The sequence below is a fragment of the Roseovarius sp. MMSF_3359 genome, assembly GCF_030733385.1.
GTDB lineage: Bacteria > Pseudomonadota > Alphaproteobacteria > Rhodobacterales > Rhodobacteraceae > Roseovarius.
The window spans coordinates 1-55,058 of the sequence record NZ_JASHJC010000009.1; the positions used below are offsets into that span (position 1 = coordinate 1).

At 61.3% G+C, this 55,058-nt stretch carries 61 protein-coding genes (1 of these 61 running past the window's edge); 40 read left to right on the forward strand and 21 right to left on the reverse strand.

Going from position 1 to position 55,058, the window contains the following annotated elements; translation table 11 throughout:
• Positions 1 to 57 precede the first annotated feature (57 nt).
• From RBB29_RS13640 to RBB29_RS13670, 7 genes are all read right to left on the reverse strand, one after another.
• Positions 58 to 687: a CDP-alcohol phosphatidyltransferase family protein gene (locus tag RBB29_RS13640; RefSeq protein ID WP_306114755.1), complete on the reverse strand. Its 630-nt coding sequence runs from the start codon at positions 685 to 687 to the stop codon at positions 58 to 60.
• Positions 684 to 1,073, reverse strand: coding sequence for a hypothetical protein (locus RBB29_RS13645; RefSeq protein WP_306114754.1), 390 nt, complete (start codon positions 1,071 to 1,073; stop codon positions 684 to 686). The genes RBB29_RS13640 and RBB29_RS13645 overlap by 4 nt, the downstream gene beginning before the upstream one ends.
• Entirely contained in the window at positions 1,061 to 2,002 is a 942-nt protein-coding gene (locus RBB29_RS13650) for a phosphatidate cytidylyltransferase (protein ID WP_306114753.1), read from the reverse strand. The genes RBB29_RS13645 and RBB29_RS13650 overlap by 13 nt, the downstream gene beginning before the upstream one ends.
• Positions 1,992 to 2,645 (reverse strand): lysophospholipid acyltransferase family protein, encoded by a 654-nt coding sequence (locus tag RBB29_RS13655; protein ID WP_306114752.1) that lies wholly within the window; start codon positions 2,643 to 2,645, stop codon positions 1,992 to 1,994. Before RBB29_RS13655 ends, RBB29_RS13650 begins: the two co-directional genes overlap by 11 nt.
• A 293-nt stretch (positions 2,646 to 2,938) precedes the next feature.
• Complete coding sequence (locus tag RBB29_RS13660; protein WP_306114751.1) at positions 2,939 to 3,610, reverse strand: OmpA family protein; 672 nt, start codon at positions 3,608 to 3,610, stop codon at positions 2,939 to 2,941.
• Positions 3,611 to 3,798: 188 nt separating this feature from the next.
• Complete coding sequence (locus tag RBB29_RS13665) at positions 3,799 to 4,128, reverse strand: hypothetical protein (RefSeq protein ID WP_306114750.1); 330 nt, start codon at positions 4,126 to 4,128, stop codon at positions 3,799 to 3,801.
• Between the two features lie 62 nt (positions 4,129 to 4,190).
• Entirely contained in the window at positions 4,191 to 5,039 is an 849-nt protein-coding gene (locus tag RBB29_RS13670; RefSeq protein ID WP_306114749.1) for a bifunctional helix-turn-helix domain-containing protein/methylated-DNA--[protein]-cysteine S-methyltransferase, read from the reverse strand.
• Positions 5,040 to 5,139: 100 nt separating this feature from the next.
• Between RBB29_RS13670 and nth the strand changes: the two genes are divergently transcribed.
• The 5 genes from nth to RBB29_RS13695 all read left to right on the forward strand — a co-directional run bounded on the left by nth (position 5,140) and on the right by RBB29_RS13695 (position 8,060).
• Entirely contained in the window at positions 5,140 to 5,784 is a 645-nt protein-coding gene (gene nth / locus RBB29_RS13675) for an endonuclease III (RefSeq protein WP_306114748.1), read from the forward strand.
• A complete protein-coding gene (locus RBB29_RS13680) occupies positions 5,781 to 6,767 on the forward strand; it encodes an adenosine kinase (protein WP_306114747.1) in 987 nt (328 codons plus the stop codon). The genes nth and RBB29_RS13680 overlap by 4 nt, the downstream gene beginning before the upstream one ends.
• A 95-nt stretch (positions 6,768 to 6,862) precedes the next feature.
• The gene (locus RBB29_RS13685; protein ID WP_306114746.1) at positions 6,863 to 7,306 is read left to right on the forward strand and encodes a MarR family winged helix-turn-helix transcriptional regulator; all 444 of its coding nucleotides are present in this window, start codon (positions 6,863 to 6,865) and stop codon (positions 7,304 to 7,306) included.
• A gap of 12 nt (positions 7,307 to 7,318) precedes the next feature.
• Positions 7,319 to 7,696: a hypothetical protein gene (locus RBB29_RS13690; RefSeq protein WP_306114745.1), complete on the forward strand. Its 378-nt coding sequence runs from the start codon at positions 7,319 to 7,321 to the stop codon at positions 7,694 to 7,696.
• Positions 7,697 to 7,745: 49 nt separating this feature from the next.
• Positions 7,746 to 8,060 carry a monooxygenase gene (locus RBB29_RS13695; RefSeq protein WP_306114744.1) on the forward strand — a complete coding sequence of 105 codons (315 nt, stop codon included), beginning with the start codon at positions 7,746 to 7,748 and terminating at the stop codon, positions 8,058 to 8,060.
• Between the two features lie 18 nt (positions 8,061 to 8,078).
• Here the strand turns inward: RBB29_RS13695 and trmD are convergent, their stop codons facing one another.
• Complete coding sequence (trmD, locus tag RBB29_RS13700; RefSeq protein ID WP_306114743.1) at positions 8,079 to 8,873, reverse strand: tRNA (guanosine(37)-N1)-methyltransferase TrmD; 795 nt, start codon at positions 8,871 to 8,873, stop codon at positions 8,079 to 8,081.
• 199 nt (positions 8,874 to 9,072) lie between these two features.
• Here trmD and RBB29_RS13705 point away from each other — a divergent pair, with 199 nt between their 5' ends.
• The 4 genes from RBB29_RS13705 to RBB29_RS13720 are packed head-to-tail and all read left to right on the forward strand — an operon-like array spanning position 9,073 to position 12,408.
• Positions 9,073 to 9,990 (forward strand): branched-chain amino acid ABC transporter permease, encoded by a 918-nt coding sequence (locus RBB29_RS13705; protein ID WP_306114742.1) that lies wholly within the window; start codon positions 9,073 to 9,075, stop codon positions 9,988 to 9,990.
• Positions 9,991 to 10,974 (forward strand): branched-chain amino acid ABC transporter permease, encoded by a 984-nt coding sequence (locus RBB29_RS13710; protein WP_306114741.1) that lies wholly within the window; start codon positions 9,991 to 9,993, stop codon positions 10,972 to 10,974.
• Positions 10,967 to 11,722: an ABC transporter ATP-binding protein gene (locus RBB29_RS13715; protein WP_306114740.1), complete on the forward strand. Its 756-nt coding sequence runs from the start codon at positions 10,967 to 10,969 to the stop codon at positions 11,720 to 11,722. The genes RBB29_RS13710 and RBB29_RS13715 overlap by 8 nt, the downstream gene beginning before the upstream one ends.
• Positions 11,719 to 12,408, forward strand: a complete 690-nt coding sequence (locus RBB29_RS13720) for an ABC transporter ATP-binding protein (RefSeq protein WP_306114739.1) — start codon at positions 11,719 to 11,721, stop codon at positions 12,406 to 12,408. Before RBB29_RS13715 ends, RBB29_RS13720 begins: the two co-directional genes overlap by 4 nt.
• A 25-nt stretch (positions 12,409 to 12,433) precedes the next feature.
• Here RBB29_RS13720 and RBB29_RS13725 read toward each other — a convergent pair whose 3' ends face one another.
• The 4 genes from RBB29_RS13725 to RBB29_RS13740 are packed head-to-tail and all read right to left on the reverse strand — an operon-like array spanning position 12,434 to position 15,093.
• Positions 12,434 to 13,465 (reverse strand): MaoC family dehydratase, encoded by a 1,032-nt coding sequence (locus RBB29_RS13725; protein ID WP_306114738.1) that lies wholly within the window; start codon positions 13,463 to 13,465, stop codon positions 12,434 to 12,436.
• A gap of 2 nt (positions 13,466 to 13,467) precedes the next feature.
• A complete protein-coding gene (locus RBB29_RS13730) occupies positions 13,468 to 13,671 on the reverse strand; it encodes a DUF1737 domain-containing protein (protein WP_306114737.1) in 204 nt (67 codons plus the stop codon).
• A 10-nt stretch (positions 13,672 to 13,681) separates the two neighbouring features.
• A complete protein-coding gene (locus RBB29_RS13735; RefSeq protein WP_306114736.1) occupies positions 13,682 to 14,227 on the reverse strand; it encodes an NnrU family protein in 546 nt (181 codons plus the stop codon).
• A gap of 5 nt (positions 14,228 to 14,232) precedes the next feature.
• Positions 14,233 to 15,093 (reverse strand): CoA ester lyase, encoded by an 861-nt coding sequence (locus RBB29_RS13740; protein WP_306114735.1) that lies wholly within the window; start codon positions 15,091 to 15,093, stop codon positions 14,233 to 14,235.
• A gap of 210 nt (positions 15,094 to 15,303) precedes the next feature.
• Between RBB29_RS13740 and RBB29_RS13745 the strand changes: the two genes are divergently transcribed.
• A complete protein-coding gene (locus RBB29_RS13745; RefSeq protein ID WP_306114734.1) occupies positions 15,304 to 15,612 on the forward strand; it encodes a hypothetical protein in 309 nt (102 codons plus the stop codon).
• 39 nt (positions 15,613 to 15,651) lie between these two features.
• On the opposite strand, the gene RBB29_RS13750 is transcribed toward RBB29_RS13745, so the two are convergent.
• On the reverse strand, positions 15,652 to 16,407 hold the full coding sequence (locus RBB29_RS13750; protein WP_306114733.1) for a sulfite exporter TauE/SafE family protein: 756 nt from the start codon (positions 16,405 to 16,407) through the stop codon (positions 15,652 to 15,654).
• Positions 16,408 to 16,567: 160 nt separating this feature from the next.
• On the opposite strand from RBB29_RS13750, the gene mdh reads away from it, so the two are divergent.
• The 11 genes from mdh (at position 16,568) to lpdA (ending at position 28,257) form a co-directional block, all read left to right on the forward strand.
• The gene (gene mdh / locus RBB29_RS13755; RefSeq protein WP_306114732.1) at positions 16,568 to 17,530 is read left to right on the forward strand and encodes a malate dehydrogenase; all 963 of its coding nucleotides are present in this window, start codon (positions 16,568 to 16,570) and stop codon (positions 17,528 to 17,530) included.
• A gap of 75 nt (positions 17,531 to 17,605) precedes the next feature.
• Positions 17,606 to 17,947: a thiamine-binding protein gene (locus tag RBB29_RS13760; protein WP_306114731.1), complete on the forward strand. Its 342-nt coding sequence runs from the start codon at positions 17,606 to 17,608 to the stop codon at positions 17,945 to 17,947.
• Positions 17,948 to 18,143: 196 nt separating this feature from the next.
• Positions 18,144 to 19,337, forward strand: a complete 1,194-nt coding sequence (gene sucC, locus RBB29_RS13765) for an ADP-forming succinate--CoA ligase subunit beta (protein WP_306114730.1) — start codon at positions 18,144 to 18,146, stop codon at positions 19,335 to 19,337.
• Between the two features lie 4 nt (positions 19,338 to 19,341).
• Positions 19,342 to 19,824, forward strand: a complete 483-nt coding sequence (locus RBB29_RS13770) for a hypothetical protein (RefSeq protein WP_306114729.1) — start codon at positions 19,342 to 19,344, stop codon at positions 19,822 to 19,824.
• A gap of 14 nt (positions 19,825 to 19,838) precedes the next feature.
• Positions 19,839 to 20,720, forward strand: coding sequence for a succinate--CoA ligase subunit alpha (sucD, locus tag RBB29_RS13775; RefSeq protein WP_306114728.1), 882 nt, complete (start codon positions 19,839 to 19,841; stop codon positions 20,718 to 20,720).
• Between the two features lie 111 nt (positions 20,721 to 20,831).
• On the forward strand, positions 20,832 to 23,792 hold the full coding sequence (locus RBB29_RS13780) for a 2-oxoglutarate dehydrogenase E1 component (RefSeq protein ID WP_306114727.1): 2,961 nt from the start codon (positions 20,832 to 20,834) through the stop codon (positions 23,790 to 23,792).
• Positions 23,793 to 23,795: 3 nt separating this feature from the next.
• A complete protein-coding gene (odhB, locus tag RBB29_RS13785; RefSeq protein ID WP_306114726.1) occupies positions 23,796 to 25,307 on the forward strand; it encodes a 2-oxoglutarate dehydrogenase complex dihydrolipoyllysine-residue succinyltransferase in 1,512 nt (503 codons plus the stop codon).
• 32 nt (positions 25,308 to 25,339) lie between these two features.
• A complete protein-coding gene (locus RBB29_RS13790) occupies positions 25,340 to 25,915 on the forward strand; it encodes a hypothetical protein (RefSeq protein ID WP_306114725.1) in 576 nt (191 codons plus the stop codon).
• A gap of 79 nt (positions 25,916 to 25,994) precedes the next feature.
• Complete coding sequence (locus RBB29_RS13795; RefSeq protein WP_306114724.1) at positions 25,995 to 26,348, forward strand: hypothetical protein; 354 nt, start codon at positions 25,995 to 25,997, stop codon at positions 26,346 to 26,348.
• 4 nt (positions 26,349 to 26,352) lie between these two features.
• Entirely contained in the window at positions 26,353 to 26,742 is a 390-nt protein-coding gene (locus RBB29_RS13800) for an MAPEG family protein (RefSeq protein WP_306114723.1), read from the forward strand.
• A 120-nt stretch (positions 26,743 to 26,862) separates the two neighbouring features.
• Entirely contained in the window at positions 26,863 to 28,257 is a 1,395-nt protein-coding gene (gene lpdA / locus RBB29_RS13805; RefSeq protein ID WP_306114722.1) for a dihydrolipoyl dehydrogenase, read from the forward strand.
• Between the two features lie 165 nt (positions 28,258 to 28,422).
• On the opposite strand, the gene RBB29_RS13810 is transcribed toward lpdA, so the two are convergent.
• The 5 genes from RBB29_RS13810 to RBB29_RS13830 all read right to left on the reverse strand — a co-directional run bounded on the left by RBB29_RS13810 (position 28,423) and on the right by RBB29_RS13830 (position 32,467).
• On the reverse strand, positions 28,423 to 29,460 hold the full coding sequence (locus tag RBB29_RS13810) for a sterol desaturase family protein (protein ID WP_306114721.1): 1,038 nt from the start codon (positions 29,458 to 29,460) through the stop codon (positions 28,423 to 28,425).
• A 110-nt stretch (positions 29,461 to 29,570) separates the two neighbouring features.
• Complete coding sequence (locus tag RBB29_RS13815; RefSeq protein ID WP_306114720.1) at positions 29,571 to 30,173, reverse strand: pyridoxamine 5'-phosphate oxidase family protein; 603 nt, start codon at positions 30,171 to 30,173, stop codon at positions 29,571 to 29,573.
• Positions 30,160 to 30,900: a 1-acyl-sn-glycerol-3-phosphate acyltransferase gene (locus tag RBB29_RS13820; RefSeq protein WP_306114719.1), complete on the reverse strand. Its 741-nt coding sequence runs from the start codon at positions 30,898 to 30,900 to the stop codon at positions 30,160 to 30,162. Before RBB29_RS13820 ends, RBB29_RS13815 begins: the two co-directional genes overlap by 14 nt.
• Positions 30,897 to 31,793 (reverse strand): ABC transporter permease, encoded by an 897-nt coding sequence (locus RBB29_RS13825; protein ID WP_306114718.1) that lies wholly within the window; start codon positions 31,791 to 31,793, stop codon positions 30,897 to 30,899. The genes RBB29_RS13820 and RBB29_RS13825 overlap by 4 nt, the downstream gene beginning before the upstream one ends.
• On the reverse strand, positions 31,790 to 32,467 hold the full coding sequence (locus tag RBB29_RS13830; RefSeq protein ID WP_306114717.1) for a cell division ATP-binding protein FtsE: 678 nt from the start codon (positions 32,465 to 32,467) through the stop codon (positions 31,790 to 31,792). The genes RBB29_RS13825 and RBB29_RS13830 overlap by 4 nt, the downstream gene beginning before the upstream one ends.
• A 163-nt stretch (positions 32,468 to 32,630) precedes the next feature.
• Between RBB29_RS13830 and RBB29_RS13835 the strand changes: the two genes are divergently transcribed.
• A complete protein-coding gene (locus RBB29_RS13835) occupies positions 32,631 to 33,617 on the forward strand; it encodes a zinc-ribbon domain-containing protein (RefSeq protein WP_306114716.1) in 987 nt (328 codons plus the stop codon).
• Positions 33,618 to 33,630: 13 nt separating this feature from the next.
• Here the strand turns inward: RBB29_RS13835 and RBB29_RS13840 are convergent, their stop codons facing one another.
• Positions 33,631 to 34,503 carry a MurR/RpiR family transcriptional regulator gene (locus tag RBB29_RS13840; RefSeq protein WP_306114715.1) on the reverse strand — a complete coding sequence of 291 codons (873 nt, stop codon included), beginning with the start codon at positions 34,501 to 34,503 and terminating at the stop codon, positions 33,631 to 33,633.
• 145 nt (positions 34,504 to 34,648) lie between these two features.
• Here RBB29_RS13840 and RBB29_RS13845 point away from each other — a divergent pair, with 145 nt between their 5' ends.
• From RBB29_RS13845 to RBB29_RS13885, 9 genes are all read left to right on the forward strand, one after another.
• The gene (locus RBB29_RS13845; protein WP_306114714.1) at positions 34,649 to 35,434 is read left to right on the forward strand and encodes an N-formylglutamate amidohydrolase; all 786 of its coding nucleotides are present in this window, start codon (positions 34,649 to 34,651) and stop codon (positions 35,432 to 35,434) included.
• Positions 35,427 to 36,023: a TRAP transporter small permease subunit gene (locus RBB29_RS13850; protein ID WP_306114713.1), complete on the forward strand. Its 597-nt coding sequence runs from the start codon at positions 35,427 to 35,429 to the stop codon at positions 36,021 to 36,023. Before RBB29_RS13845 ends, RBB29_RS13850 begins: the two co-directional genes overlap by 8 nt.
• A complete protein-coding gene (locus tag RBB29_RS13855; RefSeq protein WP_306114712.1) occupies positions 36,023 to 37,348 on the forward strand; it encodes a TRAP transporter large permease subunit in 1,326 nt (441 codons plus the stop codon). The genes RBB29_RS13850 and RBB29_RS13855 overlap by 1 nt, the downstream gene beginning before the upstream one ends.
• 62 nt (positions 37,349 to 37,410) lie before the next feature.
• Positions 37,411 to 38,448, forward strand: a complete 1,038-nt coding sequence (locus RBB29_RS13860) for a TRAP transporter substrate-binding protein (protein ID WP_306114711.1) — start codon at positions 37,411 to 37,413, stop codon at positions 38,446 to 38,448.
• Between the two features lie 81 nt (positions 38,449 to 38,529).
• Positions 38,530 to 39,885 carry a glutamine synthetase family protein gene (locus tag RBB29_RS13865; protein ID WP_306114710.1) on the forward strand — a complete coding sequence of 452 codons (1,356 nt, stop codon included), beginning with the start codon at positions 38,530 to 38,532 and terminating at the stop codon, positions 39,883 to 39,885.
• A 70-nt stretch (positions 39,886 to 39,955) separates the two neighbouring features.
• Complete coding sequence (locus RBB29_RS13870; protein ID WP_306114709.1) at positions 39,956 to 41,338, forward strand: aldehyde dehydrogenase family protein; 1,383 nt, start codon at positions 39,956 to 39,958, stop codon at positions 41,336 to 41,338.
• Complete coding sequence (locus RBB29_RS13875; RefSeq protein WP_306114708.1) at positions 41,335 to 42,480, forward strand: iron-containing alcohol dehydrogenase; 1,146 nt, start codon at positions 41,335 to 41,337, stop codon at positions 42,478 to 42,480. The genes RBB29_RS13870 and RBB29_RS13875 overlap by 4 nt, the downstream gene beginning before the upstream one ends.
• A gap of 104 nt (positions 42,481 to 42,584) precedes the next feature.
• Positions 42,585 to 43,805, forward strand: coding sequence for a TCR/Tet family MFS transporter (locus RBB29_RS13880; RefSeq protein WP_306114707.1), 1,221 nt, complete (start codon positions 42,585 to 42,587; stop codon positions 43,803 to 43,805).
• Positions 43,806 to 43,876: 71 nt separating this feature from the next.
• Positions 43,877 to 44,962, forward strand: coding sequence for a Zn-dependent alcohol dehydrogenase (locus RBB29_RS13885; RefSeq protein WP_306114706.1), 1,086 nt, complete (start codon positions 43,877 to 43,879; stop codon positions 44,960 to 44,962).
• A gap of 5 nt (positions 44,963 to 44,967) precedes the next feature.
• On the opposite strand, the gene hemE is transcribed toward RBB29_RS13885, so the two are convergent.
• A complete protein-coding gene (gene hemE, locus RBB29_RS13890) occupies positions 44,968 to 46,002 on the reverse strand; it encodes a uroporphyrinogen decarboxylase (protein WP_306114705.1) in 1,035 nt (344 codons plus the stop codon).
• Between the two features lie 96 nt (positions 46,003 to 46,098).
• Here hemE and hemC point away from each other — a divergent pair, with 96 nt between their 5' ends.
• The 5 genes from hemC (at position 46,099) to RBB29_RS13915 (ending at position 51,313) form a co-directional block, all read left to right on the forward strand.
• Positions 46,099 to 47,058 (forward strand): hydroxymethylbilane synthase, encoded by a 960-nt coding sequence (gene hemC, locus RBB29_RS13895; RefSeq protein ID WP_306114704.1) that lies wholly within the window; start codon positions 46,099 to 46,101, stop codon positions 47,056 to 47,058.
• Positions 47,059 to 47,079: 21 nt separating this feature from the next.
• Entirely contained in the window at positions 47,080 to 47,931 is an 852-nt protein-coding gene (locus tag RBB29_RS13900; RefSeq protein WP_306114703.1) for a DMT family transporter, read from the forward strand.
• Positions 47,932 to 48,150: 219 nt separating this feature from the next.
• Entirely contained in the window at positions 48,151 to 49,548 is a 1,398-nt protein-coding gene (locus RBB29_RS13905) for an aspartate aminotransferase family protein (RefSeq protein ID WP_306114702.1), read from the forward strand.
• Between the two features lie 65 nt (positions 49,549 to 49,613).
• Positions 49,614 to 50,189 (forward strand): GNAT family N-acetyltransferase, encoded by a 576-nt coding sequence (locus RBB29_RS13910; protein ID WP_306114701.1) that lies wholly within the window; start codon positions 49,614 to 49,616, stop codon positions 50,187 to 50,189.
• 89 nt (positions 50,190 to 50,278) lie between these two features.
• A complete protein-coding gene (locus tag RBB29_RS13915; protein WP_306114700.1) occupies positions 50,279 to 51,313 on the forward strand; it encodes a zinc-binding dehydrogenase in 1,035 nt (344 codons plus the stop codon).
• A 29-nt stretch (positions 51,314 to 51,342) separates the two neighbouring features.
• Here RBB29_RS13915 and RBB29_RS13920 read toward each other — a convergent pair whose 3' ends face one another.
• Positions 51,343 to 52,185: a nitroreductase family protein gene (locus RBB29_RS13920; RefSeq protein ID WP_306114699.1), complete on the reverse strand. Its 843-nt coding sequence runs from the start codon at positions 52,183 to 52,185 to the stop codon at positions 51,343 to 51,345.
• Positions 52,186 to 52,312: 127 nt separating this feature from the next.
• On the opposite strand from RBB29_RS13920, the gene RBB29_RS13925 reads away from it, so the two are divergent.
• The 4 genes in view from RBB29_RS13925 to RBB29_RS13940 are tightly spaced (at most 1 nt apart) and all read left to right on the forward strand, a layout consistent with a single transcriptional unit that may run on beyond the window.
• A complete protein-coding gene (locus tag RBB29_RS13925) occupies positions 52,313 to 53,026 on the forward strand; it encodes a succinate dehydrogenase/fumarate reductase iron-sulfur subunit (protein ID WP_306114698.1) in 714 nt (237 codons plus the stop codon).
• Positions 53,026 to 53,358: a succinate dehydrogenase gene (locus tag RBB29_RS13930; protein ID WP_306114697.1), complete on the forward strand. Its 333-nt coding sequence runs from the start codon at positions 53,026 to 53,028 to the stop codon at positions 53,356 to 53,358. The genes RBB29_RS13925 and RBB29_RS13930 overlap by 1 nt, the downstream gene beginning before the upstream one ends.
• Positions 53,355 to 53,708, forward strand: a complete 354-nt coding sequence (gene sdhC, locus RBB29_RS13935; RefSeq protein ID WP_306114696.1) for a succinate dehydrogenase, cytochrome b556 subunit — start codon at positions 53,355 to 53,357, stop codon at positions 53,706 to 53,708. Before RBB29_RS13930 ends, sdhC begins: the two co-directional genes overlap by 4 nt.
• 1 nt (position 53,709) lies before the next feature.
• A protein-coding gene (locus tag RBB29_RS13940; RefSeq protein ID WP_306114695.1) for an L-aspartate oxidase crosses the window boundary here: on the forward strand, positions 53,710 to 55,058 show its 5' portion. Its footprint extends 412 nt past the window's final position; 1,349 of the gene's 1,761 nt are visible here — the first part of the coding sequence; the start codon lies at positions 53,710 to 53,712; its stop codon lies off the right edge, out of view.

Consider the following 55,058-nt stretch of genomic DNA (forward strand, 5'->3'; position numbering starts at 1 on the left):
CCCAGACGCGCTCGGGCGACGATTTGGGCGCCTGGGTCTTGCGCTCCGGTCAGGTGACTACGGGTTTCCGCCTTGTCGTAGCCTGGCGATCATGCGCGCGCTGCGCCGAAGGATTGTGGCCCCGGCACCGATGCAGATAATCCAAAGGCCGACGAGAAGGACCGGTGCGGCGGTCCAGAAGGCCGCAATCACGGCAGCGAGAGTGACCGTGGCCATTCGTTGTGGTTTGGCCATCGGCCCGCAGAAATCGTTTTCGGTGGTCGTTGCGCGGCCCAGCTCACGGATATAGGCAGTACCGACGGCCAGCGTCGCGGCGGCCCAACCCAGTTCTGGCTGACCGATGCCATGGCCGAGCCCCACGAGGATCAGGATATCTGACACCCGATCCGGTGCCTCGTTCCAGAAGGCGCCGTCCGGTGTCCCTTTGCCACCTTCGACCGCCACGAGGCCGTCGAGAAGATTGCAGATCAGCCGGAGCTGACAACAGAGCGCCGCCGCCAGCAGGAGTGCGGCACGCATCGCCCCCTCTGCGGTTGAACCGATGTAGAGCGCCAATCCGGCCAAGGCGGCAAACACCATGCTGGCGATGGAAATCTGGTTCGGTGTGATGGCAGTCCTGGCAAGCGCGCGGGTCAGGCCCTGCGCCCACCCGGTATTTCGGCTCGCAATCGGGCGGCGGTCGGTCATCGGCGATCATTTCTCCACATCAGGAAGTTATACGTGATCGCATAGAGCGATGCGACGGAATACGGAACGCTGATCGTGCGCAGGATCTCGGGTGTGCTGGCAAGCCAATGCGCACCGTTGAGGAGGCAGAGCGAAGATGCCAGCGCGATCACCGGCGGCAGCCACCAGCCCAACTGCCGGCGAAGGCTGGCCCGCAGGGCGTCCAGCGTGCGTTTCAACGCATAGGTGATCGCGCCGGACAGCGCCCCCTGGACCAGCCCGGCCAAGAGCGGTTTGGGCATCGGGTGGCCGCTATTGGCATAAAAGGCCCAACCGCCCATCGCGAGAGCCCCCACCAGAACATGTATGATCGGGCTTTGCGCCAGCCGGCCAATCAAACGTGCCACCAATAGCGGGTCAGATGAAAGAAAATCGGGGCGGCGAAGATGACAGAGTCAAGCCGGTCGATGAAACCGCCATGGCCGGTAATGACATCGCCCCAGTCCTTTACCCCCCGGTCGCGTTTGATCGCTGACATGACCAGCCCGCCGAAAAAGCCCATCAGCGCGATAATGAGCGCCATGAGGCCGGCCTGCCAAAAGGTGAACGGTGTCACCCACCAGAGGCACGCACCCAGCAAGGTTGCACTGGCGACGCCGCCAACGAACCCCTCGACCGTTTTGGAGGGCGACAGGGAAGGCGCGATCTTGGTGCGGCCCAGCAGTTTGCCCCAGACATATTGCAACACGTCACTGGCCTGCACCACGATGATGAGAAAGGCCACCAACTGGATGTTCTGACTTTCAAAACCGGGGATGTTGAGGCTCAGGAGCGCAGGCACATGAGAGACGAAATAGATCGTGACCATCGCCGCCCATTGCACCTCCGCCACGCGGATCAGGAAATTCCCGACCTCGCCCCGGAGCGCCGAAATCACCGGCATCAGCAGGAAGACATAGACCGGGATCAGCACCGTGTAGAACCCGTACCAATCCGTGTAGACCAGTACGTATTGCAGCGGCAGCACGACAAAAAACACCGCCGCCAGCATCCAGTGATCGGCGCGCCGCGCGTTGGTCAGCGTGATGAACTCCCGCAGGGCATTGAACGAACAGACCGCGAAGAGGATTGTCACTCCGGGTCTACCCCAAAGAAAGGCCAGCCCGAGCAGCGCCACCATCACCCACCACGCCCAGATCCGCGCATTGAGGTTCTCGATCACCGATTGGCTCGGCCCGTCGCCCACGCGCATCGAAAGCACGCCCCCGATCAGGGAGGCGATGGCCAGCACGGTGAACACACCGATCATCAGCGGCATCAGGGTTTCATGATCCACTTGATGCCTCCTCTCGGCTGGTTTCCGGGGCAAGGTTCAAAACCGCTTCCTGCGCGCGGGCAAGGAATGCCTCTTTGCTTTCGCCCTCCTGCAACCGGATGGCCGCGCCAAAGGTACAGGTGCAGATGTAAGGGATCGGGATGACCTCTCCCCGGGGCAAAGCACGGTTCAGGTTCTCGATCCAGACTGGCACAAACCGGACCTTGGGCCGCTTGCAAGCGACGTGATAGATGCCGGTCTTGAAAGGCAAAAGGGCCTCACCGGTATCATTACGGCGGCCCTCGGGGAAAATGATAAGGCTTGATCCGCCATCCAGCGCCTCGGCCATCTGGTCCACAGGATCGAGGTCGCGTGCCTCGGGACGGCGGTCGATCAGCACTGCATTGATGACATGGCGGCCGATATAGCTCCGGATCGGTGAGGTCAGCCAATAATCCGCCGCCGCCACGGGCCGTGTTTTCCATCGAAGCCTGGGCGGGAGTACGGCCCAGATCAAAATGAAATCGCCATTGCTGGTGTGATTGGCAAAATAGATGGTCTGCTCATCGCGCGGGGCTTCATCCCGCCAATTCCCCCGCACGGCGGTGATGAACCGGGCAAACCCGATGATGAGATAGGCAACCAGATACCCCAAGAGGCGCATTACATTTCCCTGTCCGCCCGTTGGGCTTTTTGCGGTTCAGTCTGACCTGTGGCAGGGAATGAAATCAAGTCAGGTTATTGATACCCCACGGCGCTTGCGGACAATCCGACCATCCGGTCACACACCGTCGCGGGAAAGTAAGCGTCACGGCGACGAAAGATCCGAGGCGGAGGCCGGAGGCCGACAACGAGATATCAAGCGTGCGCGGAAGCGCACTCCTCTAGATAACCTGCAAAAGAAGAAGCCCCGGTCAAGCGATGCCTGCCGGGGCGTCAAAAGCTCTGAAAGTAGGCTTAGCTGGTGGTCGGCAGGATCACGATCTCGACCCGGCGGTTCTGTGCCTTGCCCGCTTCGGTCAGGTTCGAAGCGATTGGTTGATCCTCGCCACGCCCAAAGGCGTTGATGCGGTTAAAGGCAACCCCGCCATCCATGAGAACATCCGCCACAGCATTGGCGCGCCGCACCGACAGATCCTGGTTGTAGGAAGCCGAACCGGTGTTATCCGTATGACCCACGACCTGCACGGTCGATTGCGGGTACTCGTTCAGACTTGCCGCGACCTTCAGCAGATCACTGCGCAATCCCCCGTTCACGCGGAAACTGTCGGTGGCAAACAGGATATCCTGCGGCATGCTCAGGATCAGGCGATCACCGGTATTGGTGATGGTGATCCCGTCATTGTCGAGCTGCTGGCGCAACTCCGCCTCTTGCCGGTCCAGCGAATAGCCAATCCCTGCGCCGATTGTCGCCCCGGCAACGCCACCGATCAAGGCGCCCTTGCCGCGGTCGTCACTGACGATTGCGCCCAGGCCTGCGCCAACAAGACCGCCGATCAAAGCGCCCTGTCCGGTTTTCTGGTTCGGGTTTTGTTGGCCGCCACCGACCTGACCGGGGTCGGTGCAGGCGGTTGCCAGCAACAATGACGCGCCCGCCATCAGCAGGAGGGGTTTCTTGGTTTGTATCATGTTAATTTGCCTCGTAATTCACACCCGCTACGTCGGGCTTGGCCCGATGTTATGCAATAACACGCCATCTCCCAAGGGAATAAACAGGGGAATTCGGCACCATTTCGCGCATATTTGATCGCGTTTGCCGAGAAAAAAGCCGCGTCGTGGCTTGAGATCACCTTGCGCGTCACCGGACCTGTGACCGCTCAGGCCTCTTCAATCACGGACGCGGCTCGTGGCGTCTGGTAACGCCTCATCGCGTCCTGGTGCACCTGTACGCACTCGATCAGCGCCTCGACCAATTCAGGCACCAGGGTTTCGCTGATAGGCCGTGTCGTCGAGATACGTATGAGTTGCCGGCCTTCGCTCTTGAGAAACGCCGCCGTGAGCCGTCCGTATTCATAGGCAAGTGCCTTGCTGCGATGGCCAGAGAAATCGAGCGGCGCCCCCAGGCGAAAATCCTCATAGCCATAACGCCAGGCCCGCGAACGCACCATTTCCTGCGCGGTGATCCAGTTGTCTCGAAACTGTGTCATGGCATCTCCAGGGCTTCCCCAAAGATACCACGTAGCTCACGTCGTGCAAAACCTGCGAGGTGTCAGACCTCGGCCCGCGCACTTTCCCAGGCCAGGATGGCGCGTTTCACGGGCAGACCCCAGTGATACCCCCCGAGGCCGCCGGATTTGCGCAGCGCACGGTGGCAGGGAATGAGGAAACTGACCGGGTTGCGCCCGACCGCCGTGCCGACGGCGCGAACGGCGCGGGGGCGGCCAATCGACTGAGCGATCTCGGAATAGGTGGTGACATTGCCCGAGGGGATCGAGAGAAGGGCCTCCCATACCTTGATCTGAAAAGGCGCGCCGATCATGTAGAGCGGCACTTTCTCGGTGGCTTGCCCCCCCGCGCCATAGGCGTCGAGAACCCAGGGGCGCAGCATCATCGGGTCTTCGACAAACGCGGCATTGGGCCAGCGGCCGACAAGATCCTCCATCGTTGCCTCTTCGCCCGCTTCGCTGGCAAAGCCGATGCCGCAGATGCCCTTTTCCGTCCCCATCACAAGGCTCAGGCCAAAGGGGCTGTCGAACCAGCCCCAATAGATTTTCAACCCGTCCCCCTTGCGGGCAAACTCGCCGGGGCTCATGGCCTCCCACCGCAGGAACAGGTCGTGCAGCCGCCCGGAGCCGGAAAGACCAAGCTCGTGCGATGTCTCAAGGGTCGTAAACCTTTGCGCCAGAAGCGATTTGGCATGCCCAAGAGCAAGATACTGCTGATACCGCTTAGGCGACACACCGACCCAAGAGGTGAACAGTCGTTGGAAATGCGCCGGGCTCATGTCCATTTCTGCCGCCAGGTCATTCAGCGGCAAAGGCTCTTCCGCCTGGTCGATCAGGTCGATCGCCCGTCGCATGACGTGATAGTGATAGCTCTGCTGCGGTTCGGCGTTCATCGCGGGCTTCCTTGGTAACGTGTGATTGAATTTAGCGGTCACGCCTGCCCCATGCGACCCGAATATTGCGCATTGCAGGATTTCCCGGCATAGGGGGCGGATGGCAAAGCAGCTTGACTATCATACGATCCGCGAGATCTTTACTCGCTTCCATGCGGCAGATGCCGAGCCCAAGGGCGAGCTGGAGCATGTGAACGTCTACACGCTGGTTGTCGCCGTCGCACTGAGCGCACAAGCCACCGATGCGGGGGTGAACAAGGCCACGCGGGCGCTGTTCAAGATTGCCGATACCCCACAAAAGATGCTCGATCTGGGGATCGACAGCCTGACCGAGCACATCAAGACCATCGGGCTTTACCGCCAAAAGGCCAAGAACGTGATGAAACTCAGCCAGATCCTGGTGGATGAGTACGGCGGTGAAGTCCCCAATTCCCGCGCCGCGCTGCAATCGCTGCCGGGCGTCGGGCGCAAGACGGCCAATGTGGTGCTGAACATGTGGTGGGGGATGCCGACGCAAGCGGTGGACACCCATATCTTTCGCGTCGGCAACCGCACCGGCATTTGCCCTGGCAAGGACGTGGTCGCGGTCGAACGCGCCATCGAAGACCAGATCCCCGCCGACTTTCAACACCATGCGCATCATTGGCTGATCCTGCATGGCCGGTACCATTGCAAGGCGCGCAAACCGCTGTGCGGCACCTGCATCATTCGTGACTTATGTGAATTCGAGGACAAGAACCTATGACCAAGTATCAGGCCGTCGGTATCGGCAACGCCGTCGTGGACGTGATCTGCCAGAGCGACGACACGTTCCTGGCGACCCATGGGATCGACAAGGGTATCATGCAGCTCATCGAGACCGAACGCGCCGAGTATCTCTATGCGCAGATGGAAAACCGCGCGCAGATGCCGGGCGGATCGGTGGCCAACACGATTGCGGGCCTGGGCGCGATGGGCCTTGGTACCGCTTTTATCGGGCGGGTTTGCGATGATGAATTGGGCCGTTACTACGCGGCGACCATGGCCGAAGCCGGTACGGATTTCGTCAATGTGCCCGTGGCGGGCGGCGAGCTGCCCACCTCGCGGTCGATGATTTTTGTCTCGCCCGACGGAGAGCGGTCGATGAACACCTATCTGGGCATTTCGACGGAACTGGATGCAGGTGATGTCGATGATGCGGTGGCCGGGGGCGCAGGGCTCTTGTTCCTCGAAGGCTATCTCTACGACAAGCCCAAAGGGAAGGCCGCCTTCACCGAGGCCGCGCGCGCCTGTCGTGCGGGGGGTGGCATGGCCGGTATCTCCTTGAGCGACCCGTTTTGCGTCGACCGTCACCGCGACGATTTCCGCAAGCTGGCGAAAGAGCTCGATTATGTTCTGGGCAACGAACATGAGTGGAAATCGCTCTATCAGACCGATGATTTGGGCGCGGCACTTGAACAGGCGGCGCAAGATAGCGGGCTGATCGTTTGCACCCGCTCGGGCCATGATGTGGTCGTGACCCGCGCGGAGGAGACGGTTTCGGTCCCGGTGCAGGAGATCACGCCCGTTGACGCCACCGGAGCCGGCGACCAATTCGCGGCCGGGTTCCTTTACGGCGTGGCCACGGAACAACCGCTGGAGGTCGCGGGCCGCATGGGGTGTATCGCTGCAGCCGAAGTCATCAGCCATTACGGCGCCCGTCCTGAGCGGGACGTGAAAGAGATGTTCCGTTCCGAGGGCCTGATCTGAAGCTTTTCTGATCGGGCGCGCCTTGGGCTTGGGCCATATCCAGAAATCAAGTTTTGCTTCTTGATATTATCCCTAATTAGGGATATATATGCTGCATGAATGAGACAACCCGCGATCGAGATAATCAGACCTTGGTGCTGGCGCTGCTACGCAGTCATCAGCGGTTTCACCGCGCCATGGGGCCAGTTTTCCGCGCAGCGGATCTGACGCCATCACAGTGGGACGCGCTGGAGACGCTTGGCAACAAGGGAGCGTTGTCGATCAACGATCTTATGCGGCTGACGCTAAGTACGTCAGGAAACCTCGATGTTGTCATCAAGAACCTGATGCAGGCGGGATTTGTCGAGAAGACCGTGGATGAGGTCGACCGCCGGGCGCGGGTTCTGCGGCTGACACCGGCCGGGCGACGCAAAGTGGATGATTTCATGCCGACGCATAATCACGCGCTTGAACAGATCTTCGGGCAACTGACCAAGACGCAGAAGTATCAAGCCATCAAGACCCTCAACCAGCTCCGCAAGAAACTACCGCAACCCTAGAAAGGGCAGTCCATGACAAACCGAACCTTCTTGTCCGCGCATGGCGTGATTTACATGTTCTTCGCCCTAGCTCTGTTCTTTATTCCAACGGTTCTTTGGCCCAATTATGGCCTGCAACTGAACGACCAATATGCCGTGTTTCTGTCGCAGCATAATTCGATTTTTCTGGGTGGGATCGGGATCATCAGCTTCCTTTTCCGTGATGCGGTAGAAGGCAGCGATGCGGCGAGAAAGGTGTTGACCGGTTTGCTTTGGACGAATGTGCTGGGCGTCGTCATCACACTTTATGCCTGCTTCACCGGGATTTTCACCGGTTTTGGCTGGTCCGATCCGATCTTCTTTGCGCTGCTTGCCGTTCTGTGTGTCGTGCAGTTGGGCCGGAACCGGTGACACGCCCGACTACAAGGCGAAAAACCATATCACTTAGGAGGCAAACGTCATGAGTACCCTGAAAATCTGGGACCTGCATATGACCTATGACGGTCCGATCACCGACGAGTTTCTCGCCGGAACAAAGCAATTGGCCGAAAGCATTGCCGAAGAGCCCGGCATCATCTGGAAAATCTGGACGGTTGAGGATGGCACCAACCACTATGGATCGACCTACCTGTTTCGTAACCGCGAGTATCTTGAGGCCTACAAGGCGATGCATGTGAAACGCCTCGAAGCGATCGGGATTACAGTGACGGCGGACCACGTCTTCGACATCATGGAAGACGTGAGCGCCATAAACAACGCCCCGCTTCAGGACTAAGGCGGTTGGGACCTGGCCCTAGTCCCCGTCCACTTCGTGCCTCGCCCAGAGGTCGGGGCGGCGTTCACGGGTCAACTCTTCCGACTTTTCCCGACGCCAGCGGGCCACTTTGCCATGATCGCCGGAGGTCAGGATTTCGGGGATTTTGTGACCCTTCCATTCCGCCGGGCGGGTGTAGTGAGGATGCTCCAGCAGCCCGCTGGAATGGCTTTCCTCCTCGGCGCTTTCGGCATTTCCCAGAACCCCTGGGAGGAGGCGAACCGTGGCGTCGATCATGGCCTGGGCCGCAATCTCCCCACCGGTCATCACGAAATCGCCCAGGGACACTTCTTGTACCTGATAGTGATCGAGCACCCGCTGATCGACACCTTCAAACCGTCCGCAAAGCAGCGTGATACTGGGCAGGGCCGCCCATTCCCGTGCCATCGCCTGGGTAAAGGGTACGCCACGCGGGCTGAGATAGACGATGGGCGCTCCCTTCGGCGCTTTGGCCTGGGCTGCGTCAATGGCCTTGCCCACCACATCGGCGCGCAGGACCATGCCGGCGCCGCCCCCGGCCGGGGTGTCGTCGACATTACGGTGGCGACCCTCGCCGAACGCACGCAATTCGATGGTCTCAAGGGTCCAGAGCCCATCGGAAAGCGCCTTGCCGGTCAGGCTTTCACCCAGAACGCCGGGAAAGGCCTGCGGGAACAGCGTGATGATTTGCGCGGCCCACGCATCCTTCAGCGTGGGCGTTGGCGTCATCAATTCCCGCGGCGCCAGCGAGGCGCGGATGGATTTGCGGCCATGGGATCGGTTTTTGTCTGTCATGGGCGGGGGAGTACCGCCCGGGCGCCGTGCTGGCAAGCGCGATGGCTTGGCAGCGGGCCTGCCGACCCTATTGGAGCAGGGACCCAACCTGTTGCGCAAATGGCCTATTTCCCCGCGAAGGGTTAACGCGCTATACCTGCCTTGCGTCCTTTCCGTTACCCAAGTGACTGGCGCGCGACAAGACTTTGGACGGACCTGAATGCCCCTTCTTCTTCTGATCGAGCAGATCCTGAACGGCCTCCAGTTCGGGGTGATGCTGTTCCTGATGGCGGCGGGGCTCACGCTGGTCTTTGGCGTGATGGGGCTCATCAACCTCGCCCATGGGTCGCTCTACATGATCGGTGCATTTGCGGCGGCGGCGACGGCGGCGGCCACCGGGTCATTTCTGCTGGCCCTGGTGGCGAGCCTGACGGCGGCGGCCATCGCGGGCGTGATTGTCGAGATGACCGTGATGCGCCGCCTCTATGACCGAGACCACCTGGATCAGGTGCTGGCGACCTTCGCGCTGATCCTGATCTTTTCCGAAGGCACGAGGTGGCTATTCGGATCCTTCCCACTTTACCTCGACACGCCGGGCTGGCTTTCGGGCAGCACCGTGCTGCCCTTCGGCATCACCTATCCCAAGTACCGCCTTGCGATCATCCTGGTGGGGCTGGCCGTCGCGATGGGCCTTTTCGCCATGATTGCCCGTACGCGCATCGGCATTCAGATCCGTGCGGGCGAAAACGACCGCGAAACGGTGGGTGCGCTCGGCGTCAACATCGCCCGGCTCTATACACTGGTCTTTGCGCTGGGTGCGGCGCTTGCAGGCTTTGCCGGGGCTTTGATTGGCGCGATACAATCGGTGCAGGTCGGCATGGGCGAACCGGTGCTGATCCTGGCCTTTGTGGTGATTGTCATCGGCGGCATCGGCTCGATCAAGGGGGCTTTTGTGGGCGCGATCCTCGTGGGTCTCACCGATACGCTGGGCCGGTCGCTCCTGCCGGTGTTGTTCGGGCTGTTCATGGACACGTCATCCGCAACAACAATCGGATCATCCCTGGCGTCAATGTCGATCTATATCCTGATGGCGGCGGTTTTGATCTTCCGGCCCAGGGGCCTTTTCGGGACGGCCTAGATGATCCGGGAAAGCACTCTTAACGCCGCGCTCCTCATCCTGTTGCTGGCGGTACCATTGGCGGCGCTCCTGCTCGATGAGCCGTTCATCATCACGCTGGCTACCCGCGCGGTGATTTTCGCCATCGCCGGTGTGGGCCTCAACCTCGCGCTGGGCTTCGGCGGGCTGGTCAGCCTGGGTCACGCGGCTTTTTTCGGCATTGGCGGCTATGCGATGGGCATCCTCGCCTATCACGCCCAGACCTTCACGCCGATCATGGAATGGCCTTTCGTGATCCAAGGCACCAAAGCCATGCCCGTCATCTGGCTCACCGCTGTCGTCGCCAGCGCTATTGCCGCGCTAGGGATCGGCGTCTTGTCGCTTCGCACAACCGGTATCTATTTCATCATGATCACGCTGGCTTTCGGGCAAATGCTCTTTTTCTTCACGATAAGCTGGCCTGCCTATGGTGGCGAAGACGGATTGTCGATCTATGTCCGCAATGGCTTCGCCGGACTGAACACGATGGATCCGATCACCTTCTTTGCGATCTGTTACGGCCTGCTGCTTGCGGTGCTCTGGCTGGTGTCGCGGATCGCCAGGTCGCCTTTCGGCCTCGCCCTCGGGGCCGCCCGCCAGAACGAGGCGCGCATTCAGGCCGTGGGGCAGCGCCCCTTCACGCTCTACCTGGTCGCGTTCACCATTTCCGGTGCGATCACGGGGCTCGCCGGGGCGCTCTTTGCCGATCTCAACCGGTTCGTCAGCCCGACGATGTTTAGCTGGCAGACCTCGGGCGAAATCATGGTGTTCGTCATCCTCGGCGGCGTTGGCAGGGTGTTCGGCCCGGTTGCGGGTGCGGCGATGTTCATCTTTTTGGAGCATGTGCTGGGCGGTCTCAGCGAGTTCTGGCACATTTATCTGGGCGCGATCCTCCTGGGCATTGTGCTCTTTGCCCGGGGGGGGCTTATCGGCCTGGTTTCCGGGCGGGAGGTGGCGGATGACTGATCCGATCCTCGAAACCCGCGGCATCAGCAAGAATTTCGGTGCGCTGGTGGCGAGCAAGGACATCACGCTCGACCTCAGGCGCGGCGAAATCCATGCTCTGATCGGTCCGAACGGCGCAGGTAAATCGACGCTGATTCAGCAGATTGCGGGGGCGCTTCGGCCCGATGGCGGCCGCATCATGCTGTCGGGAGAGGATGTGACACCGCTCGGCACCGCCGCCCGCGCGCGCAAGGGCATGGGCCGGACGTTTCAAATCTCATCACTGGCCATGGAATATACCGTGCTGCAAAATGCGCTGCTTGGCGCGTTGGGGCAGCGGGGTGATGTATTCCGCTTTTTCCGTCCGGTGGCCCGGGACGCCCAGTTACGCGAAGCGGCAGAAACCGCACTTGCCCGGGTCGGCCTCAGCGACATGCACCACATGCGCACTGCCGAGTTGTCCCACGGCCAGCGCCGCCAGTTGGAGGTCGCCGTCGCCTTGACGCTGCAACCGCGCGTCTTCCTTATGGACGAACCGATGGCCGGGCTGGGCACCGAAGGCACCACGCAGATGGTGGGCTTTCTCGACGGGTTGCGCGCCGAGGCCCCCATTCTGCTGATCGAGCATGATATGGACGCGGTCTTCGCCCTGGCCGACCGGATCAGTGTTCTGGTCTACGGCGAGGTCATCGCCACCGGCACCGCCGCCGAGATCCGGGCCAACCCCCGCGTGCGCGAGGCCTATCTGGGCGAGGAGGCCGCCATATGAGTCTGCTTTCCCTCCGGAACGTCACCGCTTTCTACGGCCCTTCCCAGGCGCTTTTCGATGTGTCGCTGTCGCTGGAGGCAGGGCAGGTTCTGGCCCTGATGGGGCGCAATGGCATGGGCAAATCGACCACGGTCAAGGTGATCTGCAGGCTGCTGCCCAATGCGCAAGGGCAGGTGGCGTTTGATGGTCGTGACCTTTCGGGGTTGCCCGCCTTCCGGGTCGCCCGTCTGGGCATCGGGTTGGTGCCGGAAGGGCGCCGGTGCTTCACGAACCTGACGGTTTACGAAAACCTGATCGCCGTGGCCCGTCCCGGCGAATGGACCTTCGCGAAGGTCGTTGAGCTCTTTCCCGCCCTGCAGGAGCGCCGCGATCAGAACGCTGCGTCGCTTTCGGGTGGCGAGCAACAGATGCTGGCCATTGGCCGCGCGCTGATGACCAACCCGCGCCTGTTGATCCTCGATGAGGCCACCGAAGGGTTGGCGCCGGTGATCCGGCAGCAGATATGGGCCGCAATAGCCCGGCTGAAACAGGAAACCGGCATGGCGATCCTGGTGATCGACAAGTCGCTGTCGGAACTCGGCACGATTGCCGATAGTGCCGTCATCCTTGAGAAAGGCAGATCGGCATGGTCCGGCCCCTTCCGCGACCTGACCCCGGAACTGACCGACCGGTACCTCGGCGTTTGATCCGCCGCGCAAGGCGGCGCGAGCCTTACACCGGGATCAGTGCCCAATAATCCAGGTCAAGCATGACATGGGGCAGGTATTTCCCATCCTCGCCCTTGAGTGCAAAGGGCTCACCACCTTTGGTCGCCACCAACCGCAGCCGCAGCGCACCGACCCCGGGCGCACCGGTTTCGGCCTTGTCGAGCACCTCGGACCATGCCTTGATCGTATCTCCGGCATAGCAGGGGTTGGCATGGGTGCCGCCGTTGAGGCCCGCCACGATCTGCGCATTGGCAAGGCCATTGAAGCTGAGTGTCCGGGCCATCGAAATCACGTGCCCGCCATAGATCAGGCGCTGCCCGTCCGGTCGTGCCCCGGTGTCGAAATGCACCTTGGCAGTGTTCTGCCACAGGCGCGTGGCCATCATGTGTTCGGCCTCTTCGACAGTAACACCATCCACGTGGTCGATCTTTTCGCCCACCTCGTAATCGCCCCACCGATGCGGTTCGCCTGCGAGGGTGAAGTCATAACCGGTGAAGTCGAGGCCCTGCGGGATCACGAGATCGGTGGCCTCAAGCGCGGGTTTCAGAGTGGGGATCACTGGTTCAGGCGCCGGGGCTTCGGGGTCGCGTTTGCGCACCATCGCCCAGCGAATATAGTCCAGCACCACTTCGTTGCGCTGGTTGCGGCCCCTTGTCCGAACCCAGACCACACCGGATTTTCCGTTGGAGTTCTGTTTGACGCCGATGACTTCGGACGTGGAGTGGATCGTATCGCCTGCATAGACCGGCTTGAGCCAGCGCCCTTCGGCATAGCCGAGATTGGCCAGCGCGTTGAGTGAGATGTCCGGAACGGTCTTGCCGAAGACCACGTGGAACGCCGCGATGTCATCAAGCGGGCTGGCGGGCAGGCCACAGCCGCGGGCGAATTCATCTGACGAGTAGAGCGCGTGACGTGCCGGGTAGAGCGCGTGATAAAGTGCGCGTTCGCCGCCCGAAACTGTCCTTGGCACTGCGTGATGGATGGTTTCACCAACGGTGTAGTCTTCGAAAAAACGGCCTGGGTTTGTCTTCGCCATGGTCAGTGCTCTCCCAGTTTTGTCTCGGGTGTGTAGGTGCCTTCGGCCTCTTTCACAACGGCCTGTCCGCAGCGCATGACGCCGTTGGCCGCGTCAAAGGCGTAGGTTGGCGATCCGTGCAGTTCCCAGCCCTTGTTCAGGGCATCGGTAACCTTGTGGCAGAAGGCCGAAGTGTCATCGGCGCTGAGGAAGCGATAGAGTTTCATGGCATGTCCTTTACCCAAAAACCGGGTAGCCCAACCAGGTGTGAATGCCCGCAATCACGCCGTAGATGACAAGCGTGATGATGACGGCTTTGATCTCTTTGTCGCGCGGGGCGGGTTCCGGGCGCGTCCATTCAGGTTCCGCCCGGTTGAGCACGATCACCTCGACCACGGCCCAGGCCAGAAGCCCGCCGAAGAGGATGAAAGATGGCAGGTCGCCGTTGACCAGAATATGCGCCGTGGCCCAGACCTTGACAGCTGTCAGCATCGGATGGCGGATCCGGCGTGCCAGCGCGGTTTTGGCGCCGGCTGCGGCAAAGAGATAAACCGAGACGAGCATCAGAAGGTTGTTTATCCCGACCAGTGCCGCGTTGCGCCCCCAGAAATATGGCCCATCGGCCTGCCCATACCCTTTGACCATCAGCCAGATGCTGAGCAACAGCAGGACCGTCACGAGGCCGCGTCCCGCATTGCCCATCCCGGCCCGCAGATCCGGTGCAAGGCGCTTGAAGAGGTGTGCTGCGGTCCACAATGCCAGTCCAAGTACAAGCCAGATCATCGCATCTACTCCGCTGCCATCTCGGCGATGGCACTTGCCTTGGCAAGGATGCGTTGCGCCGCCACCACATGCAGGTTCTCCACGATTTGCCCGTCCACCACTGCGATGCCCTGACCCGAAGCCTGGCTTTCCTGATAGGCGGCGATCTGACGTTCGGCGAGGTCGATTTCCGACGATGTGGGCGCAAAGGCCGTATTTGTCACATCAATCTGCGCCGGATGGATCAATGTCTTGCCGTCAAAGCCCAGGTCACGCCCCTGTTCGCACTCCGCCTTGAGCCCGTCGCCGTCACGAAACCGGTTATAGACCCCGTCAATTGCCACGATCCGCGCGGCGCGGGCCGCCATGACGATCATCTGCAACGCGGTCATCAGCGGCAGGCGGTCGGCGCGGTAGCGGCTGCCCAAATCCTTGGTCAGGTCGTTCGTCCCGGTCACCAGCCCGCCAACACGGCCATGGGCGGCGATGTCGCGGGCGTTGAAGACGCTCACAGGCGTTTCCATCATTGTCCAGATCGGCGTGCCCGGGTCAAGCAGATCGGCCAAGTTGTCAACGTCGGAGCGTGTATTGACCTTGGGGAGAAGAATGGCGTCGGCACCGGCATCCCGCAGCACACGCACATCTTCGAGCCCCCATTTGGTGGTTAGCGCGTTGATCCGGACAATCTTGGCCCGTTTGCCATAGCCGCCGTCGCGCAGGGCCTGCGCCAGAGTTTCGCGTGCTTCGGACTTGGCATCGGGCGCAACCGCATCTTCGAGATCAAAGATGATCGCGTCGCAGGGCAGTGTGCGCGCCTTTTCCAGAGCGCGTTCCTTCGAGCCGGGTATGTAGAGAACCGACCGGTAGGGGTGGGTGCTGGCATCCATTTTGGTACGTCCTTTGCGCAGAGTCCCCGCAATAATCTTGCGCAGAGATGCCATTTATTGCCTGAAAACTTCAAGTATTTTTTCGCCGCAGCGCAGAATGTGCCGGAAAATTACAGAAACGGCCTTGGCATTAACCCTGTTTTGACACGTTCTTGTGCATGCTTTGTTCACATCGAAAAGGCAGGGACCCACCACAGAAAGGGTGTAACAATGAAAAAGATGACGAATATCTGTGCCGCCGTTGCGGTTCTGATGGCCGGTCCTGCACTTGCCCAATCCGGTGCCAACTGCGCCCCACGCGAGATGGTCGTGGACCGTCTGGCCAGCAAATATGGCGAAACCCGTCAATCCATGGGCCTTGGCGCCAACAACGCCGTCGTCGAGGTTTTCGCCTCTGATAGCTCGGGGTCCTGGACCATCACTGTCACGTCGGCAAACGGGCTGACTTGTCTGGTGGCCAGCGGTCAGGCCTTCGAGGAACTGGCCGAGGTATTGCCGGCGGAAGGCAACGACGCCTGATTTGTGGCGACGGGTGCATGGTTGACCTGCACCTTCGCCTCAGGTGAGCGCGTCCCAGATCAGCTTGAAGCCGGTCAGGGTAAGTGCAACATAGGTGATGGCGAAAAAGGTGCGTTCCGGCACCAGCCAATGGGCTTTGACGCCCAGCCAGGCCCCGAAAAGTGCAAACGGGCCCAGGATAAGATCAAGCTTCAGCGTATCTGCGGTGAAGATGCCGAGCCAGGCGTATGGGATGAATTTTATCACGTTCAGAAGCGCAAACAGCAAAACCGTTGTCGCCTGGAACCGGGTCTTGTCGATCCGCTGCGACAGCAGGTAGACGGCGGCGGCCGGGCCGCCTGCGTGACTGACGAAACTGGTGAAGCCAGCCACCAGACCGGCGAAAAGGCCCGCCCAGGCAGGCAGCGGTGATTGCCGGGGACGAAAGAGCCCCGACCGCGTGCCCAGTTGCCAGGCCACGAAAGCCAGCGAAATCCCCCCGATCAGAAGTCGAAACAGGTCTGCATCCGCGACCGTGTAGAGCAGGCCGCCTAATGCCGTGCCGGGGATGCCACCCCACAGCAGCAAGCGCGCATCCGGCCAGGACCACCGTCGCCAATAGGGTCGCAAGGTTGCGGCGTCGATCACCATCAGAAGCGGTAACATGATCCCGAGCGCCTGTGCCGGCGGCAGGACCAGCGCCAGAAGCGCGGCGCTGGCGAAAGCTACGCCTGAGCCGAATCCCCCCTTGGACACGCCGGCAAACGCCGCCGCGAAAGCGCCGATGACGATAATGTTGAAATCGTAACCTGCCATGCGATCCAGCTCTAAACCCCTGCGTGACACGGATTTAGCGCCCTTTCCCGCCAAGCGATAGGTCATCTGCTCGGCTATGCCGCACCGCGGCACTCTTGCGTATGGGGTCGAATAGGACTAGGCCCTTGTGCGAAATTTCAACCGACCGGAGACAAATCCAATGGCCAGACCCAAGATCGCACTGATCGGCGCAGGACAGATTGGCGGCACGCTTGCCCATCTCGCCGCGCTGAAGGAACTGGGCGACGTTGTCCTGTTTGACATCGCCGAAGGTACCCCCGAGGGCAAGGCTCTCGACATCGCGGAATCCGGCCCGTCCGAGGGTTTTGACGCCGCGATGTCGGGTACACAATCCTATGAAGACATTGCGGGCGCCGATGTTTGCATCGTCACCGCCGGTGTCCCGCGCAAGCCGGGCATGAGCCGCGATGACCTACTGGGGATCAACCTCAAGGTCATGAAATCCGTGGGCGAGGGCATCCGTGACCATGCGCCGAATGCGTTTGTGATCTGCATCACCAACCCGCTCGATGCCATGGTCTGGGCGCTCCGTGAATTCTCGGGCCTGCCGCGCGAGAAAGTCTGCGGCATGGCCGGTGTGCTCGACAGCGCGCGTTTCCGCCACTTCCTCAGCGAGGAATTCGGCGTTTCGATGCGTGACGTGACGGCCTTCGTTCTTGGCGGGCATGGCGACACGATGGTGCCGCTGACCCGCTATTCGACCGTGGCAGGTATCCCGCTGCCGGATCTGGTCAAAATGGGCTGGACGACGCAGGAAAAGATGGACGCGATTGTACAGCGCACCCGCGATGGTGGTGCCGAGATCGTGGGCCTGCTGAAGACCGGATCGGCCTTCTATGCGCCAGCCACCTCGGCAATCGAAATGGCCGAGGCCTATCTCAAGGACCAAAAGCGCGTTCTGCCCTGCGCCGCCTATGTTGATGGCGCCTACGGTCTGAACGGCTTCTACGTGGGTGTTCCCACGGTGATCGGCGCCGGCGGTATCGAAAAGGTGGTCGAGATCAAACTGAACAGTGACGAGCAGGCGATGTTCGATAGCTCAGTAGATGCTGTCAAAGGGTTGGTCGAGGCCTGCAAAGGGATCGACGGTTCGCTGTCCTGATCCTGACCAGACTGCAATCTGCCATGGCCCCGCATGTCACCGCATGCGGGGCTTTTCAATTTCGGAGGCAAAAGCATGAGCGATGAACGGGGCGAAAGTACCGATGTCTACCTCGCCTTCCAGGTGATCCCCCGGGTGAGAGAGGGCAATAACTTCGAGATCGTCGACAAGGCGATCGAGGTGGTCAAAGCTGCCGGTGTGCCATTTCAAGTTGCCGCAATGGAAACAACCATGCGAGGTGACCTTGACCGCCTTCTGGACATCGTGAAGCAGGCGCAGCAGCGGTGCCTGGATGCCGGTGCGGTCGAGGTCATCACCAACATCAAGATCCACAACCGCACGTCCGAGGCGACCGACACCTTCTGCACCTATGGTCGGGGCGTGACCAAGGCCAACCACATGTTTGTCGATCCCTGATGCAATCACCCAAAACGATTCTTTTGCTTTTGCAGGTGATATCAATATCCTGACTTTTGTGATCACACGATTTAACGCTGTGATCACAAAACTGGAAAAATGCCGCCAAATCACGGTCAATTGATAGAAAACGGTTTAATCCCGTGCTGCGGTTGTGGGTATATCGGACATATTCGCAGCTAAACGGGATTTTTTCATGAACATCCACGAGTATCAGGCGAAGGCACTTCTTCGCTCCTACGGCGCGCCCGTATCGGACGGACGTGTCGTTCTTCGCGCAGAAGAGGCCAAGACAGCCGCCGGTGAAATGGACGGCCCCCTTTGGGTGGTCAAGGCGCAAATCCATGCGGGCGGTCGCGGCAAAGGCAAGTTCAAAGAGGCCGGTGCCGGGGACCAGGGCGGTGTGCGTCTGGCCAAATCGGTCGAAGAAGCTGCGGATGAGGCCAAGAGGATGCTGGGCCGGACGCTGGTGACCAAGCAAACCGGCCCGGCGGGCAAGCAGGTCAACCGGATTTACATCGAAGATGGCTCGGGCATCGACAACGAGATGTATCTGGCGCTTCTGGTCGACCGTGGGTCGAGCCGCGTCAGCTTCGTCTGCTCGACCGAGGGCGGGATGGATATCGAGGAAGTCGCCGAAAAGACGCCCGATAAGATCCTGAGCCTGAGCATCGACCCGGCCACAGGCTACCAACCGTTCCACGGACGCCGGATCGCGTTTCAACTGGGTCTCAAGGGGCCGCAGGTCAAGCAATGCGTCAAGCTGATGGGCACGCTCTACAAGATGTTCTTGGAAAAGGACATGGAGATGCTTGAGATTAACCCGCTCATCACCACGGACAAGGGCGATCTGAAATGCCTGGACGCCAAGATGGGGTTCGATTCGAACGCGGTCTACCGCCATCCGGACATCGCCGAGCTGCGCGACGTGACCGAGGAAGACCCCAAGGAGCTGGAAGCGTCGAAATACGACCTGAACTACATTGCGCTTGATGGCGAAATCGGGTGCATGGTCAATGGCGCGGGCCTTGCGATGGCGACGATGGACATCATCAAGCTCTATGGCTCCGAGCCTGCCAACTTCCTCGACGTGGGGGGCGGCGCCACCAAGGAGAAGGTGACCGAAGCCTTCAAGATCATCACCTCGGACCCGAACGTCAAAGGCATCCTGGTGAATATCTTTGGCGGCATCATGCGCTGCGATGTGATCGCCGAGGGCGTCGTGGCCGCGGTCAAAGAGGTTGGCCTCCAGGTACCGCTGGTGGTGCGGCTCGAAGGGACCAACGTGGAGAAGGGCAAGGACATCATCAACAATTCCGACGTGGACGTAATCGCCGCGGATGACCTCAAGGACGGTGCACAGAAGATCGTGAAGGCGGTCAAAGGGTAATCGATTGCACCGGGTGATCATCATAGCAGTATCGATTGCGGCGTCGACCGGTCCCGTTGGCGCGTCAGGATACGGATTGTCTTCATGCCCCAAGCACTTGGCACCGGTCTGCGCATTCTGCGCTGAGGAAATCGACACAGCTATTCAAGAGCATGCCGACAACGTTGTGCAGCTATCGCTGGGAAGCCCAATTTTTGTCGGAGACAACGCAACCATGGAAGAACCATCGGGTCGCAAGCTGGTCTTCCCGGATGCCGAAGTTGTTGTTGATCAGGGTGTTATCGAAGCGCACGTGGAATGCTCCCTTGATCGCAAAACGGAAAAGCCGAACGGGCTCATCGTTTGGTTTCGAAGAAACCCGGTCGCGTCAATTTACGCCGCTGAAAGCGACGAGCTTGAGATCGCTATGGATAGCTTGCCTGACGGCGTGAGCCGCCCAGTCATATCATACATACATAAACCATTGCGTCCAAAGGGCGCTGAATAAGGAGACAGCTCACGATGGCAGTCCTCATAGACGAAAACACCAAAGTCATTTGTCAGGGCCTGACCGGCTCGCAAGGGACATTCCACACCGAGCAGGCCATCGCCTATGGCACCAATATGGTGGGCGGGGTGACGCCGGGCAAAGGCGGGCAGACGCATCTGGACCTGCCGGTCTTCAACTCGGTTCACGAGGCCAAGCATGCGACTGAGGCGAATGCGAGCGTGATCTACGTGCCGCCGCCCTTTGCGGCAGATTCAATCCTCGAAGCGATCGATGCCGAGATGGAAGTGATCATCTGCATTACCGAGGGCATCCCGGTGCTCGACATGATGCGGGTGAAGCGCGCGCTCGAAGGGTCCAGCAGTCGCCTTGTCGGGCCGAACTGCCCCGGGGTCATCACGCCCGATGCCTGCAAGATCGGCATCATGCCGGGCCATATCCACAAGCGCGGGTCCTGCGGCGTTCTCAGCCGCTCCGGCACGCTGACCTATGAGGCGGTCAAGCAGACCTCTGATCTGGGCCTGGGTCAGTCCACCGCCGTAGGCATCGGCGGCGACCCCATTAAAGGCACCGAGCATATCGACGTGCTGGAATGGTTCCTCGCCGATGACGAGACCGAGTCGATCATCATGATCGGTGAAATCGGGGGCAGCGCCGAGGAAGAAGCCGCGCAATTCCTGATCGACGAGAAGAAAAAGGGCCGCTGGAAGCCAACTGCGGGCTTCATCGCAGGTCGCACCGCCCCTCCGGGCCGTCGTATGGGCCACGCCGGTGCCATCGTTGCGGGCGGCAAAGGCGGCGCCGAAGACAAAATCGAAGCCATGCGCGCCGCCGGAATTGTGGTGTCCGACAGCCCTGCCGGGCTGGGCGAGGCAGTGCTTGAGGCGATCGGTTGATCGCAGGTCAATCATACGCAGGCCGGGCAGTGGCTCGGCTTGCGCAATGGCGGAGTATGATCCGCCCTGCCGCCCTGACCGGCGGTTTTCGCTTTTTCCCGAGGTAACATCATGACGGATCAATCCCCCAACGACCAGTTCCACGCCTCCTCCTTCATGCAGGGGCATAATGCGGAGTATCTGGAGCAGCTCTATGCTCGGTACGCGAGCGATCCGAATGCGGTCGACGAGGCCTGGCAGGCGTTTTTCCGGCAGTTGGGGGACGATGAGGTCAGCGTCAAGCAGGAGGCTGCGGGGCCGAGCTGGGCGCGGATGGATTGGCCGCCGCAGCCCAATGATGACCTGACCGGGGCGCTGACGGGCGAGTACCCGGCGGAGCCGGAGGCCAAGGAGGCGGGCAAGAAGATCGCCGCCAAGGCCGCAGAGAAGGGTGTTGAGGTCAGCGATGACGCGATCCAGCGGGCAGTCCTCGATAGCGTACGGGCGCTGATGCTGATCCGGGCCTACCGCATCCGGGGGCACCTGGCCGCCGATCTCGATCCGCTGGGCCTGCGCGAGACACCGCCGCGTCCGGAGCTTGACCCGAAATCCTATGGCTTCACAGAGGCCGACATGGACCGGCCGATTTTCATCGACAATGTGCTGGGCCTTGAGATCGCGTCGATCCGCGAAATCCTCGAGATCGTCAAGCGCACCTATTGCGGCACCTTCGCGCTGCAATACATGCACATTTCGGACCCTGAGCAGGCCAATTGGCTCAAGGAACGGATCGAGGGCTTTGGCAAGGAAATCCAGTTCACGCGCGAAGGCCGAAAAGCCATCCTCAACAAGCTCGTTGAGGCGGAGGGTTTCGAAAAGTACCTTCATGTCAAATACATGGGTACCAAGCGGTTTGGTCTTGATGGGGGTGAAAGCCTGATCCCTGCGATGGAGCAGATCATCAAGCGCGGCGGGTCGCTGGGCGTACAGGACATCATCATCGGGATGCCGCACCGCGGTCGCCTGTCGATCCTGGCCAACGTGATGGGCAAACCTTACCGGGCGATTTTCAACGAATTCCAGGGCGGCAGTTTCAAGCCCGAGGATGTGGATGGCTCGGGTGACGTGAAATATCACCTGGGCGCCAGTTCGGACCGTGAATTCGACGGCAACAGCGTCCACCTCAGCCTGACGGCCAACCCGTCGCACCTGGAGGCGGTCAACCCGGTGGTTCTGGGCAAAGCGCGGGCCAAGCAGGACCAGTTGAACGATACCGACCGCACCAAGGTGCTGCCCATCCTGTTGCATGGCGACGCGGCATTTGCAGGCCAGGGCGTCGTGGCCGAGGGCTTTGGCCTGTCGGGCCTGCGCGGCCACAAGACCGGCGGGACCATGCATATCGTCGTGAACAACCAGATCGGGTTTACCACCGCGCCGCATTTCAGCCGCTCGTCGCCTTATCCGACCGATGTGGCCCTGATGGTCGAGGCGCCGGTGTTCCACGTCAACGGGGATGACCCAGAGGCGGTTGTGCATGCGGCCAAAGTGGCCACGGAGTTCCGTCAGAAGTTCCACAAGGACGTGGTGCTCGATATCATCTGCTATCGCCGGTTTGGCCATAACGAGGGCGACGAGCCCATGTTCACCAACCCGATCATGTACAAGAAGATCAAGAAGCAGAAGACCACACTCAGCCTCTATACCGATCGCCTGATCAAGGACGGGTTGATGCCCGAGGGCGAGGTCGAGGACATGAAGGCGTCGTTTCAGGCTTTCCTGGCCGATGAGTTCGAGGCGGGCACGAATTTCAAGCCGAACAAGGCCGACTGGCTGGATGGTAAGTGGTCGCATCTCGATCGCAAGGATGAGGACTACCAGCGCGGCGCCACGTCGATCAAGGAGGAGACCTTCGCGGAAATCGGCAAGGCGCTTTCGACCGCGCCGAAAAACTTTCCGCTGCACAAGACGGTGGCACGTCTTCTCGATACCAAGGCCAAGATGTTCGAGACGGGCGAGGGCTTCGATTGGGCCACGGCGGAGGCGTTGGCCTTCGGCTCTCTCATGCTCGAAGGGTTTCCCGTGCGCTTGTCCGGCCAGGATTGCACCCGCGGTACGTTCAGCCAGCGGCACTCGGGCCTGGTCAACCAGGAAACCGAGGAACGGTATTACCCGCTCAACAACATCCGCTCCGGACAGTCGCAGTATGAGGTGATCGACTCGATGCTTTCGGAGTATGCGGTGCTCGGGTTCGAATATGGCTACACCCTGGCCGAACCCAATGCGCTGGTCATGTGGGAAGCGCAGTTTGGTGATTTCGCAAACGGGGCGCAGATCATGTTCGACCAGTTCATCAGCTCGGGCGAAAGCAAGTGGCTGCGCATGTCGGGCCTTGTTTGCCTCTTGCCGCATGGGTTCGAAGGGCAAGGGCCGGAGCACTCCTCGGCGCGGTTGGAACGCTTCCTGCAGATGTGTGGGGGGGATAACTGGATCGTGGCCAACTGCACGACACCGGCCAACTATTTCCATATCCTGCGGCGGCAACTGCACCGGACCTATCGCAAGCCGCTCATTCTGATGACGCCGAAATCGCTTCTGCGGCACAAACTTTGCGTGTCGAAGGCCGAGGAATTCACCACCGGGTCGAGCTTCCACCGCGTGCTGTGGGATGATGCGCAGCAGGGCAATTCCGACACCAAGCTCGTGGCCGACAGCAAGATCAAGCGCGTGGTGCTGTGTTCCGGCAAGGTCTATTTCGACCTGCTTGAAGAGCGCGACAAGCGCGGAATCGACGATATCTACCTGATGCGGATCGAACAGTTCTACCCCTTCCCGGCCATCTCCATGGTCAACGAGATGAAGCGGTTCAAGAACGCCGATGTGGTCTGGTGCCAGGAAGAACCCAAGAACCAGGGCGCCTGGAGTTTCATCGAGCCAAACATCGAATGGGTTCAGACCCGGATCAAGGCCAAGCACACAAGGCCCGTCTATGCCGGTCGGCCGGCGTCGGCCTCGCCTGCGACCGGGCTGGCAGCACAGCACAAAGCACAACAAGAGGCGCTGGTGGATGCCGCGCTGACCATCGAAGGGAAATAAATCATGACAACCGAAGTGCGCGTCCCAACGCTGGGAGAATCCGTGACCGAAGCCACTGTTGCCACCTGGTTCAAGAAGCCCGGTGATGCGGTTGCCGTCGATGAAATGCTGTGCGAACTGGAGACTGACAAGGTGACCGTCGAGGTGCCCGCGCCTGCTGCCGGTGTCATGGGCGAGATCGTGGCGGCCGAGGGCGATACGGTCGGTGTCGATGCGCTTTTGGCGACAATCACCGAGGGCGAAGGCGCGGCCCCGGCGCCGAAGGCTGAAGCGAAATCTGAAGCGGCCCCCGCAAGCGGTGGTGGTGGCGAAAACGTCGACGTGATGGTGCCGACGCTGGGCGAGTCGGTGACAGAAGCGACGGTGTCGACCTGGTTCAAACAGGAAGGTGATGCGGTCGCGCAGGATGAGATGCTCTGCGAGTTGGAGACCGACAAGGTGTCGGTCGAGGTGCCCGCGCCGACCTCCGGCACTTTGGGCGAAATCCTGGCCAAGGAAGGCGATACGGTTCAGGCCAATGGCAAGCTGGCTGTGATTGCCGGCGGTAGCGGTGGTGCTGCGGCCCCTGCGGCGGAGGCGCCAGCGGCAGCACCGGCATCGTCTGGCGGTGGCAAGGATGTCGAAGATGCGCCCTCGGCGAAGAAGGCGATGGCCGAAGCCGGGCTCAGTTCGGATCAGGTGGATGGATCCGGCCGGGATGGCCGGGTGATGAAAGAGGATGTGCCCAAGGCGGCCGCAGCGGCGAGCGCGGCGCCGGCCCCAGCGGCTGCGCCGACTGCGCCCGCCCCGCGTGCCCCTGTTTCCGCCGATGACGCCGCGCGAGAGGAGCGGGTGAAGATGACGCGCCTGCGTCAGACCATCGCGCGCCGTTTGAAAGACAGTCAGAACACCGCGGCCATGCTGACCACTTATAACGAGGTCGACATGACCGAGGTGATGGCGCTTCGGAACGAATACAAGGAAGAGTTCGTCAAGAAGCATGGGGTGAAATTGGGCTTCATGTCCTTCTTCACCAAGGCCTGTTGTCACGCGTTGAAAGAGGTACCCGAGGTCAATGCGGAGATCGACGGCACCGATATCGTCTACAAGAACTTTGTGCATATGGGCATCGCTGCGGGCACACCGACGGGGCTTGTGGTGCCGGTCATTCGCGATGCCGACCAAATGGGTTTTGCCGCGATCGAGAAGGCGATTGCCGAGAAGGGCGCGCGGGCGCGGGACGGCAAGCTCTCGATGGCCGAGATGCAGGGCGGCACCTTCACGATCTCGAATGGCGGTGTCTATGGCTCGCTGATGTCTTCGCCGATCCTGAACCCGCCGCAATCGGGTATTCTCGGGATGCACAAGATCCAGCAGCGCCCGATGGTGGTGAATGGTGAGATCGTGGCGCGCCCGATGATGTACCTGGCGCTTTCCTATGACCACCGGATCGTTGACGGCAAAGGTGCTGTGACCTTCCTCGTGCGGGTCAAAGACGCGCTCGAAGATCCGCGTCGGTTGCTGATGGATCTGTAGGTCCTATGCGGGAAAATCTGGATAGATAGGCCATGCCAAGATCAGCCGGATTACTAGCGTCGATACTGCTGCTTTGCGCGTCTGGGGCGGCGCATATCCAGCCGGCAATTGCAGAGATCGAAGAGCCAAGATGTGCTAGCGTCAATGACGATGGCGCCTACAAGCTGTGTATCGCCAATGGCGGAAGTGGCGCTAATTCTGACATTCGTATTAATGCGACGCGGGACAACGTAGCGGTCTTCGATATCCCAGATGGCGTCGCTTATGTAATTTACACACCCGGCGATCCGAACGGTTTTGATGAATATAGAAAGCAGTTGCGAAGCTTGAATGGTCAAAGCGATACTTGGAGAGATCTGCCCGTTCTTCATGAATATGAGACAGAAAGCTTTTCTTTTTACTCACTTTCTTCGAACCAATCAGGGCCCTATCAGCATTGTATGACGTTCTTGGAACTCGGTGTTTACGACGTTCTAGTCTTGTCGATATTCGATTATCATCCGGACAACCGCCCGCCGTTAGACGCCGACGTAAAGTTCAAGAACGAGTTGGATATACATAAGCAATTGGTTGATGCCTTGCGTCACCCAGATGCTAACGAAAAATGATGCCAATTGTCGCTGCCGCACAGCTGCGCAGAGTGGTGAAGTCTCTTCTCAGAGCTTTCTAAACAGGAGAAGAAATCTAATGACCCTTGCCCTGCAATCTCTCCGTCTCATGCTCATCGCCTCTGTTCTCGCGGCGCTCTTGATGGGTGTGCTTTGGCTGGGGCTGGGCAACGGGGCGGCGAAGCCCGCGCTGGTGACGCAGGGGATCAATGTGGTGGCCTGTCTGGTCTTCACCGTCCTGCTCCCCAAAGAAAAAACCTGGATCAGCGTGTTTTTTGCGCTCTACTGCGGCCTTCTTTTGATCGGGTCCAAGATGGGGGGCTTCACGCTCACGACCTTCCCGGTCTACGTCATGGCGATTTTGTCGATTGGCGGGTTGGCGGGGATCATCCGGTGGTTCTCGGGGCGAGCTGGGGATGGGGGCACGGGCTAGTAACATGACACCGGAACTCACCGCCCTCACCCTCGCTGCGCTGCTGCAAGTGGCGCAACTCTGCCTTTATTCGGTTGTTGGCCGTGCACAGGCCGGGACCAAGGCGGCGCTCAAACCGCGGGACGAACCGATCGCCCTGACTGGCACGGCAGGGCGGGTGTACCGCGCGATGAACAACCATTTCGAGGGGCTGATCCTTTTCGCGATCGCCTGCGTGGTCATCACGGTGTCGGATCAATCGACCGGGTTCACGGCCGGTTGTGCCTTTGCCTACCTGACGGCGCGGGTGCTCTACATTCCCGCCTACGTCTTTGGCTGGGTGCCGTGGCGGTCGGTGATCTGGTCGGTGGGCTTCGTCGCGACGGCGCTGATGTTGCTGGCGGCGCTGCTGTGACGCGGGTTTCTTGCATACTGCGGGACAGTTCGCATTTTGCCGACACCCCTTCAAATCCTCTGCGGAATCCTCGTAGAGTTGTGACAAAGATAAAAACATCCGTTTGGACAGGAGACCCCCATGGCAAGCTATGACGTTATCGTAATCGGTTCGGGACCGGGCGGCTATGTTGCCGCGATCCGCTGTGCGCAGCTTGGCCTGAAGACCGCGTGTGTCGAGGGGCGCGAAACGCTTGGGGGGACCTGCCTCAATGTCGGCTGCATCCCGTCAAAAGCTCTGCTGCATGCGTCGCATTCACTGCATGAGGCGGAGCATAACTTTGCCAAGATGGGCCTCAAGGGCAAATCGCCTTCGGTCGATTGGAAACAGATGCTGGCCTATAAGGACGACGTGATCGGCCAGAACACCAAGGGGATCGAATTCCTGTTCAAGAAGAACAAGATCGACTGGCTGAAAGGCTGGGGGTCGATCCCGGACGCGGGCAAGGTCAAAGTGGGCGATGACGTCCACGACGCCAAGAACATCATCATCGCGAGCGGGTCCGAGGCGTCATCGGTGCCGGGTGCCAAGGTCGAGATTGATGAGAAGATCGTGGTGACCTCTACGGGCGCGCTGGAGCTTGGCAAGATCCCCAAGAAGATGGTGGTGATCGGTGCCGGTGTGATCGGGTTGGAGCTGGGCAGTGTCTATGCGCGGCTCGGCACCGAGGTGACCGTGGTCGAATTCCTTGATGCGATCACACCCGGGATGGATGGTGAGGTGCAGAAAGTGTTCCAGCGGACGCTGAAGAAACAGGGCCTCAAATTCGTCATGGGTGCCGCGGTACACACGGTTGAGACGATGAAGACCAAGGCCAAGGTGCATTACAAGCTGCGCAAGAAAGAGACCGAAGAAAGCCTTGATGCGGATGTCGTGTTGGTTTCGACCGGGCGGCGGCCTTATACCGACGGGCTGGGGCTTGAGGCGCTTGGCATCGAGATGACCAAGGGCGGACAGATCAAGACCGACAATCACTGGCAGACCAACGTGAAGGGCATCTATGCCATTGGCGATGCGATCGAGGGTCCCATGTTGGCGCACAAGGCCGAGGATGAGGGCATGGCCGCGGCCGAGATGATCGCGGGCAAACATGGGCACGTGAACTACAACGTTATCCCGGGGGTGATCTATACCCATCCCGAGGTGTCGAATGTCGGCGCGACCGAGGAGAGCCTGAAGGAAGAGGGACGGGCCTACAAGGTCGGCAAATTCTCCTTCATGGGCAATGGGCGGGCCAAGGCGGTCTTTGCCGGTGACGGGTTCGTTAAGATCCTCGCGGACGCCGAGACAGACCGTATCCTGGGCGCCCATATCATCGGGCCCGCGGCAGGTGATCTGATCCACGAGATTTGTGTCGCGATGGAATTCGGCGCCTCGGCAGAGGATCTGGCGCTTACCTGCCATGCGCACCCGACCTATTCCGAGGCGGTCCGCGAAGCCGCACTGGCCTGTGGCGACGGGGCGATCCACGCCTGATAACGCGGGGGCTGGCGGAGGTTCGATGCGGGGGCGTAAATCGTCCCGGTATTAACCTGAGACCTCAGTTACATGCGCGGCGCGCAGGACACCGGTAGGTTGCCCTGCGTCCCGTCAAACACTGCGGCTGAGATTTTGGCGGAACGCTTGGGTCCGCGCGTTCTCTTATTCGGCGGGCGTCTTGGGGGCGGTTGGGTGTTTCTTCGCGGGCCGCAGGCGGCGGAATGCCTTCTTGAACGGCACGACGTAGAGCTTCACGCAACTGTCCATCTCGTTGCTTTTCATGCCCGCGACACCGAATTTCACGTCCCGGTTATCCTCGGGCATCTCGTAAGTGCCAAAGATCACGTCCCAGACGGGGAAGATAAACGCGAAATTCTTGTCGAAATGCGTGGGGTGACAACTGTGGTGCACGTGGTGATGCGCGGGCGACGGGAACACCTTGGACCACACCCCCGGCCAACGCAGCCAGATATGTGAATGCCGCAAGTTGTAACCCATGATGTTGAAGAGGAACATCAACACCGGCACGCCGAAGACGGCGGGCATACTGGGCATGTAGCCCAGGATGTTGGAGGCCAGGCCGATGAAGATGCCATAGCCCAGGCCAATCGCGATCTTGTAGAACAGGTTATCCACCGGATGTTCGCGGAAATTGGACATCGGGTGCATCACCTCGGCGCTGTGATGGACCTTGTGGAACTCCCACAGGATCGGGATTTTGTGTTGCAGATAGTGGATCGTGTAGCCGATCAGATCCCCGATCAGGAAGAACCCGACCATGTAGGCCAACGCGATGGCATAATCGGAAGGGTGCGATTGCGCATCGCCCAAACGCGCGACATCGGCAAGATTGGCCCCGCCGGTGACCAGCGCATAGCCCCAGGCAGTGCAGCCCGCCAACACGCCAAACAGCAGGAAATGCCCGATCAGGTGGTGGAAGAAGAAATACCGGACATCAAGCCAGGCCGAGGGGTGCGACCACACATGCCGCGGCAGGAGAAACGACAGAAAGTTCTTGCTCTCACGATCGGCCTCGGGGCCGGTGACATGGTGCCGGTTGAGCTTGTAGATGACAAAGGCAAACGCGGCGGCCGTACCAAGGTAAAGCAGGAAAAGCCGTTCGCCGGGATCCCACAGAAAGCCGAAGAACTGCAAGACATAGTCGGTGTAAAGCCCCAGAAGGTCCCATAGATAGCCCATAATCGCCTGTCTCTTTTTCTTGCTCTGCCAGCTCCAATCTATCTGATTTCAGCTTATTTCTGTGAATTTTCTGTGAAATTCTGATGGCAATAGGCGGCGCTGTGCGCCGGCTACCACATGGTTTTCTCGGCCCGTGCGCCCCACGCGGTATCGTAGTCCGTGCCTCCTTCCTCGCCCTGGGTCATCTCGGCCAGAATTTCACCCACCGTCGGCAGCCCGTCACTGTCGTCGCGGGTCCAAAGCCCTGCGCGCATCGGTGCCCGGGCGCATTGTGTATAGATCTCGCCAATGCGGATCACGATCACCGTCGCGGGCAGGCGGCCCTTGTGGTCGAACCTTTGGCGCAACGCCGGGTCCTCGGTCAGTCGCGCGGTGCCATTCACACGCACCACCGTATTGGAGCCGGGGACCATGAACATCAGTGAAATGCGCCCATCCTCGACGATATTCCTGAGCGTATCCAACCGGTTATTGCCGCGCCAATCGGGCATGGCCAATGTGTTTTCGTCCAGTTCGGTCACCACGGGGCCATCATCGCCACGGGGGCTGCCATCGGTGCCGCCTGGCCCGATCGTGCTCAGGATGCAGAACCGAGAGGTCATGATCCATTTGCGGTATAGCGGCGTCAGGCGTGTGGCCACCTTGCGCAGAGCGGGCGCGCCCACATAGCCGTAAAGCGCCTCAAGCCTGTCGGTATCGTCAATCCAGTCCATCGCGATCAAACCCCGCTTCGCGCATCAGCCGGTCGGATGCGGTTTCGATGTCATGTTCAAGTTTTTCCATGAACTCGGCCTTGCTTAGCCCCGCCTTGATCCTTGGTAGGAATTCGACAACCGCAGTGCCGGGTTTGCGGTAGATGCCACGTTTGGGCCAGAAAACTCCGACATTGGCGGCAACCGGGACACAATCCTGCCCGAGCTGTTCGTAAAGCACCCCGGTTCCCACCTTGTAGGGCGCCTTGACCCCGGGCGCGATGCGGGTGCCTTGCGGATAGATGATAAGCTGCCCCGGATGCTGCCGCCCCTTGGCGACATCGGCGACCATCTTCTTGATCGCCTTGCCGCGCTGTCCGCGATTTACCGGTACGCAGCCGATGCGCAGCCCGTATTGCCCGATCACCGGCGCGTACATCAGGATGCTTTTCATGATGAACTTGCCCGAGGGGATCGCGCCAAAGATCAGGATGATGTCGAGGAACGACTGGTGTTTGGCGGCCACCAGTACCTCGTCCGTGGGAGGTGTGCCGCGCACTTCGGTCTTGAGGCCGATCATCCAGCGCGCCGACCAGCGCATCCATTTGCACCAGGTATGGCACCCGGCGAGGGCGCCACGGCGGCTGAAGAGTGCCCAGGGAAAGAACAGGATGCCAAGGATGCCCATCATCACATAGGCGCAGATCGTGAAGATCAGGGAGCGGATCCACTGTATGGCATAGGTCATGACATGTCCTTCAACGTACGCCTCGCGGCTGCGCGGGTGGCGATGAATGCCACGATAGCGGCCAGCGGCGGGATGACCATGGGCCAGAGCCAGTGCAGGCCCTGGAAGCCGAGACCGGTTAGGAAACTGCCGCCTTCATCCACCGAAGGTAACAGCAGGATCGCAGCCCCGCCAAGCGACACACCGATCATCGCCCCGACCAGTGCCCGCAGGGTAAACCGGCGCACGAAAGCGCGCGCAATATAGGTATCAAGCGCGCCCACAAGGCGCAGGACGGTGATGACCCTGGTGTTGGCTGCGAGTGCCGCATTGGCGGCAAGGGTGATGATGGCCGCGGTCGTGGCTCCGATCAGCACAAGGCTCACCAACCCCAGAAGGCGCAGCCGGTCCGCCGCGCGGATCAATGGCCGCCGCCAGCGGGTGTGATCGTCAAGCACCGCACCGGGAACTTCGGCCGCAAGGCGCAGGCGCAACCCGTCGGCATCAAACCCCTCGGTATCCTCAATGACTTCGATCAGTTGCGGGATGGGCAGGGTTTCGACCGGCAGGTCCGGCCCGAACCACGGCTCCAGCAGGGCGCGCTGTTCCTCCTGGTCCAGAGCGCGGGCGCTGGCCACACCCTTGGTCGTGCCGAGGACCTTAAGCGCCGCCTCGGTCTGGGCCGCCATCTGGTCGGTGGGTGCGGAAATCCTGAGGGTGGAGCTGCGCGCCAACTCGCTGCCCCAACGGTCCGCCAGCCGTGCGGTCGCCAGCGAGAGGGCCAGCGCGAAGACGGCCAGGAACCCCATGGCGGCGGCACTGAACAGGGTCAAAGTGGCGGTAAAGCCGGAGGGCGGCACCACCTTGTCGGCCTGTGCGTCACCGGCCAGCAGGTCGAGTATCCGGTTGCTCATAGGTCCGCCCCCGCCAGTTGCAGGCGACGGTTCGAGATGCGCAAAACCCGTGCCTGAACCTGTGATTTCGCGGCGCGTACCAGGGCCAGATCATGGGTCGCGATCATGATCGTCTTGCCCATCCTGTTGAGCTCCAGCAGTAGCTTGAGCAGGCGTTGCGACATCTCCCAATCCACGTTGCCCGTGGGCTCATCCGCCAGGATCACGTCGGGCGACATAATGACCGCCCGGGCCAGCGCCGCGCGTTGCCGTTCCCCGCCCGAAAGCTCAGGCGGCAGCGCATCGGCGCGTTCCGTGAGGCCGACCCAACTGGTTAGCTCCCTGAGGTTAGCGGCCTCGGTCTGCGTGTCGCGGCCCGCCACCATCAGCGGCAAGGCGATGTTTTCAGAGACCGGCAAATGATCCAGGAACTGGCAATCCTGGTGCACGACACCCACCCGCCGGCGGGTCATCGCCACATCGTCGCGCTCCAGCGTGCGCACATCGCGGTCGAAGAGGCGCACATGCCCCGCGGTCGGCAGCAAGGCGCCGTAGCAGAGTTTCAGCAACGTCGTTTTGCCCGCGCCGGACGGGCCGGTCAGGAAATGGAACGATCCCGCCTGCAGTTTGAGCGAAATATCACTCAGCAATTCGCCGCCGCCATAGCTGTAGGCCACGTTTTCCAGCTCGATCACGGTTGTCCCCTTGCCCTCTTCTACGTCCTAAATGCCCCAGAGGACACACTTGTGCAATCATTACGAGGGGCGATTTTGTTTGTCCTTTTCCGGCGTGATTTTCCGGCATAAGGTGGCGCCACGGAGTTGTGCCGGACAACGGCAGCAGGCAACAGGGGGCAACATGAGGCTGACTTGTCCGAATTGCGGGGCTCAGTACGAAGTCCCGGATGAGGTAATCCCTGAAACGGGCCGCGATGTGCAATGTTCGAATTGCGGCGATACCTGGTTCCAAACGCACCCCAGTCAGCAAACCGAGGAAGACACCGAGGCCGCCGAGGCGCCACATCCCGGATGGGACAGCCCCGAAGAAGAGACGGCGGATGATGTTGCGCCCGAGGCTGACGGATCGGATGACGTGGCGGATGAGCCTTCTGAGCCCGAGGATGAACCGGTGCCGGAGGCTGACGAGCCCGCGGAGCCGGAAGTTGCTGAAGAGGGCGCGCCCGACGAACCCGAGACGCCGCCCGAAGAGCCAGAAGAGCTGGCGGAGCCGACGGAAGACGAGGGTGACGAAGGTGACGATCACCCCGCAGAAGAGAGTCCCGAGATGCCATCGCGGCGCGGGCTGGACCCGTCGATTGCCGACATTTTGCGCGAAGAAGCCTCCCGCGAGGAAGAAGCGCGTGCCGCCGAGAGTGGCGGCCTGGAGACGCAGCCCGACCTTGGGCTGGACGGCTCGTCCGACGACGAAGATCAGAGGTCGCAGCAGGCCAAGTCCCGGATGGCGCGGATGCGCGGCCTGCCCGAAGACAGCGCGGAGGAGGTGGAGACGCCTGAGCCCGATCCCGGCCTGATTTCACGCCGCAACCTGTTGCCGGATATTGACGAAATCAACTCATCTCTCGACTCCGAAAGCGTCCGCGCCGAGGCGGAACAGGCCGGTGACGGGACAGCCGGTGCCGCTCCTGCGGGCAAGGGCGGCTTTGGCGCGGGGTTCCGGCGCGTTGTGTTGCTGGTCCTGGTGCTGGTGGTACTTTACATCCTGGCGCCCACGCTGTCGGAAAACGTCCCGGCACTGGCCGGTGTGTTGAATTCCTATGTCGACACGGTGAATGCCGGCCGGATCTGGTTGAACGATTGGCTGGGGACAATGGTGGCGTCCGAATAGGCGGACCCGCGGCTCAGTTGAACTTTCGAAAGAGGCGTGTCACGTCGAAAAGCTCGTCCAGCCGTTCGTAACGGTCGCGGGTTTCGGGCCATTTCTCTTCCTGCGTGGCGGCGATCAGCGCCTCAAGCAACATCATTGTTGAGATATTCGAATCCCAGGCCGAAGGAATTTCGACCCAGCAGTTGAACGTAAACGTCGCCTGCGCCGCGACCGGTGACGCCCATTGATCGGTGATGAGGATGACCCGCACACCGCGATCCGCCGCCAGTTTGGCCAGGTTCTGCAGGTTGGTTTCATAGCGCCGCACGTCGAACATCAAAAGCGTGTCACCCTCGATCATGTCGAGCACATAGTGCGGCCAGGTTGCCGAGGAGGCGGTCATATGTGTGACCCGCTGCCGGATCGCCTGAAAATGGGTGAAGGCGTAATCCGCAAGTGCACGGGTGATCCGCCCACCGGCGACATAGAGGCGGCCGTCGGTATCGGCCAGTTGCTTGACCGCTGCGTCGAACTTGTCGGTGTCCACGTTGGAAAAGGTCTGCTCGAGGTTTTGCGTCACCGCCTGCGAAAACCGGTTGAGCATATGCGATTCCGGCGCGTCACTGGCCCAGTTCTCACGCCGTTGCGTCGGACCTGAAACCTTGGCCTGAAGTTCCTTGAGCAGGGACTTGTGGAAATGCGGATAGCCTTTGAACCCGAGTTTCTGCACCATGCGGGCGACGGTCGGGGTCGAGACCCCCGCATTCTCCGCCACGATGGTGATCGAGGCGAGCCCCGCCGCCGGGTAATTCTCAAGCAGTGAATTGGCGAACTTGCGCTCGGACTGGGTCAGCGTTGCGTAATGTTCGCGCAGAAGTTCGCGTACGGTGGCGGTTGGGTTCGTCAAAATCGTTCCTTGTCTCGGGGTGCCGTCAGAGGCCTGGATATCTGTCTTTTGTAAATATTTCTCCAAGGGTCGAAAAGTGCCTGAAAATATATTGACACAATACGGGTGTTGAGAAAAGATATTTCCAAGGAATGGGGAGATGCGAATGTCTGGCGGCCAGGCCTCCGACAAATCACAAGCAGTCGAGGTGCTCAATCCGCATGGTGCGGGGGCGGCGCTGATCCTGTGTGAACATGCCTCGAACCATATCCCTGCGCGGTATGGCGGTCTTGGCCTGACCGATGACGTGCGCGAAAGTCATGCCGCCTGGGATCCGGGTGCGCGCGCCGTCGGGGCGTTGATGTCATCGACACTGGATGCGCCGATGGTGGCGTCGTGCGTGTCACGCCTGGTCTATGATTGTAACCGGCCGCCAAGCTCGCCGTCGGCCATGCCAGAGCGGTCGGAGAAATATGACATCCCCGGCAATCGCAACCTGCCACGCGCCGCGATCCAGGAACGTGTCGCGAATGTCTATCGCCCGTTCTGCAACGCGGTCACGCAGATCGTCAACGAACGCAAGGCGGCGGGCCTGCCCACCTTCCTGGTGACGATCCACAGTTTCACGCCGGTCTATTTCGACAGGCCGCGCGCTGTCGAGATCGGCATCCTGCATGACGACGATAGCCGCCTTGCCGATGCGATGCTGGACAACGCCCCCCTGTTGCCGAACCGCCGGATCGAGCGGAATGAGCCCTACGGCCCCGCGGACGGGGTCACGCATTCCCTGCGCATTCACGGTCAGGCCAACGGGTTGGCCAATGTCATGCTCGAGGTGCGCAATGACCTTCTGCAAAGCCAGCGGGACGAACAGATCATCGCGGATGAACTGCTCCGGCTGCTCTGGCCTGCCTTGAAGACCGTATCGCCCGAAGGAGCCATCCGTGCCTAGGCTGGTCTTTGGCTATATCCGCCGCGTCGATGCGATGAACCGGTTTATCGGCCGGATCGTCATGTATGGCGTCTTTGCCATGATCGGCGTGCTGTTATGGTCCTCTGTGTCCAAGACTTTCTTTGTGCCGACGCTCTGGACGCTTGAAATGGCGCAGTTCTGCATGGTGGCCTACTACATGCTGGGCGGGCCTTATTCGATCCAGTTGGGATCAAACGTGCGGATGGACCTCTTCTACGGCTCATGGACCGACCGGCGCCGGGCCTGGGTCGATGCGATGACGGTGTTTTTCCTGATCTTCTACCTCATCATTCTGCTCTGGGGCGGGATCAGCTCAACCGCCTATTCGCTTGGCGATTTCTCCGGCGAGCCTTTTGGCTTCTTCGGCTCGCTCATCGGGGCGTTCTTCACCGGCGGACCCGATGCGGTTGCCGCAGAGATCGGCCATCTTGAGCGCAGCCCTTCCGCCTGGCGCCCCTATATGTGGCCGATCAAGTTCATCATGATCATCGGTATCTTCCTGATGCTGCTGCAAGCGGTCTCGGAACTCTGCAAGGACGTGTTGCGCATCAAGGGGCATGACATCTGATGTCCTATGAAATGATCGCACTTCTGATGTTCTCGACCATGATGGTGATGCTCTTCACCGGTCAGCGCGTGTTTGGTGCCATCGGCTTCGTTGCCGTCGTCGCGGCGCTGCTGCTCTGGGGGGATCGGGGCGGGTATGATCTGGGCTTTGCCGCCGCGATCAAGCTGATGAAATGGTATCCGCTTCTGACCCTGCCGATGTTCATCTTCATGGGCTACATCCTCAGCGAAAGCCGGATTGCCGACGATCTCTACAAGATGTTCCATGTCTGGATGGGCGGCCTTTCTGGTGGTCTGGCGATTGGTACGATCGGGCTGATGGTGCTGATTTCGGCCATGAACGGGCTGAGTGTGGCGGGCATGGCCATCGGCGCCACGATCGCACTGCCGGAACTGCTGAAGCGGGGATATGACAAACGTATGGTCACCGGGGTGATCCAGGCCGGGTCTTCCCTCGGTATCCTCGTGCCACCCTCCGTCGTGCTGGTCCTTTACGCGATGATCGCGCGTCAACCGGTGGGGCAGCTTTGGCTGGCCGGTGTGCTGCCGGGGCTGATGATGGCCGCGATGTTCGTGATCTACATCGCCATCCGCTGCAAGATCACGCCGTCACTCGGCCCGGTCCTGCCGAAGGAAGAGCGTGATGTCGGCTGGCCCGAGAAACTGCGCCTTCTGGGCGCAGGCCTCCTGCCGCTGGTGATCTTCTTTTCGATGATGGTGCCTTTCGTGAAGGGCTGGACCTCGCTGGTCGAAAGCTCTGCCATCGGCGCGATGGCCGCCTTCATCGCTGCCGTCCTCAAGCGCCGCATGACCTGGACCGTGTTCGAGACCAGCGTGCGCAACACCCTTGGCATCTCCTGCATGTTCATGTGGATCATCCTCGCGGCGCTCGCCTTTGGCGCGGTCTTTGACGGCCTCGGTGCCGTGAAGGCGATCGAGAGCCTCTTTACCGAGAAAATGGGCCTGTCGCCGATCATGATCCTGATCCTGATGCAGCTCAGCTTTATCGTCATGGGAACATTCCTCGACGACACGGCGATGCTGGTGATCGTGGCGCCGCTCTACGTGCCGCTGGTGGGTGCGCTTGGCTTCGACCTGGTCTGGTATGGCGTCCTCTACACGATCACCTGCCAGATCGCCTACATGACCCCGCCCTTCGGCTATAACCTCTTCCTCATGCGCGCGATGGCCCCGCCCGAGATCACGATCTACGACATCTACCGGTCGATCATTCCCTTCGTCCTGGTGATGGCGGTGGCGCTGGCCCTGGTGATGATGTTCCCGCAAGTGGCGCTGTGGCTGCCGGAATATGTCTATGGAAAATAGGAATTATTGAGAACTCCGATAACGGAGCGACAATTGTCGAGCAAAACAACAGGAGAGAAGTGATGACGACGAGAAGAAAGTTTCTAACCACCGCCGGTATCGGCGCCGCGGCCACATTGGCCACCCCCGCGGTCGTAAAGGCCCAGGCCCCGATCAAGTGGCGGTTCCAGACCTATGCCGGGTCGGCCCTGGGTGAGCATGTGACCAAGCCGATGGTCGACTACGTCAACAACGCCGCCAATGGCGAGATGGAGATCGAGCTTTTCTACGCCGATCAGATCGTCCCCACCGGCGAGCTTTTCCAGGCGCTGCAACGCGGTACCATTGACGCGGTACATTCGGACGACGACTCGATGGCCTCGCCCACGCCGCTCAGGCAGTTCGGCGGCTACTTCCCCTTCGCGACCAAGCACATCCTCGATGTGCCGGTGCTGTTCAATCAGTACGGCCTCGCGGATATCTGGCGCTCGGAATACGAAAAAGTTGGTGTGCAGTGGATTTCGGCCGCGGGTCAGGACCCGTGCAACTTCAACACCAAGAAGGAAATCAAATCGGTTGCCGATCTCGACGGGCTCAAGCTCTATTCCTTCCCGACCGCGGGCCGCTTCCTGTCGAAATTCGGCGTCGTACCGGTGAACATTCCGTATGAAGATGCCGAAGTGGCGGTGCAAACGGGTGAGCTTGACGGCATGGCCTGGTCGGGCATCACCGAGGATTACACCGTGGGCTGGGCGGACGTCACCGACTACTTCCTGACCAACAACATCTCGGGCGCCTGGATCGGGTCGTGGTTCGTCAATCAGCAACGCTGGGCGGACCTGCCGGATCACCTCAAGCAGCTTGTCATGGCCGCGACCGAGGCCGGGCATACCTATCGCAACCAGTGGTACTGGGGTGGCGAAGCCGCGCTGCGTGCCAATGGCGACAAGCTGGAACTGCGCACGGTGCCTGCGGAGGAATGGGCCGAAGTGGAAAACGCTGCCAAGGACTTCTGGAAAGAGATCGCCGAAGAGGGTGAGATCCAGCAGAAGATCATCAATATCTTCAGCGAGTACAACTCGGTCATCAACCAGGCTGGCCCGCCCTACACGAACGGCTGAGCCCCCTTTTGATCCTTTTCGGTCCCGGGTTTTCCCCGGGGCCGGACCCCATTTGACCCTTCATGACATGGATCCGCGAAAATGAGCCTGAGTTTTGATGATCTGAAAGCCCAAACCGCCTCGGGCGAGGTGGACACGGTTCTTGCTTGCCTGGTCGATATGCAGGGCCGGTTGATGGGCAAACGCTTTCACGCGGCGCATTTCGTGGATGGGGCCTATGAGGAAACCCATTGCTGCAACTACCTGCTGGCCACGGACCTGGAGATGGCGACGCCCGATGGCTATGCCTCGACAAGCTGGCAATCGGGTTACGGTGACTACGTGATGAAGCCGGATTTGAGCACTTTACGGCCGGTACCCTGGCTTGAGGGAACGGTGATGGTGCTGTGTGATGTGCTCGACCACCACACCCATGAGGACGTGCCGCATTCGCCCCGCGCGGTGCTCAAGAAGCAACTCAAGCGGCTCGAGGCGATGGGTTTCGACGCCATGATGGCGACCGAGTTGGAGTTTTTCCTCTTCGAGAAGAGTTTTGACCAGATCCGCAAGGAAAAGTTCCGCGATCTGGAGCCGATTTCGGGCTATAACGAAGATTACGCGATACTGCAGACCACCAAGGAAGAGCATGTGATGCGGCCCATCCGCAATCACCTCTACGCCGCGGGGATCCCGGTCGAAAATTCCAAGGGTGAGGCCGAGACCGGGCAGGAAGAGCTGAACATCAAATATGCCGCCGCCATGGACACGGCGGATTACCACACGATTGCCAAGAACGCGGTCAAGGAAATCGCCTGGCAGCAGGGCCATGCGGCGACATTCCTGCCGAAATGGCATCATGACAAGGTGGGCAGCTCAAGCCATGTGCATCAGTCGCTGTGGCAGGATGGCAAACCGGCCTTTTATGACGCCGATGACAAGCTCGGCATGTCGGCGCTGATGAAGAACTACATGGCGGGGCTTTTGAAATATGCGCCCGATTTCACCTATTTCCTGGCGCCCTATATCAACAGCTACAAGCGGTTCCAGAAGGGGTCTTTTGCGCCGACGCGCACGATCTGGTCGGTGGACAACCGCACCGCGGGCTTCCGCCTCTGTGGGGATGGAACCAAGGCGGTGCGCGTGGAATGCCGGGTCGGCGGGTCGGACCTCAACCCTTACCTGGCCATGGCGGCGCAGATTGCCGCCGGTATTGCCGGGATCGAGGAGGAATTAACGCTTGATCCGCCGTTTTCCGGCGACGCTTACGAGGGCGACACCGGTATGATCCCGCAAACCCTGCGTGATGCGATGGCGACGCTCAAGGGTTCCGCCATGTTGCGCGCGGCGATGGGCGATGACGTGGTGGACCACTATGTGCGCGCCGCCGAGGTGGAGATCGAGGATTTTGACCGCGTGGTGACCGACTATGAGATTGCCCGCGGGTTCGAGCGCGCCTGACGCGGGTGGATGTGAGTATTTTTGGCAAGATGAAAAGGGGTGTCTCCCTTTTCCGGAAGATGAGGATGACATGGGCCAGAGCCTGAAATGTATCTCGCCGATTGACGGATCGGTTTTTGCGGAACGCGAGGTGCTGTCGCGCGACGCGGCGATGGCGGTGGCTGAACGCGCGCGGTCGGCGCAGGCGGCCTGGGCGGCGCGACCGTTGCAGGAGCGTATTGATCTGGTGATGGCCGGTGTGGCCGCCGTGGGCGCGATGAATGACGAGATCGTGCCGGAACTGGCGCATATGATGGGCCGTCCGATCCGCTATGGCGGCGAATTCGGCGGCTTCAATGAACGTGCAACCCATATGGGTCAGATCGCCGCCGAGGCGCTGGCCGATATCCAGGTGGGCGAGGACGAGAGTTTTAGACGATACATCAAACGCGTTCCCCAAGGCGTTGTCTTCGTCGTCGCCCCCTGGAATTACCCTTACATGACCGCGATCAACACGGTCGCGCCCGCGCTGATTGCCGGGAATACGGTGGTGTTGAAACATGCCACGCAGACGCTTCTGGTGGGCGAGCGCATGGCGCAGGCGTTTCAATCCGCCGGTGTCCCCGAAGACGTGTTCCAGAACGTGTTTCTGGACCATGACACGACCTCCGCCCTCATCGCCGACCGCGCGTTTGACTTTGTCAATTTCACCGGCTCGGTGGGCGGCGGCAAGGCGATGGAAAGCGCGGCGGCGGGGACGTTTACCGGCGTCGGAACCGAGCTTGGCGGCAAGGACCCGGGCTATGTCATGGAGGACGCGGACCTTGACGCAGCGGTCGATACGCTGATCGACGGGGCGATGTTCAACTCCGGCCAGTGCTGCTGCGGGATCGAGCGGATTTACGTGCATGAAAGCCTGTTTGAAGCCTTCGTCGAAAAGGCTGTGGCGATTGTGAATGGCTACAAGCTGGGCAACCCGCTGGACCCGGAGACGTCCATCGGTCCGATGGCCAATGTGCGTTTTGCCCAAGAGGTCCGGGCGCAGATTGACGAGGCGCTGGCCGATGGTGCAACGGCCCATATCGAGACCTTCGCCGAAGATGATGGCGCGGCTTACCTCACACCGCAGATCCTGACCAACGTCACCCATGACATGCGGGTGATGCGCGATGAGAGTTTCGGCCCCGTTGTGGGCATCATGCCGGTCAAGAATGACGAGGAGGCCATCGCCCTGATGAATGACAGCCAGTTTGGTCTGACCGCCAGCCTCTGGACCCGTGACCTGGACCGGGCCGCGCGGGTGGGGGACCGGATCGAGACTGGCACCGTCTTCATGAACCGCGCCGACTACCTTGATCCCGGCCTATGCTGGACCGGGTGCAAGGATACCGGCCGGGGCGGGGGCCTTTCGGTCATTGGCTATCACAACCTGACACGTCCTAAATCCTACCATCTGAAAAAGGTGACATCATGAGCCTCACTGGAAACTGGTCCTACCCGACCGCGATGAAATTCGGCGCTGGCCGGATCAAGGAACTGCCTGAGGCCTGCGCCGCGGCAGGGATCAAGAAACCCCTGCTGGTGACCGACAAGGGGTTGGCGGGTCTGCCCGTCACCCAAGGCGCGCTTGATATCATGGAGGCCGCTGGTTTGGGCCGTGGCATGTTCAGCGATGTGGACCCGAACCCGAATGAGAAAAACCTCGACGCCGGGGTGGCGGCCTACAAGGCCGGCGGGCATGACGGGGTGATTGCCTTTGGCGGCGGATCTGGGCTTGATCTGGGCAAGATGGTCGCCTTCATGGCAGGGCAGACGCGGCCCGTTTGGGATTTCGAAGACGTCGGCGATTGGTGGACGCGCGCGGATGCCGATGCAATCGCGCCCATCGTTGCGGTACCCACCACGGCGGGAACCGGATCGGAAGTGGGCCGCGCGTCGGTCATCACGAATTCCGAGACCCATGTGAAGAAGATCATCTTTCACCCCAAGGTCTTGCCCGCCGTCGTCATTTGCGATCCGGAACTGACCGTGGGGATGCCGAAATTCATCACCGCAGGCACCGGGCTTGATGCCTTTGCCCATTGTGTCGAGGCGTTTTCGAGCCCGCATTACCACCCGATGAGCCAGGGCATTGCGCTGGAAGGGATGCGGCTGGTGATCGACAACCTGCCGCGCGCCTATGCGGACGGCACGGATATCGAGGCGCGGGCGAACATGATGTCCGCCGCCGCCATGGGGGCCACCGCGTTTCAGAAGGGTCTTGGGGCGATCCACGCGCTGAGTCACCCGATTGGCGCTGTCTACAACACCCACCATGGCACCACGAACGCGGTCTGCATGCCTGCGGTGCTGGACCTCAATGCCGATGCGATCCGCGACCGGTTCGACCTCGCCGCATCCTATCTGGGCGTGTCTGGTGGTTTCGCGGGGTTCCAGGCTTTCGTGCAGGAGTTCAACGACAGCCTTGGCATCCCGCGCAAACTGCGTGACATGGGCGTGGGCGATGACCGGATTGATGAACTGGCCGCGATGGCGCTTGAAGACCCAAGCTGCGGCGGCAACCCGGTGGAGTTGACCCTGGACAACTTCGCGGGGCTTTTCCGCGCGGTGATCTAAGGCCCGTCAAACATCTTGCGCGGGGCCAGACGGCGCCGCGCACAAATCGCTTGCAACGTCACCACCCCGCTTTAGGCTGAGCCAACCACCGCGCCGGAGGGGCCATGCAGCGGCGATTGCCGACACTCTTCATCCTGATCACGCTGGTCATCAACGCCATGGGCATCGGGCTGATCATCCCGGTCATGCCCAACCTGATCCTCGAGGTGCGCGGCGGATCGCTCGCCGATGCCGCACTTTGGGGTGGCATCCTGTCGACCGGGTTTGCGGTCATGCAATTCCTCTTTGGTCCGACCGTTGGCAACCTGTCGGACCGGTTTGGACGCCGCCCGGTGCTGCTCACCTCGCTATTTGTCATGGCCGTGGATTACCTGGTGATGGCGCTGGCGGGGTCGATCTGGCTCCTGCTGCTGGTGCGCCTGATCGGCGGTATTACCGCGGCCACGCAATCCACCGCTGCGGCGTTCATGGCCGACACGACCCCACCCGAGAAACGCGGCGCGCAGTTCGGCCTTGTGAGCGCGGCTTTCGGCGTCGGTTTCATCCTCGGCCCGGTGATCGGCGGCCTCCTGGGCGATCTTGGAACGCGCGCACCGTTCTATGCGGCGGCGGCGCTGGCGGCGGCGAATTTCGTCTTCGGCTGTTTCATCTTGCCCGAAACCGTCACCGACGAGACCCGCCGACCGTTCGAATGGCGCCGCGCCAACCCCTTGGGCGCGCTGAAAAACATCTCGGCCCTGCCGGGGTTGCGCCGCCTGCTGGCGGTCTATTTCCTCTATCAGCTGTCCTTCAACGTCTATCCGGTGATTTGGGCCTATTTCACCCAGGCACGGTTTGACTGGGATACGCGGATGATCGGCCTGTCATTGGCCGCCTTCGGTATCTCGATGGCCCTGGTCCAAGGCGGGTTGATCCGCATTACCCTCGCACGGTTTGGCGAGTTGCGGACGATTGTCGCGGGCTTCATATTCGGCATCGTTTCGTTCACCTTGATGGCCTTTGTCACCAGTGGTGCGGTTGCCCTTGCCTTTACCCCGCTGGCCGCCCTGGCCGCGATGGCCGCGCCGGCCCTGCAATCGCAGATGTCACGCCAATCCCCCGCCGATGCGCAGGGGGAACTGCAAGGCATCCTGACCAGCGTCAACGCCCTAGCCCTGATCGTGGCGCCGATGCTGATGACGAGTGTTTTCGCCGCCGCCACCGCGCCAGGGGCCGATATCTACCTGCCGGGGGCGCCTTTCCTTGCGTCCCTGGTGCTTGCGGTTATCGGGCTCGCGCTCTTCATGACCTGTCCGCACAAAAGAAGCCAAAGCCGACCGGCCTGAGGTCGCATTCCGCCTTGCACCGTCCTGCGATCCGGGGTCTGCTGGGCCAAACTTCTGTCCGGAGATATCCTATGCAAACCATCAAGGCCGCCGTTTGTACCGAGTTCGGGAAGCCGCTCGAAATTCAGGAGGTGCAACTGCGCGCGCCGGAAACCGGCGAAGTGGAGGTGGCGCTTGAGGCGGTCGCGATCTGTCATTCGGACATCATCTTTGCCGAGGGCGGCTGGGGCGGATCCTTGCCTGCGGTCTATGGGCACGAGGCCGCCGGACGGATCAGCGCGGTTGGCCCCGGCGTGGCCGGGCTGAGCCCGGGCGATGCGGTGGTCGTGACCCTGATCCGCGCTTGCGGGCACTGCCCAAGCTGCGGCGCAGGCAACCCCACCACCTGCGAAACGCCTTATGATGGTGATCTCGGTCCGCTGAAGACCGCCGATGGCGGCAAGCTGCATCAGGCCATGGCTTGCGGGGCCTTCGCGGAGAAGGTCGTGGTGGACCAGAGCCAGGTCGTGGCGATCCCCGCAGACATGGCGATGGACACGGCCAGCCTTTTGTCCTGCGGTGTCATTACGGGCGTCGGCGCGGTGGTCAATGCCGCCGGCCTGCGCGCCGGGCAGGATGTCGTGGTGATCGGCGCGGGCGGTGTCGGTCTCAACGCCATCCAAGGGGCGCGCATCGCAGGCGCCCGCCGCATCGTTGCCGTCGACATGAGCGAGGACAAGCTCGACACCGCAATTGAATTCGGGGCAACCGACGGTGTGCTGGCCACGCATGAAAAACCCTGGCGGGCGGCGAAAAAGGCGATGGGGCGCGGGGCGGATGCGGTCATTGTCACCGTGGGCGCCATCCCGGCCTACGACCAGGCGCCGCGATACCTCGCCGGAGGGGGTCGCGTGATCATGGTGGGCATGCCGCATTCGGGTGCCACGTCGCGCTTTGAGCCGGTTAATTTCGCAGCGACCGGGCAGGGGATGCTTGGGTCCAAGATGGGCGATACGGTCATCCGCCGCGATATCCCGTGGATGATCGACATGTACCGGCAGGGGCGCCTGAAACTGGACGAGTTGATCTCGAACCGCTGGACCCTTGAACAGATCAACGAGGCCATCGAGGACACCAAGTCCGGCAGCGCCCGGCGCAATGTGATCGTGCTGAAATAACCGTGTCAGCCGCCACGCACCGCGTCGATCATCCGCTGCACATTGTCCGGGTCCGCATCCGGTGTGATGCCGTGGCCAAGATTGAAGATATGCGGACCCTTTCCGAACGCCTCGACAATGGCGCGCGTCTCACGCACCAGCGCGTCCCCACCCGTGACCATATGTGACGAGGCCAGGTTGCCCTGCACGCAGCCGTCCTTTTGCACCTGTTCGGCGGCCCAATCGGGGCTGACGGAATTGTCCAGCGCCACGCAATCGGCGCCGGAGGCCGCGTGGAACCCGACATATTTCTCCCCCGCCTCGCGCGGGAAGGCGATGACAGGCACGTCGGGATGACGCTCTTTCAGCGCCGCAATGATTTCGCGCGCAGGTTCGGTGGCGTATTTGTCGAAATCCGCGCCTTTGAGCGATCCGGCCCAACTGTCGAACAGTTTAACCACCTCGGCACCGGCGTCGATCTGTGCCGAGAGGTATTCGATCGTGGCCTCGGTTATCCGCGCGAGCAGTGCTTCGAATACCGGGCGGTTTTCATCCTTGAGCGCATGGGCCGGGCCCTGGTCCGGGGTGCCGCGTCCGGCGATCATGTAGGTCGCAACGGTCCAGGGGGCACCCGCGAACCCAATAAGCGTGGTCTCGGACGGCAGGGCCCCGGCGAGGTTGCGCACGGTCTGATATATGGGCGCAAGCGTTTCGTGGATATCCGCCGTAGGTTTCAGCGCATCAACACCCGCCTGATCCGTGATTGTCGAGAGGCGCGGCCCCTCGCCGGTGACAAACCACAAATCCGCGCCAAGCGCCTGCGGCACCAGCAGGATATCGGCAAAGAGGATGGCCGCATCAAAACCGTAACGGCGAATGGGTTGCAACGTCACTTCGGTCGCCAGGTCGCTGTTGTAGCAGAGCGAGAGGAAATCCCCGGCCTCGGCCCGGGTGGCGCGGTATTCGGGCAGGTAGCGGCCCGCCTGCCGCATCATCCAGATCGGCGGCACATCCTGCACCTCACCCGCAAGCGCCTTGAGAATCGTCTTTTGCCCGGCCATGTCATTCCTCCGCTTCATGTGTTTGGTCGCCTTGACAGCGGGGGATGTCAACCGCTCAGTCTTGCAACCCCCGGAACCGGGGGCTAGACCTTGGCCATGACCTTCGATCTCCCCTCTCCGAACAAACCGATGAAACTGGGTACCCGCGGCTCTCCGCTGGCCCTGGCGCAGGCGTATGAGACTCGCAAACGGCTCTCGGTCGCGTTCGACCTGCCGGAAGAGGCGTTTGAGATCGTTGTCATCAAGACCACCGGTGATAACCGTGCCATGATCGCCGCCGACCGTCCGCTGAAGGAGATCGGTGGCAAGGGCCTTTTCACCAAGGAAATCGAAGAGGCCCTGTTATCCGGGGCGATCGACATCGCGATCCATTCGATGAAGGACATGCCGGTCCTGCAACCCGATGGGCTTGTGATCGACTGTCTGCTGCCGCGTGAGGACGTGCGAGATGCGTTTGTCTCTTCTTCCGTTGCCTCATTGGGCGATCTGCCGGAGGGGGCGAAAGTGGGGACGTCATCGCTCAGGCGCAAGGCGCAGGTTCTGGTGGCCTATCCGCATCTCGACGTGGTCGAGTTTCGCGGCAACGTGCAGACCCGGTTGAAGAAGCTCGAGGACGGTGTGGCGGCCTGCACCTTCCTCGCGATGGCGGGACTGAACCGGCTGGGGCAGGCCGGGGTTGCGACTGCGGCGATCGAACCCGACGTGATGCTGCCCGCGGTCGCGCAGGGCGCCATTGGCATCGAACGGCGGGCCGAGGATCACCGCGCCGCCGACATGCTTGCGGCCATTCATGATGGCGACACGGGCCAGCGTCTGACGGCGGAACGGAGCTTCCTGGCCACGCTCGATGGCTCTTGTGAAACACCTATTGCCGCGCTGGCCGAACTGGACAGCGGCACGTTGCGCCTGCGCGGCGAGATCCTGCGCCCCGATGGCAGCGAAAGCCTGAGCGATGATCGCAGCGCGCCCGTCGAGGATGGCGCAGAGCTTGGCCGCGCCATGGCGGAGACCCTTTTGAACGAAGCCGGAGATGGGTTTTTTGACTGGCGGTCATGACACCCCGCCCGGGGGGCCAAAATGACGACGACCGTTTTCATCGTGGTCATCGCGGCGGCCTTCCTGCACGCTTTGTGGAATGCCCTGCTGAAATCCGGCGATGACAAGTTTGTGGGCATGAGCGCCGTGATGATGGGCCAGGCGCCGCTGGCGATGATTGCCGCCGCATGCTTTCCCTTGCCGGCGGTCGAAAGCCTGCCCTATCTCTTCGCGGGCATCGCGCTTCACGTGGGCTACCAGATCTTTCTGACCCTGGCCTACCGCATCGGCGACCTGAGCCAAGTTTACCCAATTGCACGGGGGGTGGCACCGCTGATCGTCGCCGGCGTGTCGGTTGGATTTCTGGGCGTGGTGCTGACCGTGCCGGAAATCCTCGGCGTGACGACCATCGGCATCGGGATCATCAGCCTGGCCTTGGTGCGCAAGGATGGCGGTCAGCGTAACCTGAATGCGGCGGCGCTGGCTCTCGTAACCGGGTGTTTCATCGCCGCCTATTCGCTGGTCGATGGGTTGGGGGCAAGGGTTTCGGGGTCGGCGATTGGTTTCTATGGCTGGCTGGCCTGCGGCTCGACCATCGGGTTCACCACGACGATGCTGCTTTGGCGTCCTGCGGTGGTTCGAACCGCGCTCAAGACCCAGAAATGGCGCGGATTGATGGGCGGCAGTGCTTCTTTCATCGCGTTTGCGCTTGTCATCTGGGCCTTCACGCAGGCGCCCATCGCCCTAGTCACGGCCTTGCGGGAAACCAGCATCATTTTCGCCCTCCTGATCGGTGTCTTCTTCCTCAAGGAACGTCTTGACCTGGCCAAGCTGGTCTCAACGGCGCTTACCCTGGCGGGCGCGGCCATGCTGCGGTTTGCCCGGCATCTGTGACAGACCGCGCTTGTTGACACCAACCGCTGAAATCGACCTTGCAAACAAGGGTTTACGCCTATTCTTGTCATTTTCCTGCGATTTCTGGTAATAAACAAAGATCAAAACTGGCCCTATCAGAAATCACGATTCTGACCCCTGATACGGCTTGGAAAACGCTTCGCGCTCAAATGAATGCGCCCGGTCGATGCGCCGGGCTTTAACCGATGGAGATCTGACATGGACGGCAAAGTTCTGGACAATGACATCAGCAAGGTTGTGGAGGCGGACCGTGCCCATGTCTGGCACCACCTGATCCAACACCAACCCTTCACCGGGCCGGACCCCAAGGCCGATCCGCGGATCATCGTCGAAGGCCGCGGCATGCGGGTCTGGGACCAGAAGGGCAAAGAGCACCTCGATGCGGTCTCGGGCGGTGTCTGGACCGTCAACGTGGGCTATGGCCGCGAGCGGATCGCCAATGCCGTGCGTGACCAGCTGATCAAGCTGCCCTATTTCGCGGGCTCCGCCGGGTCGATCCCGGGCGCGCTTTTCTCGGAAAAACTGATCGAGAAGATGCCGGGCATGAGCCGCGTTTACTACACCAACTCCGGTTCCGAGGCGAATGAGAAGGCGTTCAAAATGGTTCGCCAGATCGCGCATAAGCGTTTCGGCGGCAAGAAGCACAAGATCCTGTTCCGTGAGCGTGATTACCACGGCACCACCATCACCACCTTGTCCGCTGGTGGTCAGCCCGAGCGTGGCGCACAATACGGCCCCTACACCCCGGGTTTCGTCGAAGTGCCGCACTGCCTTGAATACCGGGCGCAATGGGATCTGAGCGGTGAAGAATATGGCATCGCCGCCGCCAACGCCATCGAAGAGGTCATCCTGCGCGAAGGCCCCGATACCGTCGGCGCGCTCTGCCTTGAGCCGGTGACCGCCGGTGGCGGTGTGATCGTCCCGCCCGAGGGCTACTGGCCCCGCGTGCAGGAGATCTGCAAGAAATACGATATCCTGCTGCATATCGACGAAGTCGTTTGCGGTGTGGGCCGCACCGGCACATGGTTCGGCTATCAGCATTACGGGATCGAACCCGATTTCGTGACCATGGCCAAGGGTGTCGCCTCGGGCTATGCGGCGATTGCCTGCTGCGTCACCAACGAGAAAGTGTTCGAGCTCTTCCGCGACGACGCGACCGACCCGATGAACTATTTCCGCGATATCTCGACCTTTGGTGGCTGCACCGCCGGTCCCGCCGCGGCGCTTGAGAACATGGCGATCATCGAAGAGGAGAACCTGCTCGAAAACACCGTGGCCATGGGCGACTACATGCTCGACCAGTTGCACGCGCTGCAGGACAAGCACGGCGTGATCGGTCAGGTGCGTGGGAAGGGCCTGTTCCTCGGCGCTGAACTAGTGGCCGACCGGTCGACCAAGGAAGCGGCGGATGAAAAGCTGGTTCAGGCGGTTGTGGCTGACTGCATGGCGCAGGGCGTCGTGATTGGTGCGACCAATCGGTCGCTGCCGGGTCTGAACAACACGCTGTGCTACTCGCCCGCGCTGATCGCGACCAAGGACGACATTGACGAAATCGTTGCGGCGACCGACAAGGCGCTGACCAAGGTCTTCGGCTAAAACTATCCTCCCACTCCGCCTGTTTTGCAGGCGGGGTGGGGCGCCCTTTACGATGAGGCCCCGATATGTGGCCCGATCCCGTTACCCTGACCGGCACCCATGCGGTTCTTGAGCCTTTGAGCCAGAGCCATGCCGATGACCTGGCCCGGGCCGCATCCGGCTTGCAGGGCCTTTGGTACACGATGATCCCCACACCCGATGGCGTCCCGGCCGAGATTGACCGCCGCCTGGCGCTGCCGACGATGCGGCCTTTTGCGATCCTCGACACAACCGGCCGCGCGGTCGGCATGACCACCTATATGAATATCGACGCGGCCAACCGGCGGGTTGAAATAGGCTCGACCTGGCTTGGTAAATCGGCGCAGCGTGGGCCGGTCAATACCGAATGCAAGCTCATGCTGCTCACTCATGCGTTTGACGTCCTGGACTGCATGGCCGTCGAATTCCGCACGCATTTCATGAATGTCCAATCGCGCCGCGCCATTGAAAGGCTGGGTGCGAAACTGGACGGCATCTTGCGCAACCACATGATCATGGAAAACGGTAGCTTGCGCGACACAGCCGTCTATTCGATCATCCCCGGCGAATGGCCCGCAGTGCGGGCAAACCTTGAATGGCAATTGGCAAAGCCACGGGGGTAAGGCGCATGAAGGTCGCGTGGCTTTTGCTTTGCGTTTCATGCGTTTGCAGGTAACGAAATGGGTCAGGGCATCGGAAAAGGGGGAGTGTGATGCGGGCTGCTGTTGTCAGGGAATTCAACGAGGATCTTTCGATCGAGACCGTGCCCGACCCGCGTTGCCCGGAGAACGGCGTCGTTTTGCAGGTTGCGGCCTGCGGCGTGTGCCGGTCGGATTACCACGGCTGGGTCGGGGGCCATCCAAAGGTCGAGAGTGGCTCGATCCTCGGACATGAATATTGCGGAACCGTCGTCGAGGCCGGACCGAATGCGCAGTACAAGCTCGGGGATCGCCTGATTGCGCCGTTCATTCTGGCCTGCGGGGGCTGCGCCGAATGCCGCAGCGGGGTCTCGAATGCCTGCGAAAAGGCCATCGTACCGGGTTTTGGCACGCCGGGGGCCTATGCCGAGTTTGTCGCGGTGCCGTTCGATCATAACCTTGTGCACCTGCCGGAAACCATGTCGCCCGCCTTGGCGGCGGGGCTGGGATGCCGGGTGACCACCGCCTGGCATGCCCTGACTGATCGCGCCAATCTCCGCGCTGGAGAGTGGGTTGCCATTCACGGCACCGGCGGGATCGGCCTGGCGGCGCTTCTTCTGGCCAAGATGCTGGGCGCGCGGGTTGTTGTGGTCGATATCGTCGCCGAAAAGCTCTCCCATGCCACGCAGCTTGGGGCGGATGCTGCCGTCAACGCGGCCGAGGTCGATGCCGCCTCGGCGATCCGCGAGATCACCGGCGGCGGCGCGCAGGTGTCGGTCGAAGCCCTCGGGATCGAGACGACAACCAATGTCTCCGTCGAATGCCTTGCGACGCTCGGGCGGCATGTCCATGTCGGGATGCCGGCAGGGGACGGACGGATGGAAATCAACATGCGCGCGATCTACAGCAAGCAGCTGGCCTTTTTCGGAACGCGCGGCATGCCTGCGTGGAAATATCCGTCGCTCCTCGGGATGATCGAGCGGGGTGCGGTGGACCTGAGTCCGATGGTGGCCCGGGAGATCCCGCTTTCGGGCGCCAGTGAGGAGTTGCGCGCAATGCGCGGGCCAACCCCGCCCGGCACCGCCGTGATCACGGACCTGTCACGCTAGGGTGCCGCATCGCGGGGCGATGACGCGGATCAGTCGAGGCAGAAACCCCGCGCCCGGACATAGGCCCCGAAATCGGCCCGTTCGGGCTGGCTATACTGTCTGACCTTGTCGTCGGACCAGCCATAGGTTTCCTTTTCCCCTAAGGTTTCGACAAGCCTTTGGCTATCATAGGGCTGTGCGGTCGCGCGATCCGCGTCATAGGCCTGAACCGCTGCCTTGAGCTCACTTTCGCGGTATTGATCGACATGGCAGGTGATCCGGAGGGGCAGGCGCTTGGCGATGGTTGGTCGATCTGCGGGATATCCGATGGCCAGCCCAGCCAAGGGAAACACATGCGCGGGCAGGTTCAGAAGCGCCGAGACACCCTCGGCCTCGTTCCGCACCGCGCTGATCGGGCAACATCCAAGGCCCATGGCCTCCGCCGCCGTGACGAAGGCCCCCAGGGCAATCGCCGCATCCGCCACCGCGTTGAAAAAGGCGTCGAGGTGGTCGTTGGCGAAGGGGATGTCATGCCAGTCGTGCAGCAACCGTTGCCGCCGGTTGTTGCCGCAAAAGACCGCGATCATCGGGGCCTCGGCGATCCAGGGCTGGCCGGATACGAGTGTGGCGAGCTGTTGCCGGCGGGCAGGCGAGCGCAAGAGGATGATATCGCGCTGCTGCAGGTCGCTCTTGGTCGGCGCGGCGAGGGCGACAGCGCAGAGTACGTCGAGCAGCTCCGGCGCAACGGCGCGCGCCTGAAACGCCCGGCAAGACCCACGCCCGGCCATCGAGTGAAGCAAACCCGCGTCCTTGTCGATCGGCGCCTCGGGTGGCGCATCGCTATAGCGGTCCGCGAACATCTGTTGCAGGGTTTCCGGGGACGTTTCGGTCACGTTGGCGGCTCCTAATTTTTCGTAAGGGTTGCTAACAGGAAAGTTAAAAATTTATCGCATCAATTAAGTCTGGCTATCAGTTATACTGTTGCATGACGTGTGCAGCTTTTGGAAGACCCGACGGACCATGACCCCCGATTTCCTTACGGTGACGATCGAGCGTGGCCCGGACCGGCAGGACCGGTTCGAGGTGCCTGCCTATGACAATCAGACCGTCCTCGATGTTGTCTCCTGGGTGCAGCAGAACGCCGATCCGACGCTGAGCTATCGGTTTGCCTGCCGCGTGGGGATGTGCGGCAGTTGCGCGATGATGGTCAACGGCGTGCCGCGCTGGACCTGCCGGACGCATATTTCCAAGGTCTTGGACGGAAACGCGGTCACCATCGGGCCGCTACGCAACCTGCCTGTTATCAAGGATCTTGCGGTCGATATGGACCCGTTTTTCGACAAATGGGTCGCCGCCGAAGGGGTGCATCACGGCGCGCTGACGCGGGACGACCCGATTGCACCGATTGAGGCGGAAAGCGCGGCACGGGTTGAGGCGAATGCAGCCATTGAATGTATCAACTGCTCGGTCTGCTACGCGGCATGCGATACGGTGGCGGGCAATCCGGATTATCTCGGACCGGCGGCCTTGCAACGGGCATGGACCCTGCTCAACGATGTCAAGGACGAGGGACGCACGGCCATTCTGGACGCGGTATCCGGCACGGGTGGGTGCCATAACTGCCACTCCATGGGGTCCTGCACCGCCTATTGCCCGAACGAATTGGACCCGATGTCGGCCATTGCCGGCCTCAAGCGCGAAACCGCGAAATCCTTTTTCCGGAGGGGACGCTGATGCTGGGCCTGCGTCTTTACATGTTGCAAAGGATCACCGCATTGCTGATGGCGCCGCTGGTGCTGGGACATCTGGCGGTGATGATCTATGCGATCCAGGGAGGGTTGAGCGCGGCGGAAATCCTCGGACGCACCCAAGGTTCCATTCTCTGGTTCCTGTTCTATGGCGTTTTCGTCGTCGCGGTCGCAATTCACGGGGCCATCGGCCTCCGGGTGATTGCTTTTGAATGGGGAGGGATGAAAGGTGCTGTGCTCAATCTGTTTACGTGGGCGGTTGGTATCGGCCTTTTGACACTCGGAGCACGCGCCGTCTGGGCCGTGACATTTGCATGAGGGCGGCCAGGGGCATCACCTCGCGGGCGCATCCGCTGTGGCTGGCCTATATTCTGCACCGGCTGTCGGGGCTTGGTCTTGCCCTGTTTCTGCCGTTCCACTTCTGGGTGCTGGCGATGGCCATGACCGATCCCGCGCGGCTCGACGGGTTTCTGGCGATGACTGAGGCCGGGATGGTGAAACTCGCGGAGTTCGGCCTCGTCTTCCTGCTGGCCGTGCACATGTTTGGCGGTCTCAGGCTGATGGCAATGGAATGGCTGCCCTGGTCGGCATCGCAAAAGACCTTGGCGGCAGGGACGACGGCGGCATCTTTCCTCATTGCCTGCCTCTTTTTCCTGAAGGCGGTGTGACATGGCGCTGAGTGATATCGACCGGCACGACACCGATATCCTGATCCTCGGGACCGGGGGCGCGGGGCTTTTTGCGGCGCTCCATGCGCAACAAAGTGCGCCCGAGGGGACGAAGATCACCATCGCGGTCAAGGGCCTCATCGGGAAATGCGGCTGCACCCGCATGGTGCAGGGCGGCTATAACGTGGCGCTCGGCGGCGGCGACACGGTCGAGCGGCACTTCATGGACACGATCAATGGAGGCAAATGGCTCCCAAATCAGGACATGGCCTGGCGGCTTTGCGAACAGGCGGTGGTGCGCATCCGCGAGCTGGAAAACGAGATCGGATGTTTCTTTGACCGCAACCCTGACGGGTCGCTGCATCAGAAGGCCTTTGCCGGGCAGACAGCGGATCGGACAGTGCACAAGGGCGACCTGACCGGCATCGAGATCATCAACCGCCTGATGGAAAAGGTCCTGGCGAGCGGTGTCGAGAAACTGCAGGAGCATCGCGCCATCGGGTTGATCCCCACCCAAGACGGCAGCGCCCTTGCCGGGGTGCTGATGATCGACATGCGCAGCGGGCGTTTCCGGCTGGTCCGGGCCAAGACGGTCCTGATGGCCACGGGCGGTGGCCCGACCATGTACAAGTATCACACGCCGTCGGGCGACAAGACGATGGATGGGCTTGCCATGGCCTTGCGCGCGGGCCTGCCCTTGCGTGACATGGAAATGGTGCAGTTTCACCCCACGGGCCTCTTGGCGGGGGATCACACGCGAATGACCGGCACGGTGCTCGAAGAAGGGCTGCGTGGCGCCGGGGGGCAGCTTATCAACCACGCGGGCCAGCGGTTCATGTTCGACTATGACGCTGAGGGCGAGCGCGCCACCCGCGACTTGGTCAGCCGCGGGATCTATGCCGAGATGCGCAAGAACAACGACCCGGAGCAGGAGGGTGTGTTCATCTCGATGGGGCATCTGGGGCCGGAGAACGTGCGTCGTAAATTCAAGGGCATGGTCAAGCGTTGTGCCGATAGCGGTTTTGACCTGGCCGCGGGCAAGGTCGAGGTGGTGCCAACCGCGCATTACTTCATGGGCGGTGTTGTCGTGGATGTGGACACCCGCACGGCGATGGAGGGACTTTACGTGGCGGGCGAGGATGCGGGCGGCGCGCATGGCTCGAACCGGCTGGGCGGCAATGGCGTGGCGAATTCGACCGTCTATGGCGGGATTGCGGGGGATACGATGGGGGCCGATATTCGTACCATGCCGGGTCTGCGCGACCCGGATGAGGAGGTGCTTGCCGCCGAGTTGGAACGTGCGATCCATCCGCTCAGCCGTAAACCCGACCTGGTCCAACCCCTGCGCAA

Coding starts and splice junctions, on each gene's coding strand:
- RBB29_RS13640 (WP_306114755.1), bottom strand. CDS start 687: ATGACCGACCGCCGCCCGATTGCGAGCCGAAATACCGGGTGGGCGCAG.
- RBB29_RS13655 (WP_306114752.1), bottom strand. CDS start 2,645: ATGCGCCTCTTGGGGTATCTGGTTGCCTATCTCATCATCGGGTTTGCC.
- RBB29_RS13660 (WP_306114751.1), bottom strand. CDS start 3,610: ATGATACAAACCAAGAAACCCCTCCTGCTGATGGCGGGCGCGTCATTG.
- RBB29_RS13665 (WP_306114750.1), bottom strand. CDS start 4,128: ATGACACAGTTTCGAGACAACTGGATCACCGCGCAGGAAATGGTGCGT.
- RBB29_RS13670 (WP_306114749.1), bottom strand. CDS start 5,039: ATGAACGCCGAACCGCAGCAGAGCTATCACTATCACGTCATGCGACGG.
- nth (WP_306114748.1), top strand. CDS start 5,140: ATGGCAAAGCAGCTTGACTATCATACGATCCGCGAGATCTTTACTCGC.
- RBB29_RS13680 (WP_306114747.1), top strand. CDS start 5,781: ATGACCAAGTATCAGGCCGTCGGTATCGGCAACGCCGTCGTGGACGTG.
- RBB29_RS13685 (WP_306114746.1), top strand. CDS start 6,863: ATGAATGAGACAACCCGCGATCGAGATAATCAGACCTTGGTGCTGGCG.
- RBB29_RS13690 (WP_306114745.1), top strand. CDS start 7,319: ATGACAAACCGAACCTTCTTGTCCGCGCATGGCGTGATTTACATGTTC.
- RBB29_RS13695 (WP_306114744.1), top strand. CDS start 7,746: ATGAGTACCCTGAAAATCTGGGACCTGCATATGACCTATGACGGTCCG.
- trmD (WP_306114743.1), bottom strand. CDS start 8,873: ATGACAGACAAAAACCGATCCCATGGCCGCAAATCCATCCGCGCCTCG.
- RBB29_RS13705 (WP_306114742.1), top strand. CDS start 9,073: ATGCCCCTTCTTCTTCTGATCGAGCAGATCCTGAACGGCCTCCAGTTC.
- RBB29_RS13710 (WP_306114741.1), top strand. CDS start 9,991: ATGATCCGGGAAAGCACTCTTAACGCCGCGCTCCTCATCCTGTTGCTG.
- RBB29_RS13715 (WP_306114740.1), top strand. CDS start 10,967: ATGACTGATCCGATCCTCGAAACCCGCGGCATCAGCAAGAATTTCGGT.
- RBB29_RS13720 (WP_306114739.1), top strand. CDS start 11,719: ATGAGTCTGCTTTCCCTCCGGAACGTCACCGCTTTCTACGGCCCTTCC.
- RBB29_RS13725 (WP_306114738.1), bottom strand. CDS start 13,465: ATGGCGAAGACAAACCCAGGCCGTTTTTTCGAAGACTACACCGTTGGT.
- RBB29_RS13730 (WP_306114737.1), bottom strand. CDS start 13,671: ATGAAACTCTATCGCTTCCTCAGCGCCGATGACACTTCGGCCTTCTGC.
- RBB29_RS13735 (WP_306114736.1), bottom strand. CDS start 14,227: ATGATCTGGCTTGTACTTGGACTGGCATTGTGGACCGCAGCACACCTC.
- RBB29_RS13740 (WP_306114735.1), bottom strand. CDS start 15,093: ATGGATGCCAGCACCCACCCCTACCGGTCGGTTCTCTACATACCCGGC.
- RBB29_RS13745 (WP_306114734.1), top strand. CDS start 15,304: ATGAAAAAGATGACGAATATCTGTGCCGCCGTTGCGGTTCTGATGGCC.
- RBB29_RS13750 (WP_306114733.1), bottom strand. CDS start 16,407: ATGGCAGGTTACGATTTCAACATTATCGTCATCGGCGCTTTCGCGGCG.
- mdh (WP_306114732.1), top strand. CDS start 16,568: ATGGCCAGACCCAAGATCGCACTGATCGGCGCAGGACAGATTGGCGGC.
- RBB29_RS13760 (WP_306114731.1), top strand. CDS start 17,606: ATGAGCGATGAACGGGGCGAAAGTACCGATGTCTACCTCGCCTTCCAG.
- sucC (WP_306114730.1), top strand. CDS start 18,144: ATGAACATCCACGAGTATCAGGCGAAGGCACTTCTTCGCTCCTACGGC.
- sucD (WP_306114728.1), top strand. CDS start 19,839: ATGGCAGTCCTCATAGACGAAAACACCAAAGTCATTTGTCAGGGCCTG.
- RBB29_RS13780 (WP_306114727.1), top strand. CDS start 20,832: ATGACGGATCAATCCCCCAACGACCAGTTCCACGCCTCCTCCTTCATG.
- odhB (WP_306114726.1), top strand. CDS start 23,796: ATGACAACCGAAGTGCGCGTCCCAACGCTGGGAGAATCCGTGACCGAA.
- RBB29_RS13790 (WP_306114725.1), top strand. CDS start 25,340: ATGCCAAGATCAGCCGGATTACTAGCGTCGATACTGCTGCTTTGCGCG.
- RBB29_RS13795 (WP_306114724.1), top strand. CDS start 25,995: ATGACCCTTGCCCTGCAATCTCTCCGTCTCATGCTCATCGCCTCTGTT.
- RBB29_RS13800 (WP_306114723.1), top strand. CDS start 26,353: ATGACACCGGAACTCACCGCCCTCACCCTCGCTGCGCTGCTGCAAGTG.
- lpdA (WP_306114722.1), top strand. CDS start 26,863: ATGGCAAGCTATGACGTTATCGTAATCGGTTCGGGACCGGGCGGCTAT.
- RBB29_RS13810 (WP_306114721.1), bottom strand. CDS start 29,460: ATGGGCTATCTATGGGACCTTCTGGGGCTTTACACCGACTATGTCTTG.
- RBB29_RS13815 (WP_306114720.1), bottom strand. CDS start 30,173: ATGGACTGGATTGACGATACCGACAGGCTTGAGGCGCTTTACGGCTAT.
- RBB29_RS13820 (WP_306114719.1), bottom strand. CDS start 30,900: ATGACCTATGCCATACAGTGGATCCGCTCCCTGATCTTCACGATCTGC.
- RBB29_RS13825 (WP_306114718.1), bottom strand. CDS start 31,793: ATGAGCAACCGGATACTCGACCTGCTGGCCGGTGACGCACAGGCCGAC.
- RBB29_RS13835 (WP_306114716.1), top strand. CDS start 32,631: ATGAGGCTGACTTGTCCGAATTGCGGGGCTCAGTACGAAGTCCCGGAT.
- RBB29_RS13845 (WP_306114714.1), top strand. CDS start 34,649: ATGTCTGGCGGCCAGGCCTCCGACAAATCACAAGCAGTCGAGGTGCTC.
- RBB29_RS13855 (WP_306114712.1), top strand. CDS start 36,023: ATGTCCTATGAAATGATCGCACTTCTGATGTTCTCGACCATGATGGTG.
- RBB29_RS13860 (WP_306114711.1), top strand. CDS start 37,411: ATGACGACGAGAAGAAAGTTTCTAACCACCGCCGGTATCGGCGCCGCG.
- RBB29_RS13865 (WP_306114710.1), top strand. CDS start 38,530: ATGAGCCTGAGTTTTGATGATCTGAAAGCCCAAACCGCCTCGGGCGAG.
- RBB29_RS13870 (WP_306114709.1), top strand. CDS start 39,956: ATGGGCCAGAGCCTGAAATGTATCTCGCCGATTGACGGATCGGTTTTT.
- RBB29_RS13875 (WP_306114708.1), top strand. CDS start 41,335: ATGAGCCTCACTGGAAACTGGTCCTACCCGACCGCGATGAAATTCGGC.
- RBB29_RS13880 (WP_306114707.1), top strand. CDS start 42,585: ATGCAGCGGCGATTGCCGACACTCTTCATCCTGATCACGCTGGTCATC.
- RBB29_RS13885 (WP_306114706.1), top strand. CDS start 43,877: ATGCAAACCATCAAGGCCGCCGTTTGTACCGAGTTCGGGAAGCCGCTC.
- hemE (WP_306114705.1), bottom strand. CDS start 46,002: ATGGCCGGGCAAAAGACGATTCTCAAGGCGCTTGCGGGTGAGGTGCAG.
- hemC (WP_306114704.1), top strand. CDS start 46,099: ATGACCTTCGATCTCCCCTCTCCGAACAAACCGATGAAACTGGGTACC.
- RBB29_RS13900 (WP_306114703.1), top strand. CDS start 47,080: ATGACGACGACCGTTTTCATCGTGGTCATCGCGGCGGCCTTCCTGCAC.
- RBB29_RS13905 (WP_306114702.1), top strand. CDS start 48,151: ATGGACGGCAAAGTTCTGGACAATGACATCAGCAAGGTTGTGGAGGCG.
- RBB29_RS13910 (WP_306114701.1), top strand. CDS start 49,614: ATGTGGCCCGATCCCGTTACCCTGACCGGCACCCATGCGGTTCTTGAG.
- RBB29_RS13915 (WP_306114700.1), top strand. CDS start 50,279: ATGCGGGCTGCTGTTGTCAGGGAATTCAACGAGGATCTTTCGATCGAG.
- RBB29_RS13925 (WP_306114698.1), top strand. CDS start 52,313: ATGACCCCCGATTTCCTTACGGTGACGATCGAGCGTGGCCCGGACCGG.
- RBB29_RS13930 (WP_306114697.1), top strand. CDS start 53,026: ATGCTGGGCCTGCGTCTTTACATGTTGCAAAGGATCACCGCATTGCTG.
- sdhC (WP_306114696.1), top strand. CDS start 53,355: ATGAGGGCGGCCAGGGGCATCACCTCGCGGGCGCATCCGCTGTGGCTG.